The 56096-nt window shown below is 63.6% G+C and carries 51 protein-coding genes and 1 pseudogene (2 of these 52 cut by a window edge); 30 read left to right on the top strand and 22 right to left on the bottom strand.

The genetic code is table 11. From position 1 onward, the window contains the following. From purB to KAK11_RS01980, 3 genes are all read left to right on the top strand, one after another. Positions 1-1006, top strand: the 3' portion of a protein-coding gene (gene purB, locus KAK11_RS01990; RefSeq protein ID WP_210805615.1) for an adenylosuccinate lyase. 374 nt of this gene lie to the left of the window's left edge; 1006 of the gene's 1380 nt are visible here — the last part of the coding sequence; its start codon lies beyond the left edge, outside the window; it ends in the stop codon at positions 1004-1006. 30 nt (positions 1007-1036) lie between these two features. Beyond that, positions 1037-1861 (top strand): orotidine-5'-phosphate decarboxylase, encoded by an 825-nt coding sequence (gene pyrF, locus KAK11_RS01985; RefSeq protein WP_210805613.1) that lies wholly within the window; start codon positions 1037-1039, stop codon positions 1859-1861. 191 nt (positions 1862-2052) lie between these two features. Then, the gene (locus KAK11_RS01980) at positions 2053-4941 is read left to right on the top strand and encodes a PAS domain-containing hybrid sensor histidine kinase/response regulator (protein ID WP_210805611.1); all 2889 of its coding nucleotides are present in this window, start codon (positions 2053-2055) and stop codon (positions 4939-4941) included. On the opposite strand, the gene KAK11_RS01975 is transcribed toward KAK11_RS01980, so the two are convergent. From KAK11_RS01975 to KAK11_RS01960, 4 genes are all read right to left on the bottom strand, one after another. Further along, positions 4934-6388: a Gfo/Idh/MocA family protein gene (locus KAK11_RS01975; protein ID WP_210805609.1), complete on the bottom strand. Its 1455-nt coding sequence runs from the start codon at positions 6386-6388 to the stop codon at positions 4934-4936. The two genes, KAK11_RS01980 and KAK11_RS01975, sit on opposite strands and share 8 nt — an antisense overlap. 61 nt (positions 6389-6449) lie before the next feature. After that, positions 6450-8744, bottom strand: coding sequence for a xanthine dehydrogenase family protein molybdopterin-binding subunit (locus KAK11_RS01970; protein ID WP_210805607.1), 2295 nt, complete (start codon positions 8742-8744; stop codon positions 6450-6452). Continuing rightward, the gene (locus KAK11_RS01965) at positions 8741-9214 is read right to left on the bottom strand and encodes a (2Fe-2S)-binding protein (RefSeq protein WP_210805604.1); all 474 of its coding nucleotides are present in this window, start codon (positions 9212-9214) and stop codon (positions 8741-8743) included. The genes KAK11_RS01970 and KAK11_RS01965 overlap by 4 nt, the downstream gene beginning before the upstream one ends. Before the next feature lie 67 nt (positions 9215-9281). Further along, positions 9282-10214, bottom strand: a complete 933-nt coding sequence (locus KAK11_RS01960; RefSeq protein ID WP_210805602.1) for a LysR family transcriptional regulator — start codon at positions 10212-10214, stop codon at positions 9282-9284. A gap of 122 nt (positions 10215-10336) precedes the next feature. Between KAK11_RS01960 and KAK11_RS01955 the strand changes: the two genes are divergently transcribed. Continuing rightward, positions 10337-10525: a hypothetical protein gene (locus KAK11_RS01955; protein ID WP_210805600.1), complete on the top strand. Its 189-nt coding sequence runs from the start codon at positions 10337-10339 to the stop codon at positions 10523-10525. 38 nt (positions 10526-10563) lie between these two features. Here the strand turns inward: KAK11_RS01955 and KAK11_RS01950 are convergent, their stop codons facing one another. After that, a complete protein-coding gene (locus tag KAK11_RS01950) occupies positions 10564-11229 on the bottom strand; it encodes a hypothetical protein (RefSeq protein ID WP_210805598.1) in 666 nt (221 codons plus the stop codon). 205 nt (positions 11230-11434) lie between these two features. Between KAK11_RS01950 and KAK11_RS01945 the strand changes: the two genes are divergently transcribed. Together KAK11_RS01945 and KAK11_RS01940 are read left to right on the top strand one after the other, a co-directional pair. Continuing rightward, positions 11435-13027, top strand: a complete 1593-nt coding sequence (locus tag KAK11_RS01945; protein ID WP_210805596.1) for an AmpG family muropeptide MFS transporter — start codon at positions 11435-11437, stop codon at positions 13025-13027. A 149-nt stretch (positions 13028-13176) separates the two neighbouring features. Continuing rightward, a complete protein-coding gene (locus KAK11_RS01940; RefSeq protein ID WP_210806617.1) occupies positions 13177-14055 on the top strand; it encodes a M48 family metallopeptidase in 879 nt (292 codons plus the stop codon). Here the strand turns inward: KAK11_RS01940 and KAK11_RS01935 are convergent. The 7 genes and pseudogenes from KAK11_RS01935 to KAK11_RS01905 all read right to left on the bottom strand — a co-directional run bounded on the left by KAK11_RS01935 (position 14027) and on the right by KAK11_RS01905 (position 20959). Continuing rightward, a complete protein-coding gene (locus KAK11_RS01935; protein WP_210805594.1) occupies positions 14027-15373 on the bottom strand; it encodes an aminotransferase class I/II-fold pyridoxal phosphate-dependent enzyme in 1347 nt (448 codons plus the stop codon). The genes KAK11_RS01940 and KAK11_RS01935 overlap by 29 nt on opposite strands. Before the next feature lie 410 nt (positions 15374-15783). Further along, positions 15784-16422: an MBL fold metallo-hydrolase gene (locus KAK11_RS01930; protein ID WP_210805592.1), complete on the bottom strand. Its 639-nt coding sequence runs from the start codon at positions 16420-16422 to the stop codon at positions 15784-15786. A gap of 44 nt (positions 16423-16466) precedes the next feature. Continuing rightward, a complete protein-coding gene (locus tag KAK11_RS01925) occupies positions 16467-17114 on the bottom strand; it encodes a hypothetical protein (RefSeq protein ID WP_210805590.1) in 648 nt (215 codons plus the stop codon). A gap of 221 nt (positions 17115-17335) precedes the next feature. Further along, positions 17336-17467 (bottom strand): annotated as a pseudogene (locus KAK11_RS01920) (exodeoxyribonuclease III); the annotation flags it as partial. Positions 17468-17514: 47 nt separating this feature from the next. After that, positions 17515-18399 carry a PmeII family type II restriction endonuclease gene (locus KAK11_RS01915; RefSeq protein WP_210805586.1) on the bottom strand — a complete coding sequence of 295 codons (885 nt, stop codon included), beginning with the start codon at positions 18397-18399 and terminating at the stop codon, positions 17515-17517. 70 nt (positions 18400-18469) lie between these two features. After that, positions 18470-19789 carry a DNA cytosine methyltransferase gene (locus tag KAK11_RS01910; RefSeq protein ID WP_210805584.1) on the bottom strand — a complete coding sequence of 440 codons (1320 nt, stop codon included), beginning with the start codon at positions 19787-19789 and terminating at the stop codon, positions 18470-18472. Positions 19790-20158: 369 nt separating this feature from the next. Next, positions 20159-20959: an exodeoxyribonuclease III gene (locus tag KAK11_RS01905; RefSeq protein WP_210805582.1), complete on the bottom strand. Its 801-nt coding sequence runs from the start codon at positions 20957-20959 to the stop codon at positions 20159-20161. 17 nt (positions 20960-20976) lie between these two features. Here KAK11_RS01905 and pyrE point away from each other — a divergent pair, with 17 nt between their 5' ends. Genes pyrE through KAK11_RS01890 form a run of 3 tightly spaced genes read left to right on the top strand, consistent with a single transcriptional unit; the run spans position 20977 to position 22626 of the window. Beyond that, the gene (gene pyrE, locus KAK11_RS01900) at positions 20977-21651 is read left to right on the top strand and encodes an orotate phosphoribosyltransferase (protein ID WP_210805580.1); all 675 of its coding nucleotides are present in this window, start codon (positions 20977-20979) and stop codon (positions 21649-21651) included. Between the two features lies 1 nt (position 21652). After that, positions 21653-22309: a hypothetical protein gene (locus KAK11_RS01895; protein ID WP_210805578.1), complete on the top strand. Its 657-nt coding sequence runs from the start codon at positions 21653-21655 to the stop codon at positions 22307-22309. Then, positions 22306-22626 carry a hypothetical protein gene (locus KAK11_RS01890; protein ID WP_210805575.1) on the top strand — a complete coding sequence of 107 codons (321 nt, stop codon included), beginning with the start codon at positions 22306-22308 and terminating at the stop codon, positions 22624-22626. The genes KAK11_RS01895 and KAK11_RS01890 overlap by 4 nt, the downstream gene beginning before the upstream one ends. A gap of 45 nt (positions 22627-22671) precedes the next feature. Here KAK11_RS01890 and gatB read toward each other — a convergent pair whose 3' ends face one another. From gatB to gatC, 3 genes are read right to left on the bottom strand one after another with little or no spacing between them, the layout of a single operon-like run. Next, positions 22672-24126, bottom strand: coding sequence for an Asp-tRNA(Asn)/Glu-tRNA(Gln) amidotransferase subunit GatB (gene gatB, locus KAK11_RS01885; RefSeq protein WP_210805573.1), 1455 nt, complete (start codon positions 24124-24126; stop codon positions 22672-22674). Between the two features lie 2 nt (positions 24127-24128). Beyond that, the gene (gatA, locus tag KAK11_RS01880; RefSeq protein WP_210805571.1) at positions 24129-25622 is read right to left on the bottom strand and encodes an Asp-tRNA(Asn)/Glu-tRNA(Gln) amidotransferase subunit GatA; all 1494 of its coding nucleotides are present in this window, start codon (positions 25620-25622) and stop codon (positions 24129-24131) included. Continuing rightward, a complete protein-coding gene (gene gatC / locus KAK11_RS01875; RefSeq protein ID WP_210805569.1) occupies positions 25622-25921 on the bottom strand; it encodes an Asp-tRNA(Asn)/Glu-tRNA(Gln) amidotransferase subunit GatC in 300 nt (99 codons plus the stop codon). Before gatC ends, gatA begins: the two co-directional genes overlap by 1 nt. A gap of 366 nt (positions 25922-26287) precedes the next feature. Between gatC and KAK11_RS01870 the strand changes: the two genes are divergently transcribed. From KAK11_RS01870 to rodA, 5 genes are read left to right on the top strand one after another with little or no spacing between them, the layout of a single operon-like run. Continuing rightward, complete coding sequence (locus KAK11_RS01870; RefSeq protein WP_210805567.1) at positions 26288-27331, top strand: rod shape-determining protein; 1044 nt, start codon at positions 26288-26290, stop codon at positions 27329-27331. Positions 27332-27385: 54 nt separating this feature from the next. Continuing rightward, positions 27386-28315, top strand: a complete 930-nt coding sequence (gene mreC, locus KAK11_RS01865) for a rod shape-determining protein MreC (protein WP_210805565.1) — start codon at positions 27386-27388, stop codon at positions 28313-28315. Then, a complete protein-coding gene (mreD, locus tag KAK11_RS01860; RefSeq protein ID WP_210805563.1) occupies positions 28312-28833 on the top strand; it encodes a rod shape-determining protein MreD in 522 nt (173 codons plus the stop codon). The genes mreC and mreD overlap by 4 nt, the downstream gene beginning before the upstream one ends. 42 nt (positions 28834-28875) lie before the next feature. After that, positions 28876-31014 (top strand): penicillin-binding protein 2, encoded by a 2139-nt coding sequence (mrdA, locus tag KAK11_RS01855; RefSeq protein ID WP_210805561.1) that lies wholly within the window; start codon positions 28876-28878, stop codon positions 31012-31014. Then, positions 31011-32165, top strand: a complete 1155-nt coding sequence (gene rodA / locus KAK11_RS01850) for a rod shape-determining protein RodA (RefSeq protein ID WP_210805559.1) — start codon at positions 31011-31013, stop codon at positions 32163-32165. The genes mrdA and rodA overlap by 4 nt, the downstream gene beginning before the upstream one ends. A gap of 37 nt (positions 32166-32202) precedes the next feature. On the opposite strand, the gene KAK11_RS01845 is transcribed toward rodA, so the two are convergent. From KAK11_RS01845 to KAK11_RS01835, 3 genes are all read right to left on the bottom strand, one after another. Next, positions 32203-32823 (bottom strand): hypothetical protein, encoded by a 621-nt coding sequence (locus tag KAK11_RS01845; RefSeq protein ID WP_210805557.1) that lies wholly within the window; start codon positions 32821-32823, stop codon positions 32203-32205. Positions 32824-32955: 132 nt separating this feature from the next. After that, a complete protein-coding gene (locus tag KAK11_RS01840) occupies positions 32956-34380 on the bottom strand; it encodes a sensor histidine kinase (RefSeq protein ID WP_210806615.1) in 1425 nt (474 codons plus the stop codon). Between the two features lie 90 nt (positions 34381-34470). Then, positions 34471-35142, bottom strand: coding sequence for a response regulator (locus KAK11_RS01835; protein WP_210805555.1), 672 nt, complete (start codon positions 35140-35142; stop codon positions 34471-34473). A 195-nt stretch (positions 35143-35337) separates the two neighbouring features. Between KAK11_RS01835 and recA the strand changes: the two genes are divergently transcribed. The 13 genes from recA to KAK11_RS01770 all read left to right on the top strand — a co-directional run bounded on the left by recA (position 35338) and on the right by KAK11_RS01770 (position 47805). Then, the gene (gene recA / locus KAK11_RS01830) at positions 35338-36372 is read left to right on the top strand and encodes a recombinase RecA (RefSeq protein ID WP_210805553.1); all 1035 of its coding nucleotides are present in this window, start codon (positions 35338-35340) and stop codon (positions 36370-36372) included. A 42-nt stretch (positions 36373-36414) separates the two neighbouring features. After that, a complete protein-coding gene (locus KAK11_RS01825) occupies positions 36415-36966 on the top strand; it encodes a regulatory protein RecX (RefSeq protein ID WP_210805551.1) in 552 nt (183 codons plus the stop codon). A 167-nt stretch (positions 36967-37133) separates the two neighbouring features. Further along, positions 37134-37742 (top strand): DUF2889 domain-containing protein, encoded by a 609-nt coding sequence (locus tag KAK11_RS01820; protein WP_210805549.1) that lies wholly within the window; start codon positions 37134-37136, stop codon positions 37740-37742. Positions 37743-37785: 43 nt separating this feature from the next. Further along, on the top strand, positions 37786-38946 hold the full coding sequence (sucC, locus tag KAK11_RS01815; RefSeq protein WP_210805548.1) for an ADP-forming succinate--CoA ligase subunit beta: 1161 nt from the start codon (positions 37786-37788) through the stop codon (positions 38944-38946). Between the two features lie 23 nt (positions 38947-38969). After that, a complete protein-coding gene (gene sucD / locus KAK11_RS01810; RefSeq protein ID WP_210805546.1) occupies positions 38970-39863 on the top strand; it encodes a succinate--CoA ligase subunit alpha in 894 nt (297 codons plus the stop codon). Positions 39864-40069: 206 nt separating this feature from the next. Continuing rightward, positions 40070-40807: a TerC family protein gene (locus KAK11_RS01805; protein ID WP_210805543.1), complete on the top strand. Its 738-nt coding sequence runs from the start codon at positions 40070-40072 to the stop codon at positions 40805-40807. A gap of 83 nt (positions 40808-40890) precedes the next feature. Further along, positions 40891-41880: a serine/threonine-protein kinase gene (locus KAK11_RS01800; protein WP_210805542.1), complete on the top strand. Its 990-nt coding sequence runs from the start codon at positions 40891-40893 to the stop codon at positions 41878-41880. A gap of 30 nt (positions 41881-41910) precedes the next feature. Further along, positions 41911-42702 (top strand): Stp1/IreP family PP2C-type Ser/Thr phosphatase, encoded by a 792-nt coding sequence (locus KAK11_RS01795; RefSeq protein ID WP_310737726.1) that lies wholly within the window; start codon positions 41911-41913, stop codon positions 42700-42702. 75 nt (positions 42703-42777) lie between these two features. After that, the gene (locus tag KAK11_RS01790) at positions 42778-43413 is read left to right on the top strand and encodes an FHA domain-containing protein (RefSeq protein ID WP_210805540.1); all 636 of its coding nucleotides are present in this window, start codon (positions 42778-42780) and stop codon (positions 43411-43413) included. Between the two features lie 123 nt (positions 43414-43536). Further along, positions 43537-45798: a CHASE2 domain-containing protein gene (locus tag KAK11_RS01785; RefSeq protein ID WP_310737739.1), complete on the top strand. Its 2262-nt coding sequence runs from the start codon at positions 43537-43539 to the stop codon at positions 45796-45798. Continuing rightward, positions 45795-46574: an MBL fold metallo-hydrolase gene (locus KAK11_RS01780; protein WP_210805537.1), complete on the top strand. Its 780-nt coding sequence runs from the start codon at positions 45795-45797 to the stop codon at positions 46572-46574. Before KAK11_RS01785 ends, KAK11_RS01780 begins: the two co-directional genes overlap by 4 nt. Positions 46575-46810: 236 nt before the next feature. Then, positions 46811-47263, top strand: a complete 453-nt coding sequence (locus KAK11_RS01775; protein ID WP_210805535.1) for a pilin — start codon at positions 46811-46813, stop codon at positions 47261-47263. A 113-nt stretch (positions 47264-47376) separates the two neighbouring features. Next, complete coding sequence (locus KAK11_RS01770; protein WP_210805533.1) at positions 47377-47805, top strand: pilin; 429 nt, start codon at positions 47377-47379, stop codon at positions 47803-47805. Positions 47806-47822: 17 nt separating this feature from the next. Here KAK11_RS01770 and KAK11_RS01765 read toward each other — a convergent pair whose 3' ends face one another. After that, entirely contained in the window at positions 47823-49232 is a 1410-nt protein-coding gene (locus tag KAK11_RS01765) for an O-antigen ligase family protein (protein WP_210805531.1), read from the bottom strand. A gap of 193 nt (positions 49233-49425) precedes the next feature. On the opposite strand from KAK11_RS01765, the gene KAK11_RS01760 reads away from it, so the two are divergent. Beyond that, positions 49426-51231 (top strand): O-antigen ligase family protein, encoded by a 1806-nt coding sequence (locus tag KAK11_RS01760; RefSeq protein ID WP_246498208.1) that lies wholly within the window; start codon positions 49426-49428, stop codon positions 51229-51231. 13 nt (positions 51232-51244) lie between these two features. Here the strand turns inward: KAK11_RS01760 and KAK11_RS01755 are convergent, their stop codons facing one another. Then, on the bottom strand, positions 51245-52390 hold the full coding sequence (locus tag KAK11_RS01755) for an ABC transporter substrate-binding protein (RefSeq protein ID WP_210805529.1): 1146 nt from the start codon (positions 52388-52390) through the stop codon (positions 51245-51247). Positions 52391-52511: 121 nt separating this feature from the next. Between KAK11_RS01755 and KAK11_RS01750 the strand changes: the two genes are divergently transcribed. Beyond that, positions 52512-53978, top strand: coding sequence for a M20 family metallopeptidase (locus KAK11_RS01750; protein ID WP_210805527.1), 1467 nt, complete (start codon positions 52512-52514; stop codon positions 53976-53978). 90 nt (positions 53979-54068) lie between these two features. Here the strand turns inward: KAK11_RS01750 and KAK11_RS01745 are convergent, their stop codons facing one another. Continuing rightward, a complete protein-coding gene (locus tag KAK11_RS01745; protein ID WP_210805525.1) occupies positions 54069-54518 on the bottom strand; it encodes a DUF4148 domain-containing protein in 450 nt (149 codons plus the stop codon). Between the two features lie 202 nt (positions 54519-54720). On the opposite strand from KAK11_RS01745, the gene KAK11_RS01740 reads away from it, so the two are divergent. Next, a complete protein-coding gene (locus KAK11_RS01740; protein ID WP_210805523.1) occupies positions 54721-55677 on the top strand; it encodes a LysR family transcriptional regulator in 957 nt (318 codons plus the stop codon). A gap of 13 nt (positions 55678-55690) precedes the next feature. Here KAK11_RS01740 and KAK11_RS01735 read toward each other — a convergent pair whose 3' ends face one another. Continuing rightward, positions 55691-56096, bottom strand: the final stretch of a protein-coding gene (locus KAK11_RS01735; RefSeq protein WP_210805522.1) for an aminoglycoside phosphotransferase family protein. 659 nt of this gene lie beyond the right edge of the window; 406 of the gene's 1065 nt are visible here — the last part of the coding sequence; the start codon falls outside the window, past its right edge; its stop codon occupies positions 55691-55693.

Here is a 56096-nt window from a genome sequence, read left to right as displayed (position 1 = left end):
CAACAACACCAGCCATGCGCTGATGCTCAAGGGTGCGCGCGACGACGTGCTGCTGCCGCAACTCGACCGCATCATTGCCAAGCTCACCAGCATGGCCGTGGCGCTGGCCGCCGTGCCCATGCTCTCGCGCACCCATGGCCAGACCGCCAGCCCCACCACCGTGGGCAAGGAGATTGCCAATGTGGTGGCGCGGCTCAAGCCGGCGCGTGAGCGCATTGCCGGCGTCAAGCTGCTGGCCAAGATGAACGGCGCGGTGGGCAACTACAACGCGCACCGCATTGCCTACCCCGAGACCGACTGGGAGAGCTTCTCGCGCAAGGTGGTCGAAGAGCGGTTGGGCCTGACCTTCAACCCCTACACCATCCAGATCGAGCCGCATGACTACATGGCCGAGCTGTTTGATGCGGTGACCCGCACCAACACCATCTTGATCGATTGGGCCCGCGATGTCTGGGGTTACATCTCGCTGGGTTTCTTCAAGCAAAAGCTCAAAGACGGCGAAGTCGGCTCCTCGGCCATGCCGCACAAGGTCAACCCGATTGACTTTGAAAACGCCGAGGGCAACTTTGGCATGGCCAGCGCCTTGCTGACCCACCTGAGCCAAAAGCTGCCCATCAGCCGCTGGCAGCGCGACCTGACCGACTCCACCGTGCTGCGCAATATGGGCGTGGCGCTGGGTTACTCCCTGCTGGGCTATGACTCGCTGCTGCGCGGCCTGGACAAACTGGAGCTGAACGAAGCCGCCTTGGCGGCTGACCTGGACGGCGCCTGGGAAGTGTTGGCCGAAGCCATCCAGACCGTGATGCGCCGCCATGGCCTGCCCCAGCCTTACGAGCAGCTCAAAGCCTATACCCGCGGCAAACCCATGACGCGTGAGCTGATGCAGGGCTTTATCAACGACCCGCAACTGGCCCTGCCCGAAGAAGAAAAGGCCCGTTTGCTGGCGCTGACGCCGGGGGCTTACATCGGCGATGCCGTGCGGCTGGCACAGCGCATCGGTGGCTGAGCTGTTCACTCCAACCAGAAAGACCTGCCCATGAACTTTGCCCGCATGCTGGCCCAAGCCACCGACCGCCACGACTCCTTGCTGTGCGTCGGTCTGGACCCCGAACCCAGCCGCTTTCCCGGCGCTTGGAAGGGGGATGCAGGCAAGATTTTTGAGTTTTGCGCACGCATCGTCGACGCCACCAAAGACGTGGTCTGTGCCTTCAAGCCCCAGATCGCCTACTTTGCAGGGCACCGCGCCGAAGACCAACTGGAGGAGCTGATGGCCTACATCCGGCGCACTGCGCCCGATGTGCCGGTCATCTTGGATGCCAAGCGCGGTGACATCGGCTCCACGGCCGAGCAATACGCCCGCGAGGCCTTTGTGCGCTACCAGGCGGATGCGGTCACCTTGTCCCCCTTCATGGGCTTTGACTCCATCGAGCCCTACCTGAAGTACGACGGTAAGGGCTTGATCCTGCTGTGCCGAACCTCCAATGCAGGAGGCTCTGACTTGCAAGCCCAGACCCTGGCCAATGGCGACAAGCTCTATGAGCATGTGGCCAAGTTGGCCGCCAGCACCTGGAACCGCGATCAGCGCTTGGGCCTGGTGGTGGGGGCCACTTTCCCGCAAGAGCTGGCGCGTGTGCGTGAGCTGGCACCCACCTTGCCCCTGCTGATCCCTGGCGTGGGCGCGCAGGGCGGTGACGCGGCCGCCACGGTGGCGGCCGCTTGGCGTGAAGACGGCCCCATCATCGTCAACTCCTCGCGTGCGGTGCTCTATGCCGGCTCTGGCGAGGACTTTGCCAGCCAGGCCCGGGCGGTTGCGCAGGCCACTCGCCAAGCCTTGCAGCAAGCCAAGCCCGTGCGGGCCTGAGCTTGGCGGCTTGGTGCTACCTCCCCCCTACCTTGAGGGGTGTGGTGTGCATTTACACACGGCAGCGCGGCTGCGTGCTTTCCCGACAGTGTCTTTTCAGGCGCACTGAACGACACTAACGCCATGCCCCCAAAAACAGAGGGGTCGTTCGTCTTGGTCTGCTTGTGTCGTCCTCCGAGTCCCCCTCTCTCTTGAGTGAACCTTGGCACCTCAAGGTGGCCGTGGCCTTGGTGGCCACAGCGGCCGCTGCGCTGGTGCTGAGCGTGCCTGCGGACACTGCGTGGTGGTGGCGCCTGGTCATTGTGTTGGCTGTGGCGGCCATGGCGGTGGCGCTGATCATCGTGATGATGGATCGGCTGTGGGACACGCAGCGCAGCCAGGCGCAAGAGCGCGAGAAGCGGTTCACCAGTTTGCTCAGCATCGCCGCCGATGCTTATCTGGAGTTGGACCGCGAGGGCCAAGTCCGCCGCCTCGCCTTGCGGGACCGTCGAGGCCAGTTCCATGACGCTCCCGTGCACGCGCCCTGCGTGCTGTGGCTGTGGCCAGGTCTGCAGATGTCGGCGGACGATGCCGCAAGCTTGCAAGCCAAGCTGGCAGCGCGCGAGCCGGTGCGCGAGCTGCCCCTGCAGCTGACCCTGCCCGGTCAAACCAAGCCTCGCACCATGATGCTGGGCATCGAGCCGCGGGACGACGGCACGGGCAAGGTGCTGGGCTTTTGGGGCGTGCTGCGAGATGCTTCGGCAGAGGTCGAAGCCCGCCAAGCCCTGGATGCCACAGAGCTGCGTTATCAAGACCTGTTCCGCTGGATTCCCAGTGCGGTGGTGTTGCACCAAAGCGGCAAGGTGCTGGAGGCGAACCCGGCTGCGCTGGCGCTGTTCGGGTATGCCGATTTGGCGGAGATGCAGCGCCGGCCTTTGCTGCACGCCTATCCCCCTGAAGAGGCCGCGCGCGTTCACGCCCGGCAGTCGACCCTCGAGCAATTGCCGGTGGGCCAGGGCTTGCCCACGGTGCAATACCGCCTCAAGCCCGCGCCGGACCGCGAGCTCCATGTGCGGGTGGCCAGCGCCAGAGTTCAGACGCCGACGGGCCCGGCCGCGCTCTCCATCTACACCGACGACACCCAGCGCCAACAGGCGGAGATGGCGGTGCAGCGCTCCAGCGCCTTGCTGTCGCAGCTCGTGGAGATTGCCCCCGATGTCATCACCTTGACCGACCTGCAGACGGGCCGCTTCACCATGGTGAACCCCACCTTCTGCCGCCTGACGGGCTATGCCGAAGACGAGGTTTTGGGCCGCACGGCGCTGGACCTGCAGTTATGGGCCCGCCCCGAAGACCGGGAGGCCTTGGTCGAGCGCGTGAAGACCCAGCAGAGTGTGCAGGGCATGGCGGCGGTCTTCCGCACCAAGGACGGACGCTTCATGGCCATGCTGATGTCCGCCGCCCGGTTCAAGATGGAGGGCCGGGACTATTTGGTCATCTACTCGCGCGATGTCAGCGCGGCAGAAGAGGCACGCCTGCTGCACGAAGCGGTGCTGCAAACCGCGTTGATCGGCATTTTTGTGACCCGCCATCAGCGCATCGTTCTGGCTAACCCACGCTTTGAGGAGATGATGGGCTGGGCTGGTGGTGAGTTGTTGGGCGAGCATGCCAGCGTGTTGGCGCCCTCCATCGAAGACTATGAGGCCTTGAGCCAGGTGGTGGCGCCGCCTCTGCGGGCCGGCGAGCGCGTGGATGTCGAGCGTGTGTTTCAGCGCCGTGATGGCAGCCGCTTTCTCTGCCACTTGTTCGGCAAGGCGCTCAACCCGCTTCAGCCGGGTGCAGGCGGCACGCTGTGGCTGGCGGAAGATGTGACCGAGCAGCGCCACGTCCAGCAGGCTCTGGCCAAGGCGCGTGACGATGCCGAGGGCGCCAACCGCGCCAAGAGCGCCTTCTTGGCCAACACCAGCCACGAGATCCGTACCCCCCTCAATGCTTTGTTAGGCTTGGCGCGCTTGGCCCGCTCACCCGAGCTGGACGAACCCCGGCGGCGGCAGTACATCGAGCAGATCAGCGAAAGCGCCGAGACGCTGTCGGGCATCCTGACGGACATCTTGGACCTCTCCAAGATTGAAGCCGGCAAGATGCACATTGAGCACCGGGTGTTCGATCTGCATGAATTACTGAGCAATCTTGAGCAAGCCTACGGCGCTTTGGCAGACACCAAGGGCTTGGTGTTTACCGGCGAATGTGGGGTGGACCTGCCGGGCGTGGTCCAGGGCGACCCGGTGCGGCTGCGCCAGATCCTCAGCAACTTCTTGAACAACGCGCTGAAGTTCACCTCGCACGGCCAGATCCGGCTGCGCGCTGTGTCGCTGACGGCCGAGCGCCTGCGCTTTGAAGTGATTGACACCGGTCCGGGTATTTCGCCGGACATCCAAGAGCGCCTCTTCAACCCTTTCACCCAGGCGGACAACTCCACCACCCGCCGGGTCGGCGGCACGGGCTTGGGGCTGTCCATCTGCCGTCAGTTGGCGCGGGCGATGGGCGGCGAAGTGGGCGTCAGCAGCGTGCCAGATCAAGGCAGTTGCTTCTGGGTCGAGCTGCCGCTGCCTCAAGGCTCGGCCGATGACTTGGACATCGGCACCAGCGGCTTTGGGGTGGACCCGATCAACGGCGCGCGCGTGTTGATGGTGGAGGACAACCCCGTCAACATGATGATCTCAGTGGCCATGCTCGAAGAATGGGGCGTTCAGGTGGCCCAGGCGGTAGACGGGCGGGCTGCGATCGAAGCGGTGCAGCATGCTGTTGATGAGGGCATGCCTTTTGACGCTGTGTTGATGGATGTGCAAATGCCCAGCATGGGTGGCCATGAGGCCACTTTGCTGCTGCGTCGCCGCTTCTCGAAAGAGCAGTTGCCCATCATTGCCTTGACGGCTGCAGCGCTGGTGTCCGAGCGCAATCAGGCGCTGGCGGCTGGCATGAACGACTTCTTGACCAAGCCCATTGATGCGCAGCGCCTGCGCCATACCTTGGTGCGCTTGTTGGCCCATCGCGGCGGTGGCGGCCCGCCACCGCGCGAAGACAGAGTGGTGATCAGCTGACGATGGCCAGCGGGGGCGTGTGTTGCCACTGCCCGCGGGTGAAGTCGGGGAAGGTCTGGGCATTGCCGCGCTGTGCCACCGAGTCGCAAGACAGCGGGAACACGGCCGACCAAGCGGCGGCGTCGTAGACGTCTTGGTCCAAGGCCAGGCCTTCGCGCAGGCACCACACCAAGCGCCACAGCATCACATAGTCCATGCCGCCGTGGCCGCCGTTACGCTTCGCCTCGGCCTCCAGGCGCGTCCACAAGGGATGGTCATAGCGCTTCTGCCAAGGCTCCATGTTCGTGTCCCACTCATGGAAGGCCTCGTACTTGCCATTCTTGTGCATCAAGGTTTTGCCCTCGAAGCGCTCCAGCGCAATGCGGTTCGGGAAGCCTGCAAAGCTGCCATTGGTGCCGACCACCGTGTTGAGCCGGGAGTAGGGCCGCGGTGTGGCGGTGTCGTGCTGCAGCATGATGGTGCGGCCCGAGGCGCACTTGATCAGGCTGGTGTGCACATCACCGTTGATGTACTTGAGCTTGTTGCGGGGATGGTCTGCCGGGAACTCGCGCTGGGAATAGGCGGCAAACGCGCGGGCCGGTGAGCTTTGGGCGTTCAGGTAGTCGAAGCGGTCGCCTCGGTTGATGCCAAAGTACTGCGCAATCGGCCCCAGGCCATGGGTGGGGTAGATGTTGCCGTCACGCTGGGTGTGCCACAGCGTGCGCCAAGAGCCGGTGCTGCGCTCGATCTCTTTGATCTGCCAGCGCAGGTCGTGGATGTAGGCGCCTTCGGCGTGCAGCAGCTCGCCAAACAGGCCTTGGCGCACCATGTTCAGCAGCATCAGCTCATCTCGGCCGTAGCAGACGTTTTCGAGCATCATGCAGTGGCGCTGAGTGGCCTCGGCGGTGTTCACCAGGGCCCAGCATTCTTCAAGGCTGACGGCCGCGGGGATTTCGACAAACGCATGCTTGCCGGCCCGCATCGCGGCCAGGGCCATGGGCGTGTGCAGCTCCCAAGGCGTGACGATGAGCACGGCATCCACGTCTTGGCGGTCCAGCAAGGCCTTCCAGGCTTCGGGCGAGCCGGTGTGGACGGCCGGTGCGGCGCGTTTGGCTTTGGCGGCATAGCCCAGCGCACGGGTGATGGTGGGCGGGTCGATGTCGCAAATGGCCGTGACCTCGGCGCCCTCGATTTCCATCAAGGTGCGGGTCAAAAAAGCGCCGCGTTGGCCCAGGCCAATCACGCCAAAGCGAACCGTGTTCAGCTTGGGTGTGCGCAGGCCCATGGCGCTGAGCTGGCTCGGGGGGCGCTGCAGGCGATCAGGCCCCATCGGGGTGGCGCAGGCGCTCAACAGCCCCAGGCTGGCGCCGCCTATGCCGGCTAACAAACGCCGACGGGCTGGGATCGCCAGCGTGTCATCGGGTGTGGTGGACACCGCCGGGTGGGCGGTGGGGTCGTGTCGGCTCATCAGGGCCTCCGCAAAGAAAGCGGCGATTCTGCCGCTCTCAGCGGGGCTGGGGCCTCCGGCTTTACCCCGGCAGTTGCAGCGGTAGCTCGCGCAGCCGCTGGCCGGTCAGCGCAAACAGCGCGTTGGCCAGCGCCGGGGCCACCGGCGGCACTGCAGGCTCGCCCATGCCGGTGGGCGGCAAGGTGCTGGGCACGATGTGGGTTTCGATGGGGGGGCACTCGCGCAGGCTCAGCAGGGGGAAGTCTGGGAAGTTCTTCTGGCGCACTTCGTTGTTGACGATGTCAATGCGCCCATAGAGCGCTGCGCTCAAGCCGAACACCACACTGCCCTCCACCTGCTGGGCAATGACGGCCGGGTTGACGGCCGTGCCGCAGTCCACGGCGCAGACCACGCGGTGGATCTTCAGCGCTTTGTTCTGCAGCGAGACCTCCATCACCATGGCCACCGTGGAGTCAAAGCTCTCATGCAGCGCCACCCCCCGCGCCTGCCCCTTGGGCAGGGCTTGGCCCCAGCCCGCTTTGCTGGCGGCAAGCTGCAGCACGGCGGCGTGACGCGGGCGGTCTTTCAAGAGCCCGAGTCGGAAGGCCACGGGGTCTTGACCGGCCAGGCGCGCCAGCTCATCGATAAAGCTTTCACTGAAGAATGCGTTATGCGAATGGCCAACCGAGCGCCAGTAGCCCACGGGCACGCCGCTGCGTGTGGCGACATGGCGCATGAGCTGGTGCGGGATGGCATAGGGCAAGTCAAACAAGCCTTCGGCGGTGGTTTTGTCGGGCGTGTCCACCGGGCCAGCCAGCCAGGGCGCGTTGCGCTCCAGGTGGCGGGGGGTGATGGCATCGCCCGCGCTGCCGATGCGCAGGGCTTGCAACTGGCCCTGCGCGTCCAGGCTGCCTTGCAGCACGGCCACGCCCGCCGGGCGGTAGAAGTCATGGGTGAAGTCTTCTTCGCGTGGCCACACCAGTTGCACTGGGCGGCCGCCGGTCTCCAGCGCCACGCGCACGGCCTGGGCCACGCTGTCCACTTCAAGGCGGCGGCCAAAACCCCCGCCGATCTGCGTCATGTGTACCGTGACCTTGTCTTCGGGCACGTCAGCCACGCGGGCGGCGACAGCGCGCGCCAAGCCAGGCACCTGGGTGGGCGCCCAGACCTGCACGCCTTGAGGCGTGACTTGGGCCGTGCAGTTCATGGGCTCCAGCGTGGCATGGGCCAGATAGGGCGCTTTGTAAACCGCATTCAGGCGCTTGGCCGCGCTGGCGAGTTGGGCTGGGGCATCGCCCACTTTGTGGAAGCTGAAGCCCGCGTCGCCGTCGGCGGCCGCTTGGGCTTGCGCTTCAAGGGCCTGTTGAATGGCTTGGCTGTCCAGCCGCGCGTTCAGCGGCGCCGCCCAGTCAATGTCCAGCGCCAAGCTGGCTTGCTTGGCATGCCAGGTGCTGATGCCGACCACGGCCACCGCTTCGGTCGAGCCGGCCACCGAGGCTAGGCGCAGCACGCGCTCCACCCCCGGTCGTTTGAGCACCTCATTGCTGTTCATGCGGGCCACGCTGCCACCCAACATGGGCGCGTGGCGCACCACGGCAAACACCATGCCGGGCAGCCGGGTGTCTATGCCATAGCGGGCCTGGCCATTGGTGCGGGCGGGGATGTCGAGGCGCTTTTGCGGCTTGCCCAGCAGCGCCCATTGCTCGCGCTTTTTGAAGCGCACTTCGCCCGGTGGCGTGGTGGCCGCCGCGGCGGCGAACTCGCCGTAATGCGCGTGGTGGCCCCCGGCTGGGTGGGTGATCACCCCTTGCACCACATTGAACTCAGACACCGGCAGCTTCCAGCGCAAAGAGGCGGCGCCCAGCAGTTGGGCGCGAGCGGTGGCCGCGGCCAGGCGCAGCACCTCCCAGGTGTCGGCCATGGTGGCTGAGCCGCCGGTCATCACCAGGCCCAGCTCACGGCCAATCTTGCGGATCATCCATTGGCCCAGGCGGGCCGAGGTGGTTTCGTGGCCGGGCTCGGTGTCTCGGGGATGGAAGGGCAGGCTGGCGGCCAACACGGCCACATTGCCATACAGCGCATCATGCGTGGCCGGGATCAGCCGGACCTGGTCGGGCCGCAGGTTCAGCTCTTCGGCCACCAGCAAGGCCAAGGTGCTGTGCACGCCCTGGCCCATCTCGGCATAGGGCATGGCCAGCAAGGCATGGCCTTGGGCGTCGATCTTCAGCCAGCCGTTCAGGCCGACCTCGCCCTCGGCGGGTGGCAGAGTGTCGGGCTTGCCCAGGCGGCTGCGGGGCGGCATGCCGCTCCAGCCCACCACCAAGGCGCCAGCGGCGCCCAGGCCGCTCCACAGCAAGGTACGGCGGGTGAGCTTCATGCTTTGCCCCCGCGCAGCGCCTTGGCGGCCGAGTGGATGGCGGCGCGCACGCGCGGGTAGGTGCCGCAGCGGCAGAGGTTGGTGATGGCCGCGTCGATGTCGGCGTCCGTGGGGTTGGGCTTGGCGCGCAGCAAGGCTTCGGCGGCCATCAGCATGCCGCTCTGGCAGTAGCCGCATTGCGGTACTTGGTGCTCGATCCAGGCCTGCTGCAGGGCATGCGGTTTGTCGTCCGTGCCCAGCGCTTCAATGGTGCGCACGGCCTTGCCTTGGGCGCTGCTGACGGGGGTGACGCAGGCGCGCATAGGCTGGCCGTCGACCTGCACGGTGCAGGCCCCGCAGGCGGCGACACCGCAGCCAAACTTGGTGCCGGTCAGGCCCAGCTCATCGCGCAGCACCCACAGCAGGGGCATATCGTCGGGCACACGCTTGGGGTCCAGCGCTCGGCGCTGGCCGTTGATCATCAGGTCCATGGGGCCTCGCAAGAATTCCTTGGGCGCAGTGTGGCAGAAGCCAGCGGCTTGATCTGGAGAGGGCTGACTATGTCCGAGCGGCGTGCAATATGGACGCAATCCCGTCACCGACATGCTGTAAAAAAGCACGCACGCGGGCGGTGTCACGCAGGTCGGGGTGGGTCAGCATCCAGACCGGCGTCTCCAACTCGGGGATGGGCTCGGAGACGGGGATCAGCTCTGGGTGGCGAGCCTGCATGAAGCTGGGCAGCAGGCCCACGCCAATGCCGGTGTGCAGCATCGCGGCCACGGCATTGAAGATGTCCACCCGCACCCGCACCTGGGCGGCCTGCAAATGCTGGCGCATCCAGCGGTCGTACACGCGCGCATGGGCGTCGCGCTCAAAGGCCACCCAAGGCGCCTCACGCACCAGTTGGCTCAAAGGCGTGATGCTTTGGGGCAAGTCTGGCGCTCCCCTCAGGGCAAACACCTGGCAGGGGGCCGGCCCCAAGCGGCGTCCCACCAAATGCTCGGCCACATGGGCAGACAAGCGCAGCGCCACATCAGCCTCCCGCTGCAGCAGGCCTTGGGCCACTTCAGCGCGGCGGCGGGCCAAATCCACCAGGAACGCGTTTTCCATCACCTCAACCTCAATGCCGGGGTAGGTGCGGGCAAAGCTGGCCAGAGGCTTGGGCAGCAGATGCTCCATCACCACAAACGCGGTGGTGACCCGCAGCAGGCCAGTCAACTCGCGGTCGCGGCCCATGACGCGGCGCTCAATCTCGTCGGCTTGGTCGGCCATGCGGCGGGCTTGCTCCAGCAGCAGGTGGCCAGCCTCGGTGGGTTCATAGCCTGTGCGCAGGCGCTCGAACAAGCGCGCACCCAGGCGGTCTTCCAGCGCGTCCAGCCGACGCAGCACCGTGCTGTGGTTGACGTTCAATTCGCGCGCCGCCTGGGCCAAGGAGCCCGTGTGGCCAATGGCCAGGGCAATACGCAGGTCACTCCAGTTCAAGGCGCTCATGGCGGCAGTGTGCCTGCTCTATGCAAATTTGCAAAACTGGTCTGCGAAATTTCAGCTTGAGTGCAAGGCTGCGCCCTCATACAGTCCGTCAGACCCAAGACATTCTGGTAAGCCCTGAGATCATGGCGCGCTTCACTTCCTCACCGCATACCCTGGAGCCTCTGCCCGGCGAAGCTGCCAAGCCGCCGTTGCGGCTGTTGGAGCGCCGTGAGTCCTTGCGGCCCCGAGGCGGTGCTCAGGCGCAAGCGCAGGTGATGGGTGTCGCACCCTGGCTGCAGGTATTGCGCCGCTGGGTGACGCTGCGGGGCTGAGCGTCTGGCCGCCGCCTAGGCTGGCGCAGTGCGGGCCGTCAGCGCGGCTGGCGCAAAGATTCCATGGCCCGCGCGGCCGCAAACTCGGCTTGACGCACGTCCCGCGCAGCCATCACCAAGCGTTCTTGGCCTGAGCGGCCGTCCGGGCCTGTATCGTCATCCGCCAAGCCGCCCTGATCGACGGCTTGGGCCAATTGACGCATGCGCTCTAGCTCTTGGCTCAGGGCTTGGGCTTGGTTGCTGTGGGCCACTTGGATCCGATCAACCTGCTCAAACATGACTTCGAGCAGGTGCGAGAACTCCGCCGAGTGGTTCTGACGCAGCTCCTCGACTTGGCGATCTCGGCGCAGGCTTTCAGCCTGCTGCTCCTGTTGGCGCTCGCTCATCTGCCGCGCATGATGGTCGGCCGCTGACTTGGCTTGCGCAGCCAGTTGCAAATTCTGCTCGCGCAAGCGCTCCAACAGTCGTTGCTGCGGCGTGCCGGTGATGGCCGGAGCCGGGCTGGCCACATCATCCAGGGGGATGTCCACCGTCGCGGGAGCCGGTGCTGGCGTGCTGCGGTCGGCGGGGGCGCTACGGGGCCGCGCCGGCGCCGCAGGCGCGCTGGGCTTGCGCCGCAACACGGCGCCCAGCACCACGCCAAGGGCCAGACCTCCACCTGCGAAGAGGGCTACTTGCCATGCCCAGCCGGGAAGATCGACCATCAACGCGCTCTGCCTCCTTGAATTCAGTCCGAGGGCTTCCGCCCTGGCGACGATTTGTCACGCATTGTCTGACTTTCCAGTGCGCTCGTCACGGAAGCCGCAGCAGGGAATACGGCTGCGCGTTTGGCATTCTGCACAGGCTCTGGTATTTGTTCACGTTCTGATGCCCGCAAGCCCAGCGGCCAGGCGTCCCTAGAATCCCCTCATGTCTTCTTCATCTTCGCCGGACGGCGCGCGCTTTGGCTGGGCCTCGCTGCATCGCTTTGTGCTGATCACGCTGCTGGGCTTTGCCTCAGGCTTGCCGTTGGCTCTGACGGGCCAAGCCCTGCAGGCCTGGCTGAGCCTGGAAGGCCTGGATGTGGCCACCATTGGTTTCCTCAGCCTGGTCGGCCTGCCCTACACCTTCAAGTTCCTGTGGGCGCCGCTGATGGACCGCTTCGACCTGCCCTGGTTGGGCCGGCGGCGCGGCTGGCTGGTGCTGACCCAGCTCCTGCTGGCCGGGGCCTTGATGCTGCTGGCCGCGACCTCGCCCAAGGGCAATCTGCAGTGGTTTGCCTTGATTGCGGTGGCGATTGCCTTTTTGTCCGCGTCGCAAGACGTGGCCTATGACGCCTATCGCACGGAGGTGCTGCCGGCTCGGGAGCGGGGCTTGGGTTCGTCGCTGAATGTGATGGGCTATCGCATGGCGATGATCCTCTCCGGCGGCGTGGCCATGATCTGGACCGACCCGGCCCAAGGCGGCGGCTGGACCTGGCCTGAGGTTTATCGCTTGATGGCTGCCTTGATGGTGGCGGCAGCCGTCATCAGCGCGACCTTGCTGCCCAAGGTGCCCAAACCTCAGGTGCCGCAGTCGGTGGCGGGCCATGACCTGCGGGGCTTTGTCGCTGTGCTGTTGGCTGCCGTGGCTGGCTATGCGGCCACCAACTGGGCCATCGGGCCGGCCGTTCGTGAACTGATGGCGCCGCTCTGGCATGGCAGCACCATGAGCACCACGCTTCAGCAGCGCTGGATGGACCTGGTGGCCCTGCTATTGGGCTTGGGCTTCACCCTGCCGCTGGCCGCCTGGGCGGCGCGGCGCGCTCGCTTCGAGACCCTGGTGTCCGGCCTGGGCCATTACTTCAGTCAGCCGGGCGCGGTGGCGTTTTTGGCGTTCATCGTGCTCTACAAGCTGGGCGATGCGTTTGCGGGCTCGCTGCTGACGCCGTTTCTGCTCAAGGGCATGGCCTATGCGTCGGCCGAGGTCGGTGTGGTCAACAAAGTGATCGGCCTGTGGCTGACCATCTTGGGCGCCTTGCTGGGCGGGGCCTTGATGTTGCGTTTAGGCCTGTGGCGGGCCTTGATGCTGTTTGGCGTGTTGCAGGCCGCCAGCAATTTGGGCTTTTGGTGGCTGGCGGTGAATGGCCAGAATGCCTTGCCCGGTTTGCTGCTGCCCGCCTTTGACTGGGGCTTTGTCAAGCTGGCCCACCCGACGCCGGTCGATGGCGGTTTGCTGATGGTGATTGCCTTCGAGAACCTCTCGGGCGGCATGGGAACGGCGGCCTTTCTGGCTTTCTTGATGAGCTTGACCAGCCAACGGTTCACCGCCACGCAGTTTGCGCTGCTCAGTGCTTTTGCGTCGGTCGGCCGGGTCTGGGTGGGGCCACTGGCCGGCGTCTTGGCCGAGTCCATCGGCTGGCCCTCTTTCTTTGTGGTGTCGACGCTGGCCGCGCTGCCTGCGTTGCTGATGTTGTGGGTCATGCGCGACAGTGTGAGGGCTTTGGAAGTGGACCCTGACACGCTGGGCGCCACCGACGACTGACGCCCGGCTATTGGCCTTGCACAATGCTTCAGCCTTGGCGGCTTGAATGAGTTTTGAATTTGGAGCCTGACATGCCTTTGTCTGCATCAGCATCACCTGCCCCGCAGGACCCACTGTTTTGCACCACGGCCGAGGTGGGTCTGCCGGCCATGGTCCGGGCGCGGCACTGTGGCTGCCCCTTGCATGCGCGCCGCCGCGTGGCTGGCTGGTTGGCTGCGGGCAGCTTGCTGCCCGGTGCAGTGCTGGCGCAAGACGAAGAAGGTGTGCGCGGCGAGGTGGGGCGCACCTCACGCATGGCCAAGCTGGTCCCGGCCGAGCAAGTGGAGCGCGCGGCGCAACAGCAATATCTGCAACTGCAGCGTGAGGCCTCATCCAAGCGCGCTTTGGCACCGGCAGACCACCCCCAGGTGCAACGCTTGCGCGCGATTGCCGATCGCATCATTCCCTTCGCGCCGCCGTGGAACGACCGCGCCACCCAATGGAAGTGGGAAGTCAATCTGATTGGCTCCAGCCAGCTCAATGCGTTTTGCATGCCGGGCGGCAAGATCGCGTTCTATTACGGCATCTTGCAGCGCCTGCAACTCACGGATGACGAGGTGGCGATGATCATGGGCCACGAGATGGCCCACGCCCTGCGTGAGCATGCCCGTGAACGCATGGGCAAGACGGCGGCCACCGGCATCGGCTTGGAGATTGGTGCGGCCCTCTTTGGCCTCAAGGGCACTGGCCGCACCCTGGCCGACATGGGGGCTCAACTGCTGACCCTGCGCTTCAGCCGTGAAGATGAAAGCGAGGCCGACCTGGTGGGCCTGGAGTTGGCCGCGCGTGCGGGCTACAACCCGGCCTCAGGCGTCACGCTGTGGCAGAAGATGATGAAGGCCAGCGAGGGGGCGCCGCCGGAGTTCATGTCCACCCACCCGTCGGGCGACAGCCGCATTGAAGACATCCAGCGCGTGCTGCCCAAGGTCGACCCGCTCTATGCGCGCGCACCCAAGCCGCCTAAGGTGTTTGGGCCGCCTGCGGCATAAGCTGCGCTGACGCGGCCAAGGCGGCCGCCACCGTGGCCGCTGCCTGCTGGGCGTCCTCAGCGGTGTGGCTGCTCATCACCTGCATGCGCAGCCGGGCGCGGTGCCGCGGCACCGCCGGAAACTCCACCAAATTGGCCAGCAAGTGGCGTTGGCCCATCTCGCGCACCGCCAATCGGGCTCGTCGCTCGTCACCCAGCAGCACCGGCACGATGGGCGAGGCCTGGCCCCACACCGTCAAACCCTCTTGGGTGAGGGCCTGGCGCAGGGCTTGGACGGCCTGCATCAGTTGCTCGCGCCGCCATTCCCCCTCGACGCTGCGCACGATCTTCAGGCTTTGGTGGATGACCGCAATCTGCAGCGGTGAGAGCGCATTGCTGAAGGTGGCTGTGGCTGCAAAGTAACGCAGATATTCTTTGAGTGCCCGGCTGCGCCCGGCCACAAATCCACCGTTGGACGCAAAGGATTTGGAGAAGGCGCCAATCACCACATCGATCTGACCGTGCAGGCCCTGCAGACCGATTTGGCCTTGGCCGTTCGGGCCCATGGCACCCAAGTCATGCGCCACATCCACCACCAACAGGGCCTGGAACTCCTGGGCCAGGGCCTGCAGGGCCGCGAGGTCGGGGCTGTCGGCATCCATAGAAAAACAGCCTTCCGTGATCAGCATGATGCCGTTGTGGGGGTCGTTGCGGCGAATGCGGGTCAACAGCCGCCTCGCGTGGTCGACGTCCAAGTGGCGGTGCAGGTGCACATGGCGTGTCGCGGCGCGAGCACCTGTCTGCAGGCAGTTGTGGGCCAGCACATCCATCACCACATGGTCGTCAGGCCGCACCAAGCCCTTGATGACCCCAAAGCCTGCGGCCCAGCCGGTGGGAAACAGCAGCACGTGCGGCAGGCCCAGAAAGTCGGCCAGGGCTTGCTCAAGCGCGACACCGTCGCCCACATTGCCCGCCAGCACGCTGGAGCCCGCGCTGTGCACGCCAAACCGCGCCATGGCCTCTTGGGCAGCAGCCACCACAGCCGGGTGGGAGGACAGCGCCAGATAGTCTTGTGACGAGAAATTGAGGCCCCGCACATCACGGCCGTCCTGCTCGCGCAGCGTGGTGTGGGCCGCGGGCGGCGTCTGCAAGCTGCGGGCAAAGGGCAGCAAGCCATGCGCCAAGCGGGTCGACTCCCAGTGCTCAAAAGCACGTGCTTTGCTGAGCAGGTCGGGCGAGGCGTGAATCAAGTAGTCAGCGGTGCTGCCTGTCAGCGCAAACTCCAGCGTCGGCAGGCGTGACGATCCTTCTGCAAGGGCTGCAGGTTCATCTAAAGGCATGGCGGGCTCTCCCAGCGTCTTGTGGTGTGAACCGCCCGCAGAGGCTGCGCGTCAAGGACGTCAGCCAAAGCGGCGGCACACCAGTGTCGCCAAGGGGGCTCGCCCCGCACAAGCTGTCAAATGACGCAGGTGGGGCTGCTAGGGTCTGTTGACATACAAATCCTACCCGCGTGAGCCCTACAGGCCATGCCAGTCTAGGCGCGCTGCGCCGCCCGCACCTCTGTGCGGGCAAGCGGCGCAACAACGAATGGCGTGGCCTGTAGGACTCACCCTGAGGGCAGGACGTCCAAGGGTGCTGGCGGGCGTTGCTCACCTTGCCCGGGCACCAGCCCGGGCTGCGGATCGCGCCTACTCCAGCGCCCTTGGACACTCCTGCGCGGGCAGGATTTGTATGTCAGCAGACCCTAGCCTCAGGTGTTGCCCACATAGGGGTTGCTGCGCCGTTCGCGCCCAAAGCTGCTTTCTGGGCCGTGGCCAGGGATGAAGATGGTGTCGTCGCCCATGGGCCACAGCCGCTGGGTGATGCTGTTGATCAGCGTGTCGTGGTCGCCACCGGGAAAGTCGGTGCGGCCAATCGAGCCCGCGAACAGCACATCGCCCACAAAGCAGCGCGAGATCTCGGCGGCATGGAAGACTACATGCCCGGGGGTGTGCCCAGGGCAATGCCGCACGGCCACGGTGGCGTGGCCCAAGCTCACGCTGTCGCCGTCGGCCAGCCAGCGCGTGGGCGTGAAGGTCTCGGCCTCGGGAAAGCCGAACATCTTGCTTTGCTGCGGCAGGCCATCGATCCAGAACTGATCGCCCGGGTGCGGGCCGATGATGGGCAGGCCCAACTCGCGCGCCAAGGTGCCGGTGGCGCCGGCATGGTCGATGTGCGCGTGGGTCAGCCACAGCGCGGTGAGCTTGACGCCCAAGCGCTGGGCTTCAGCCTTCAGGCCCTCGCCCTCACCGCCCGGGTCAATGAGGGCGCCCTCCATGGTCTGGTCGCACCAGATCAGCGAGCAGTTTTGTTGAAAGGCGGTGACGGGGAGGGTGAGGTAGCGCAGCATTTGCCATGAGAAGCCTCTGCCCAAATGCAGAGGCTGGGTGAGGGTCAGAACTGGTAGCTTACCCCGACCGACAACTGCGGCAGCGCTCGGACCTTGCCGACGCCGTCGCGCAACTCTTGCGTTTCGCGGTCAAGGTCGGCCTGGCTGACTTGGCTCAGCAGGGGGCCTTCGACGCGCGTGGCCACCGTGGCCTTGCCGATGGAGGCGCCGAGGTCGGCCACAAAGCCCCAACCGCTGTTGCCCATCTTGTGGCCCCAGCCAATGCCGATGTAGGGCGTGGTGGAGGGGAATTTGATGTTGGCCACAAAACGGTCTGCGGTGGTGGTGGCGTAGCTGGTGTTACCGATCTTGATCGGGGTGCCATCGCCAAACGCAGTGAGGTCGAACTTGGTGTCGTTGACCGTCACGCCACCCGTCAGGCGGAAGCCTCCGGCCACAAACCAGTCTGCGAACAAACCGGTGCGGTTCGATTTGTACTGGCCCTTGTAATTGATGCCCTGCTCCACGCCCGATTTGTCGCGGGTGCCGATGGTGGCCAAGTCCAGGCGCACGGTGACGGTGTCAGAGACGGGCTGGGCAATGCCCAGCATCACGCCGGGGGCGCCAATGGCGGCATAGGGTTCGGCCGCTTGAGTCGTGCCGACGGACAGCGCGGTCAGGGCCAAGGCGCAAAAACGAGACAGGAACTGCATGAAGAACCTCAACGAGTGGGTGGCAAAAAAACACGCCCTCTCGTCGGGGCGCTCCAGGGCAATGTAGCAGCGCCCATACGCCCTCAGCAGCCCTCAGAACGTGAAGTCGTCATGGAAACGACGACCTTAAAGTCACAGGATGTCGGTGGTGTGTGCGGATGTATCGCAACCCCTAGGAAAGCCCTGAAGCGCAGAGCAATGTATCTGCACTACGTGCTGCTTCACAGGCTGAAGTCGTAGTCCACCGACAAGGGGGCGTGGTCACTGAACTTCTGCGTTTTGTAGATGGCGGCGGCGTGGGCGGTGGTGGCTAGGCTGGGAGTGGCGACGTGGTACAAGGAGTCCCAAAAAACCCACATTCATTGCGGGCTTGATGCTGACGGGCATCGTGGCGGGGCGTCTACTGCTCCGGGGTGTCGAGGTCAGCAGCGGCACCTGCTTGGGGTAACTCGTCTCCGCCCTCGAATGCGTTGTTGAAAAGGGTCTCCCAGAAGTCGTCTTCTTTGTCCAGGTCGAACTTCCGCCGCAACGATGCGGCGATGTCCAACCGATTGCGAATCAACCGCTCGTGGAAGGTTTCGTCGCGGTGCCGCTCAGCGAACTGGGCTTGTGCTTCACGGATGGCCTTGAAGATGTGCACATGGACGTCCCTGACGCCACTTACAAACTCCCAGAAATCCTTGCCGACCAGGTAGTCAAACCAGTCAGGATGGCCAAGGCTCGCTTCGACCAAGGCCGGCTTGTTGTTCAGGTCGGCATAGCGCCCGTAGGTAATTCCAATCATGCAGCGAGCACCCGTGCTCGCATGAACGGTTGGAAACTTCTCAATCATGCCGTTCGCATGGGACTGATTCATCGTCCAGGGGCCAGCCTTGATGCTCATCATGTACGTATGACCCTCTATCTCCATTGAACGGTCAATCGGCTCCCAGACCGCTGCTAAAGCCCTGTTCAGCCGGTCTTTCTGGGCCGGTAGAGCTGCGCCAAATAGCGGGAGGATCTTCTCTTCTGCAAAGCGCCCGAAAGAAGTGTCATCACCATGGAATGAGCTTCCCAGTTGAAGGCGCTCGGCAACCTCGTACGGGCTGAAGATGTTGTAGACGGGCGAGGTGATGAGCAGTAGGAACGGATTGAAGTTGGTCTGCCTGATATCGGTGACCTCGTTTGCTTTGGCCAGCCTCCGCTCCAGTAGGCTATCCGTCTCTCGAACGATGGCACTGTGCACACCAGGGGAAAGAGCATCCGCGAGGTTCTGTCGGGCAAATCGGCGAGGGCGCACAGGCATTTTTGGCTTCGATGTGTACGAAGCCGGCAGGTTAACGCCAAATCTTGCAAGCTCTCCGGCTTGCTAATGCCTACACCGATCTGACCCGCCTACTGGTTACGGGTCCCGTGTGGTGAGCATCAGCATTCCCATCACCGTCCGCCCACAGCACGGCTTGTCCCTTTTTGAACCATTTGCGCGTTCTAACGTGGGACTGCAGATAGACGATGCGCACATTGTCATCGTGCAATGAACCTGCCTTCTGAATCTTAGCCGGAGCCGTGACGCGGTCGAGTTCATGCGCAAGCACTTGCCCGGCAACAAGGCCCAAGCGAGTCGGTACGGCGTTGCCCACTTGGGCGTACTGCTCCTGTGCAGTCCCACAGAAGGTCCAAGCGGGCGGGAACTCTTGGATGAGCGCGCATTCACGCAAAGTCAAGGCACGCAGCTGCTCGGGATGGCAAAGCGCCGTGCTCGCATGATTCGGCATGGTCAGAATGGTGGGGGACGGCAGGTCAAAACTCAGGCGACGCCACCAACCAGAACGTCCGCCTTTCGCAAACCACGCCTTCCCCATGGATTCCTTTTGCAGGTTCTCCGGCAGCGCGCGCCAGTTCCCCCCCGGCGGAATCTGAGCCAGAAAGGACTTCTTGCGAGGACTGAAGTCCAACACGGTTGGCGACAGTTCGTGGAGCCCGCCGATGACATCGCGGAGCGTGGACATTGGCTTCAGTCCGTCCGACTGACCATGAGTCGGTGCAGGGAACTCGACGACCTTGCCAAAGCGGTTGCCGATGAAGAGAACCCGCTCACGAAGTTGCGGGGCGCCATAGTTAACAGCGTTCACCTCGAAGACATCCATGCGGTAGTCCGCCGCAGTTGATGCTCTCAAGTCAGCAACAAACTTGCGCAGGACTGACCCAGGTAGTTCGTCAGCCTCCAAGGGTGCGCCACCCTTGTCAGGACGCTCGGCAATAGGCCTGTGGCGTATAGCCGCCGAAACCAATCCGCGCACGTTCTCCATCAAGAAGAACTTGGGCTGTAGCACTTCAACGAACCGCAGGAAATCCCAGAGCAAGGTGCCGCGCGGATCCTGAACGGTGCCTCGGCGTCCTGTGGTGCTGAACGACTGGCAGGGGGGGCCACCCACCAACAGATCCAACTCGCCGGGCTTGATGCCGAGGTCGTCCATGAGCTGTTCCGCAGACAGTTCGCGGATATCGCCCTCGTAGACCTTCATTTTTCGAGAGCTGGTTCGGCCTGCATCCCGATTCGCTCGAATGGTTTCGCAAAAGGGGGCGCGGAGCTCAACGGCCGCGAGTGTCTTGAATCTCCCCGTGCTCTCCAGTCCGATATCCAGACCCATAGCGCCGGAGAACAGAGAAACAACCTTGTATTGACGCTTTGGCATGTTCGATTCCGATGTGAGGCGCGAGCTGGCGCTACGACTGCGCGCCAGCACCACTCTCTTGCGACAGCAGGCGATAGATGGCCAGATTGATGACGGCAGCCCTTGTCTGCCCCATCGCGGCAGCAAGGCCATCAACCTTCACCAGCATGTCTGGGGTGATGGTCAGACTGATCTGAAGCCTCGACCCCTTCTGCACGCCCTTGACCCCGTCTGAACGCGGAGGCCGGCCACGGCGCCCCCCAGACTTCTGATTGCTCACCAGCATCCTCCGCGACTGGACCACGATTAATGTTAATCAAATATTAAATAAATGTCAAAACCATAGTGATTCAACATTGAATTCGCATGCGGGACGTTGCATGAGGCACGTCAGATGTTCATGTCGTAGTCGATGCTCAAGGGCGCGTGGTCACTGAACTTAGAGGCTTTGAAAATCGAAGCACCTCTTGCCGTTGAAGCTACCGCTGAAGTCGCGATGTGATAGTCCAGTCGCCAGCCCACGTTCTTGGCATAGGCCTGGCCACGGTTGCTCCACCATGTGTAGCACTCGTTGGTCGTGTCCGGGTGCAGGCGGCGGTACACATCCACCAACCCACCCTGGGCCGGGTCCAGCAGTTGGGTCATCCAAGCCCGCTCCTCGGGCAGAAAGCCGCTGTTCTTGAGGTTGCCCTTCCAGTTCTTCAGGTCGGCCTCGCGGTGGGCGATGTTGAGGTCACCCACCAAGATGAATTCGCGCTCCGCCCGCAGGGCTTGCAGGTGTGGGGCCATGGCCGCCAAGAAGCGAAACTTGGCTTGCTGGCGCTCCTCGCCTGAGGAGCCGCTGGGGAAGTAGCAACTGATGATCGACAGCTTGCGCCCGGGTTTGTCAAAGCGCAGTTCGACCCAGCGGCCTTCGTCATCAAACTCGGGCACGCCCAGGCCGCGAATCACGTCGCTCGGTTGATGGCGGGTATAGAGTCCCACGCCCGAGTAGCCTTTTTTCTGGGCGAAATGAAAGTAGCCTGGCATCTGGGCCACCTGCTCAAACCGGCCCTCGATGTCGGCCGCCTGTGCTTTGACTTCCTGGACGCCAATACAATCAGCAACAGATTGTTCGGCCCACTCCACAAAGCCTTTGGTGGCCGCGGAGCGGATGCCGTTGAGATTGAGCGTGACGAGCTTGAAACCCACTTGACGAATCCTTCGCAATGACAACCACCCCGCACACCGACGCCCTGGCACAGGAATTCGTGAAGTTCTCCGTCGAGGCGGGGGTTCTGCGCTTCGGCGAGTTCACGACCAAGGCGGGTCGGCTGTCCCCCTATTTCTTCAACACCGGCTTGTTTGACGACGGTGCCAAGCTCATGAGGCTGGGCGAATTCTATGCACGTCGGCTCATCGCCTCGGGCTTGGAGTTCGACATGCTCTTTGGCCCCGCCTACAAAGGCATTACCTTGGCTGCGGCGGTGGCCATTGGCTTGGCCAAAGAGGGCAAGAGCGTGCCCTATGCCTACAACCGCAAAGAAGCCAAGGATCACGGCGAGGGCGGTACCTTGGTGGGGGCGCCCGTCAAGGGGCGGGTGTTGATCATTGACGACGTGATCACGGATGGCGCCTCCAAGCGCGAGGCGGCTGACATGATCCGCGCCGCCGGTGCCACCCCGGTGGGTGTGGCCATCACCATGGACCGCCAGGAGCGCGCCAAGGATGACCCGGCCAACCCCCGCTCTGGCGTGCAGTATGTGGAGCAGGAGCTGGGCTTGCGCGTGGTCTCGATTGCCACGCTGGCCGACTTGATGGCTTTCTTGGCGACCACGGGCGATGCAACGCTGCGCGCCAACACCGAGCGGGTGGCCGCTTACCGCCAACGCTACGGCATCTGAGATGCGCGGGGCTCGACTCACCTCGGTCACGGTGCTCTTGCTGAGCGCTGTGTGGGTGGGTGCGGCCTGGGCCCAAGCACCGGCGCCCAAGATTTTCAGCTGCATTGACAAGAGCGGCCGGCGGTTGAGCTCGGATCGCCCCATTCCAGAGTGCCAGAGCCAGGAGCAGAAGCTGCTGAATCGGGATGGCTCAGTCCGGGCTATCACGCGGCCTTTGGCCAGCCCTGAGGAGTTGGCGAGGCTGGAGGAGCAGCGCCAAGCTGCGTTGCAAAGCCAAGCCCAGCAAGAAGAGAATACGCGCAAGGCTCGGCAGTTGCTGCGCCGCTATCCCGACGAATCCGCTCACGCCCAGGGTCGCACCCGAGCCATGGAGCCGGTGGTGCGCCAGATGAGTGAGTCCCGAGCCCGCCTGCAGGCGCTGGAGCGCGAACGCGACGCCTTGGCGCAGCAGCTCAAGCAGGAGAAGAACCCCGCCAACGCAGCGGGTCTGCGGCAGCGCTTGGAGACCAATGGTGCCGCGCTAGAGGCGCAATCGGCGGTCCTGCGCGACCGAGAGGCCGAGCGCGACCGCATGAACATGCAGTTCGATCAAGAGTTGGCCCAGCTCAAAACCCTGTGGGGTGCCGGGCCGGCGGCTGCATCTGGAGCGAAACCATGAGTTGTTTTGGGGCCGCTGGCCTGGCTGTCTTGCTGGGGCTGGGCCTGTGGAGTGCCGGGGCGCAGGCCGGCTCAGCCCGCTACCAATGTGAAGGCGGCTTGATCCTGCAAGCCGACCTGACGCCGCGCGCCGGACGGGTGCAGGCCGGCCAGACCTGGTGGGCCGTCAAGCGCCTGCGCGAGCCGGCTGTCCGCTACCGGGACGCCAAGAAGACCGTGACCTTGGCTGTGACGGGGCGGCGCGCGACGTGGCAAGAGGGCGACGGCCCGCTGCTGAACTGCGAATTGCTGCTGCCGGAGTTTGTGCACAAACTCTGAGAGGCCACCCCGCCGTGAGGCTGGAGAGTGGCCTGGGGTCTGGGCTCAAGCGCCCAGCTTGCGTTTCAGCAGCTCACCCGCCTGCGCCGGGTTGGCCTTGCCCTTGGAGGCCTTCATCACCTGGCCGACCAAGGCATTGAAGGCCTTCTCTTTACCCGCGCGGAACTCTTCCACCGACTTGGCATTGGCGGCCAGCACCTCGTCAATGAGGGCCTCCAAGGCGCCGGTGTCGTTGGACTGGCGCAGGTCCTTGGCATCAATGAGGGCGTCCACGTCGCTGCCTTCCCCCGTCCACAAGGCCTCGAAGACTTGGCGGGCCGAGTTGTTGGAGATGGTGCCGTCTAGGATGCGCGCAATCAGCGCCGCCAGCGTGGTGGCCGCCACCGGTGCTTCGGCAATGTCTTTGCCCTCGCTGTTCAAGCGCTTGCTGATCTCGCCCATCAACCAGTTGGCCACCAGCTTGGGCGCTTTGCAGGCGTCGCGGGCGGTTTCATAGTAGCGGGCCAGGGCCAAGCTCTGCGTCATCATCGTCGCGTCATAGGCGGGCAGGCCGTCTTGGGCGACAAAGCGCTCGGCCATGGCGCGGGGCAACTCGGGCATCTCGCCGCGCACGCGCTCGACCCACTGCGGCGCAATCACCAGCGGCGGCAGGTCCGGGTCGGGGAAGTAGCGGTAGTCGGCCGAGTCTTCCTTGCTGCGCATGGCGCGGGTCTCACCCCGGTCGGGGTTGTAGAGCACCGTGGCTTGCTGGATGCTGCGGCCGTCCTCGATCTCGTCGATCTGCCAGTTGACCTCGTAGTTCACCGCGTCCACCAGATAGCGGAAGCTGTTGAGGTTTTTGATTTCGCGGCGCGTGCCGTAGGGGGCGCCGGGCTTGCGCACTGACACATTAACGTCGCAGCGGAAAGAGCCTTCTTGCATATTGCCGTCGCAAATGCCCAGCCACATCACCAGCGCATGCAGGGTCTTGGCATATTCGGCGGCTTCGGCGGCCGAGCGCATGTCGGGCTCGGAGACGATCTCCAGCAGTGGGGTGCCGGCGCGGTTCAGGTCGATCCCTGATTGGCCGTGGAAGTCTTCATGCAGGCTCTTGCCCGCGTCTTCTTCCAGGTGGGCGCGGGTCAGCTGGACGGTCTTTTTGACATCGCCCACAAAGAACTCGACCTGCCCGCCCTGCACCACCGGGATCTCGAACTGGCTGATCTGGTAGCCCTTGGGCAGGTCCGGGTAGAAGTAGTTCTTGCGCGCAAAGATGGACAGCGGCGCGACCTTTGCGCCGACGGCCAAACCAAAGCGGATGGCGCGCTCGACGGCCGCGCGGTTGAGCACCGGCAGCGTGCCCGGCAAGGCCAAGTCCACGGGGCTGGCCTGGGTGTTGGGCTCAGCGCCAAAGGCGGTGGAGGAGCCCGAGAAAATCTTGGAGACGGTGGAGAGCTGGACGTGGTTTTCCAGGCCGATCACGACCTCGTACCCACGCACGAGTTGAGAAGTGTTGGACATGGTCAGATTCCTGCGGGGGCTTGGGTGTGCCAGTCGGTGGCTTGCTGCAGCGCATGGGCCGTGTGCAGCAGTTGGCCTTCCGCGAAGTAGTTGCCGATGAGCTGCAGGCCCACGGGCAGGCCGCCCGCCCCAAAGCCCGCCGGCACGCTCATGCCCGGCAGGCCGGCCAGCGACGCGGGCAAGGTGAAGATGTCGGCCAAATAGGCTTGCAGCGGGTCACCGCCTTGCTCGCCGATCTTCCAGGCCACCGTCGGGGCCACGGGGCCCGCGATCACATCGCACTGGGTGAAGCAACGCTGGAAGTCCTCGGCAATCATGCGGCGCAGCTTTTGGGCCTGCAGGTAGTAGGCGTCGTAATAGCCGTGCGAGAGCACATAGGTGCCAATCATGATGCGGCGTTTGACCTCGGCGCCAAAGCCCTCGGCGCGGGTCTTTTTGTACATGTCCAGCAGGTCGTCAAACTGGCCTGCGCGGTGGCCAAACTTGACACCGTCAAAACGGCTCAGGTTGGAGCTGGCCTCGGCCGGCGCGATGATGTAGTAGACCGGGATCGACAGCTCCGTGCGGGGCAGGCTCACCTCCACCAGCGTGGCCCCCAGCTTCTCCAACTCCGCCAAGGCATGGCGCACGGCGCCATTGACGTCGGCCGCCAAGGCCGCAGGGAAAAACTCTTGGGGCAGGCCAACGCGCAAGCCCTTGAGCGGCTGGCTGGCCGTCGCACCCTCGCGGGCGCTCAGCATCTGCGCATGGAAGTTTTGGGCCGGGCGCTCGGCGCTGGTGGCGTCGCGCTCGTCAAAACCGCTCATCGCCGACAGCAAAAGCGCGCAGTCTTCAGCGCTGCGGGCCATGGGGCCGGCTTGGTCCAGGCTGGAGGCAAAGGCGATCATCCCGTAGCGGCTGCACACGCCGTAAGTGGGCTTGATGCCGGTGATGCCGCTGAAGCTGGCGGGCTGGCGGATGGAGCCGCCGGTGTCGGTGCCAGTCGCGGCGGGCAGCAGACGGGCAGCCACCGCAGCGGCCGAGCCGCCCGAGGAGCCGCCGGGCACGCGCTGGGTGTCCCAGGGGTTGTGCACGGGCCCATAGGCCGAGTTCTCGTTGGCCGAGCCCATGGCGTATTCGTCGCAATTGAGCTTGCCCAAGCTGACGGTGCCTGCCGCCTTCAGCCGCGCCACCACGGTGGCGTCAAAGGGGCTGCGGTAGTGGGCCAGCATCTTGGAGCCGGCGGTGGTGGGCATGTCGGCCGTGACGAAGATGTCCTTGTGGGCCAGCGGCACGCCGGTCAAGGGGCCAGCTTGGCCCGCGGCGCGGGCGGCGTCGGCGGCACGGGCGGTGCTCAGGGCGGCCTCGGGGTCCAGGTGCAAAAAGCTGCCCAAGTGGGCATGGGCTTGGGCACGGCCCAGCAAATGCTGGGTCACTTCGACGCTGGAGACGGTCTTGGCGGCCATGGCTTGGGCCAGGCCCGCCACGCCCAGGTGGTGCAAGTCTTGTGCGGGCATTATTCGATCACCTTGGGCACGAGGAACAGGCCGTCTTCCACGGCTGGGGCGCTGGCTTGGTTGAGGGCGCGCTGGTTGGTCTCGGTCACCGCATCGTCGCGCAGGCGAAGGTGGACTTCCTGGACCGCCGACAGCGGCGTGTAAAGGGGCTCGACGCCTTGGGTGTCAACTGCGCTCATTTGCTCGACGATGCTGAAAAAGCCGTTGAGTTGCGTGAGCATGGCGTCCGCTTCTTGGGGGGAGATGTCCAGCCGCGCCAGATGGGCGATCCGGCTCACATCCGTAGGGGTGAGTGCCATGAGGGTGTTGCCTTGGTGGGTGCAGTGTCCGGCCTTGGGCACAGTGCGTTGACAAAGTGCCGCCAAGTGAGGGTAAAGACCCGCTTGGCGCCGCGAAAAAAGGGCCTGAGCCCCACGGGCATTGTGGGGCGTTAGGGTATTATCTCCGGTTATCCACACCCTGCCTGGCAGCGCCGCCGCAAGGGGCTGCAAAGCCCTTTGGAAGCCTGAAAAAAGCCTGGTGTGGGGGCATGGCGGGCCCTGCTGCAAAAACCGTCGCTATTCACCGTCTTCCATTCATGCGCCTTGAGGTTTTGAGCCCACTTTGCCTAGGTCTTGCACCGGCGCTGGCTCTTTGCTCAGGGCGCCACTGTCATTGAAATCCCCATGTTCGCATCCCTGCGCCGTTACTTTTCTACCGACCTGGCCATTGACCTGGGCACCGCCAACACGCTGATTTACGTGCGCGGCAAAGGCATTGTGCTGGACGAGCCTTCGGTGGTCTCCATTCGCCACGAAGGCGGCCCCAGCGGCAAGAAGACCATCCAGGCTGTGGGCCATGAAGCCAAGGCCATGCTGGGCAAGGTGCCCGGCAATATCGAAGCCATCCGCCCCATGAAGGACGGCGTGATTGCCGACTTCACCGTCACCGAGCAGATGCTCAAGCAGTTCATCAAGATGGTCCATCCCCGGTCCGTCTTGAAGCCCAGCCCGCGGATCATCATTTGCGTGCCTTGCGGCTCCACCCAGGTGGAGCGCCGCGCCATTCGCGAGTCCGCCTTGGGCGCTGGGGCCTCCGAGGTCTACCTGATTGAAGAGCCGATGGCTGCGGCCATTGGTGCCGGCCTGCCGGTCTCTGAGGCCTCGGGCTCCATGGTGGTCGACATCGGTGGCGGCACCACCGAAGTGGGCGTGATCAGCTTGGGCGGCATGGTCTACAAGGGCTCGGTCCGCGTCGGCGGCGACAAGTTCGACGAAGCCATCATCAACTACATCCGCCGCAACTACGGCATGTTGATTGGTGAGCCCACCGCCGAATCCATCAAGAAGCACATCGGCTCAGCCTTCCCGGGCTCTGAAGTGCGCGAGATGGAAGTCAAGGGCCGCAACCTCTCTGAGGGCGTGCCGCGCAGCTTCACCATCTCGTCCAACGAAATCCTCGAAGCCCTGACCGACCCGCTCAACCAAATCGTCTCGGCCGTCAAGAACGCGCTGGAGCAAACCCCGCCTGAGTTGGGCGCCGACATCGCCGAGCGCGGCATGATGCTGACGGGCGGTGGCGCGCTGCTGCGCGACCTGGACCGCTTGCTGGCCGAAGAAACCGGCCTGCCAGTGCTGGTGGCTGAAGACCCGCTGACCTGCGTGGTGCGGGGTTGTGGCATGGCGCTGGAGCGCATGGAGCGCCTGGGCTCGATCTTCACCTCGGAGTAAGCGGCCCACCGCTGCGCGTTCTCTCACCCCTTTGTTGGCCTTTGGCCAGCCGCCATGTCTCTCGGCACGCTTGAACGCTCACCGCCGCCGTTTTTCAGGCAGGGCCCCTCGGCCCTGACCAAGGTCGTCTTTTTCTCTGCCTTGGCGCTGTTCTTGATGGCCGCCGATTCTCGGTTCACCTTGACCCAGCCTTTGCGCTCGGCCATGGCCACGGTGCTGCTGCCTGCGCAACAGGCCCTCAGCTTGCCCGTGGCGGCTTACCGTCAGGCGGGCGACTATCTGCAAGGCCTGGAAGCCGCCCGCGCCCAAGAAAACGCCATGCGGGCCAAGCTGGCGCAGCAGGCCGAGCGCTCTTCCCGTGCCGACCGTTTGGTGGAAGAGAACACCCGTCTGCGCGCCTTGCTGGAGCTGCGCCCGCAGGTCACCGTCAAGTCGCAACCGGCCGAGGTGCTGTACGAAGCCCCCGATGCCTACTCCCGCAAGATCTTTCTGGACCGTGGCTCTCAACATGGTTTGGTGGCGGGCTCGCCGGTCATCAATGAGCAGGGCGTTCTCGGCCAAGTGACTCGGGTCTATCCGCTGTCGGCCGAGGTGACCTTGCTGGTGGACAAAGACGCAGCCATCCCGGTGCTCAACCCGCGCACCGAGCACCGCAGCGCAGCCTTTGGCACTGGCGACGGCCGCGCCATGGAGCTGCGCTTCATGGCCAGTAACGACGATGTTCAGGTGGGCGATGTGCTGATCACCAGCGGTGTGGATGGTGTTTATCCGCAAGGCCTGCAAGTGGCTCGCGTGGCCAAGGTCGACGCGCGCGGCGACACCTCGTTTGCGCGCATCAGCCTCACGCCCACGGCGCCGCCCGACGGTGTGCGCCACGTGCTGGTGCTGGAGCCCCTGGCTCTGCATCAACCGCCTCGGCCGCAAGAGCCCGCCGAGCCTGAGCGCAGCAGCAGCCGGCACGGCCGGGTCGGAGGCCGCAAATGATCATGCGTCGCAGCTCAGACCAGCTCTTGTTGCCCGTCAATCCGGTGTTCTTGTGGCTCAGCCTGTTCGTGGCCATGGGCCTGAACATGGTGCCGCTGGGCCATGCGCCCATCCTGCCCGATGTGATGGCGCTGGTGCTGGTGTTTTGGAACGTGCATCAACCGCGCCGCGTGGGCGTGGGCGCGGCCTTTGTGTTTGGCTTGCTGATGGATGTCCATGCCGGCTCCTTGTTGGGCCAGCATGCGCTCTCCTACACCTTGCTGAGCTTTTTGGCCATCACCATCCACCGGCGGGTCTTGTGGTTCAGCTTGTTCGAGCAAGTGCTGCACGTGTTGCCGCTCTTCTATGCTTCGGCCTTGGTGGCCCTAGCCGTGCGCCTGTTGGCGGGTGATGGCTTCCCCGGTTGGGGGGTGCTGATCGCTCCAGCGCTGGAGGGCCTGCTTTGGCCGGTCGTGACCTGGCTGCTGCTGGCGCCCCAGCGCCGCCCGCCCGATCCGGACAAGAACCGACCGCTATGAGCACGCCTGTGCGGATGCGGTCGGGGCAGGGGTGGGCCGACCATGACTGAGCTGAAGAATCTTGAGGCTGAACTGGACCGCTTCAGGCTGCGCATCATTGCGGCCGTGCTGTTCATCTTGCTCGGCTTTGGTTTGCTGGTCGCTCGCATGGTGCATCTGCAGGTGGTGCGGTACGAGGACTTGGCCAATCGGGCCGAAGCCAACCGCATCGCAGTCGTGCCCATCGTGCCCAATCGTGGCCGCATCGTCGACCGCAATGGCGTGGTGCTGGCCACCAACTACACCGCTTACACGCTGGAGATCACGCCGTCGCGGGTGGCAGACCTGGAGGCCACGATCAACAAGCTGGCTGAGTTCATTGACATTCAACCGCGCGACCGCCGGCGCTTCAAGCGCCAGTTGGATGAGAGCAAGAGCTTTGAGTCCCTGCCCATCCGCAACCGGCTCAAGGATGAAGAAGTGGCGCGCTTCATTGCCCGGCGCTTTCAGTTTCCAGGCGTCGAGATCAAAGCCCGCTTGTTCCGCAACTATCCCTTGGGTGAGACCGGCAGCCACTTGATTGGCTATATCGGCCGCATCAACCAGGCCGAGAAAAAGGCCATGGAAGACTGGGAAGATGAAGCCCAGGCCAACTACCGTGGCACCGAGTACATCGGCAAGCTGGGCTTGGAGCAAAGCTACGAGTTGGACCTGCACGGCACCACGGGCTTTGAGCAGATGGAAACCTCGGCCGGCGGCCGCGCGGTACGGCGGCTGGACAACCTGCCGGCCACGCCAGGCAACACCTTGGTGCTGTCGGTGGACATCAAGCTGCAGGCCTTGGTCGAGGAGATGTTCGGGGCGCGGCGTGGCGCTTTGGTCGCGATTGATCCGCGCAACGGGGAGATCCTGGCCTTTGTCTCCAAGCCCACTTTTGACCCCAATAAGTTCGTGGACGGCATCGACGTTGATAACTGGCGCGAGCTCAATGAGTCCATCGACAAACCCCTGCTGAACCGCGCCCTGCGGGGCACGTATCCGCCGGGCTCCACCTACAAGCCCTTCATGGCGATGGCGGCCTTGAACGCGGGCAAGCGCTCGCCCTCCACCATCATCAATGACCCGGGCTTCTTCATGTTTGGCGGGCATCGCTACGGCAGCCCCGAGAACGAGCGCGGTGGCGCGATGGACATGCGGCGCTCCATCGTCGAGTCCTCTAACGTCTACTACTACACCTTGGCCAATGAGATGGGCGTGGACATGATCCACGACCAGCTCAGCCCCTTTGGTTTCGGGCGCCGCACCAACATCGATTTGGAAGGTGAAGTCACAGGGGTCTTGCCTTCACAAGAGTGGAAGCGACGCACTTATAAGCGCCCCGAGCAGCGCAAGTGGTATGCCGGGGAAACCATTTCCTTGGGCATTGGCCAGGGCTATAACAACTTCACCATGCTGCAGTTGGCCAATGCCATGGCCATCTTGGCCGCGGGTGGTCAGCGCTTTGAGCCACGCCTGGTCAAAGAGATTGAAGATGTGGTCACTCATCAGCGGCGCGCCGTGTCGTCCAAGGCGCTGGAGCCGCTGGCGCTGAAGCCCGAACAGGTGAATGTGATCATGCAGGCCATGCACGGCGTGACCCAGCAGGGCACGTCAACCCGCATTTTTGTGGGCGCGCCCTACGCCAGTGGCGGCAAGACGGGTACGGCTCAGGCCGTGGGCATTCGCCAGAACGAGAAATACAGCGCGGCTCGCATGGCCGAGCACCTGCGCGATCACTCTCTGTATGTGGCCTTCGCGCCCTTGGACAAGCCTCGCATTGCCTTGGCTGTCATCGTGGAGAACGCGGGCTGGGGTGCGGCGGCGGCGGCACCCATTGCGCGGCGCGTGTTTGACTATGTGCTGCTGGGCCACTACCCCAGCGAAGAGGATATTGCCCTGACCCAAAAGGGCCAGTCCGTCGCGCCCGTGGGCACGCCCAGGCCTGCCGCGTCGGTGCCGCTGCCGTCAAGCTCGGGCCCGGCAGCCACGCCGGAAGCGCCCACAGGGGCGGCGGCGTCTGCGGCGGCTGCCTCTGCGGCGGCCTCTGCGGGCAGCATGGCTTCGCGCCCAGCGGCATCGGCGCCAGCCCCCTCAGCAGCCCGGCCCAGGGCGATGACGCTGGATGTCGGGCCCGCTTTGCGCGCCTCAGGAGTGCGACCATGAGTGTGGTGTTCGAGCGGCCCTCCTTGTGGCAGCGGGTGCGGCCCGTGTTTTCGAGCTTTGATGTGCCGCTGACCTTGGGCTTGCTGATCTTGGCCGCCTTTGGCTTGGTCACCATGTACTCGGCGGGCTACGACCACGGCACGCGTTTTGTCGACCATGGCCGCAACATGATGATCGCGCTGGCGATCTTGTTTGTGGTGGCCCAAGTGCCACCCCAGCGCTTGATGGCGCTGGCGGTGCCGCTCTATGTGGTGGGGGTCACGCTGCTGGTGGCGACCATGATTTTCGGCATCACCAAGAAGGGCGCCACGCGTTGGCTGCATGTGGGGGTGGTGATCCAGCCCAGCGAGATCATGAAGCTGGCTATGCCGCTGATGCTGGCTTGGTGGTTTCAAAAGCGCGAGGGGCAGTTGCGGCCGCTGGATTTCGCGGTCGCGGGGCTGTTGCTCTTGGTACCCGTGGCCTTGGTGGCCAAGCAGCCTGACCTCGGCACGTCCATCCTCATCCTCTCCGCCGGGCTCTATGTGATTTTCTTCGCCGGCCTGTCTTGGCGGCTGATCTTGCCTGTGGTGTTGGTGGCGCTGATTGGCGCGGTGGCCTTGGTGCTGTCTGAGGACCAAATCTGCCAGGCCGATGTGAAATGGCCGCTGCTGCGTGAGTACCAAAAGACACGCGTCTGCACCCTGCTGGACCCGACCAAAGACCCGCTGGGCAAAGGCTTTCACATCATCCAGGGCATGATTGCCATTGGCTCTGGCGGCTGGACGGGCAAGGGCTTCATGAACGGCACGCAGACGCACCTGGAGTTCATCCCTGAGCGCACCACCGACTTCATCTTTGCCGCCTTTGCTGAGGAGTTCGGCTTGGTCGGCGTGCTGGGCTTGATTGCCGCTTTCACCTTCGTGCTCTTGCGCGGACTGATGATTGCGGCTGAGGCCCCCACCGTGTTCTCTCGCCTTTTGGCCGGGGCCATCACACTGAGCTTCTTCACCTATGCCATGGTGAACATGGGCATGGTCAGCGGCATCTTGCCGGTGGTGGGCATTCCTTTGCCCTTCATCAGCTACGGCGGAACGGCCATGGTGACGCTGGGCTTGGCTTTGGGCATGTTGATGTCCATTGCCAAGAGCCGCCGGCTGATGCAGAGCTGAGGCAGGGGCCTTCGGCCCCTTTTCATGCCGTGGGTCTTCAGTTGACGAAGCTGATGTCGTCCACCACGAACTTGCAAGCGCCTGCGCTCATCAGCACATGGGTCAGCGGCTTGCTGAACTTCACGGTTTTGAGCGCAGCAGCCAAGGTGGCGACCTTCTTTTCGACGCCTTGGCTGCCGATGCCGAACATCGTCACTTTGGCGCCCACATCCAGGCCCGAGCCAATCTTCAGCGAGACCTGGCTGACTTCGCTGGCAAAGCGCACCACTTCGGGCAAGCGCGGAACGCCGCCGTCGGCCATGGTGGTTTCGCAGTTGAAGGCCAGGAAGTTCGGTGCCGACTGACCGGTGACGGCGAAGTTGGAGCTTTGGTCCAGAACGGCCCCGCCATCCAAGGCCTGGGTGCTGGAGCCATTGAACTGCACTGTGCCCACGGACAGCAGCGAGGTGGTGTTGATGAACAGGTTGGGCGCCGCAGCGGCATCAAAGTTGATCAGGTTGGCGGCCTGGGTGTTGAATTCTTGGGCCATCACCACCTTGGGCAGGGCCTTGGGCGCGGTGCGTGCTTGGTGGGGCGAGACGCCACCGGTGGTGTCGTTGGCGAAGGTGGTGCCAGCCAGGGTCAACAGGGCGGCGGCGGTCAGCAGAGTGCGGTTCATGAGGGGCTCCTTGAGTGGTTTTCATTCCGGCGCTCGATCCCTACCGAACGCTGAGTCGCACTGTAGAAAGCGCGCCTTCAATCACCCATCCCTACGGGCCTCCCGGCCCTAGGGGAGTGCTCCCCCCTACTTTCAAGTCTCTGTGCCGCCTTCAGCCTGAGTGGGCAGGGGGAATCGCACCGTGAAGCGCGTGCCAGGTCGATCAGCATGCTCTCCCACGGCGGGGCGGGCGTCCTCGACGGTCAAGGTGGCGTCGTGTTTCTCTACGATCTCTTTCACGATGGCCAGGCCCAGGCCGCTGCCATCGACATTGGTGCCCAATGCACGATAGAAGGGCTGGAACACCAACTCGCGCTCGGCCTCAGGAATGCCTGGGCCGTTGTCTTCGACTTGGAGCACCAGCACTTGGCCGAAGGGGTCCGCCATGATGCGCACCGTCACGCAGCCCCCCTCGGGCGTGTACTGCAGCGCGTTGTCCACCAGATTGCGGATCATCTCGCGGACCAACAAGGGCTGCCCCACCAAGCGCGGCACCTGCTCGCTGCTTTCGGGGCCTTCGTAGCCCAGGTCGATACGCTTGTCCATGGCCTTGGGCACAAAGTCCTGTACGGTATCGGTGGCCAGGCGCGCGATGTTGAAGGCCTGCTGGCGGCGGGCTTGTTCTTCATCCTCGGCCCGGGCCATCGAGAGGAGCTGGTTGACCATGTGGGCCGCGCGTTGGCTGGAGCGCGAGATCTGCTGCAAAGACTTGCGCACCGACACCACATCGCCGCGCTCATCGAGTTCGCGCTGCGCCAATTCAGCTTGAGTGCGCAAGCCCGCTAACGGTGTTTTGAGCTGGTGCGCAGCATCCGCCAAAAAGTGCTTTTGAGCGCTCATGGACTGATCGAGTCGGGCCAGCAGTTCATTGATGGAGCGCACCAGCGGTGCGACTTCTTCGGGCGCATCTTGCACATCAATGGGGCTGAGGTCGTGGCTTTCACGCTTCAAGATGCGCTGCTGAAGGTGAGACAGCGGTGCAATGCCGCGCGCCAGCGCAAACCACACCAGCAAGACTGCCAGCGGCAAGATCACATACTGCGGCAACAGCACGCCTTTGATGATCTCCGTGGTCAGGCGCTCGCGTTTGTCCATGGTCTCGGCCACCTGCACCAGCGTGATGCCAGGCTCGGCCGACATGCCGGGCGTGAGCCGCAGGCTGGCGATGCGCACGGCCTCGTTCTGAACCACTTCGTCGCGAAACTGGACCTCGCCGACCACCGCGTTACTGCCTTCTGGGGGAGACGGTAGCTCCCGGTCGCCGGCAATCAGCTCGCCACGCGCCCCCAGCACTTGGAAGAAGATCTTGTCCACATCATCGCTGCGCAGCAGCGCGGCCGCGGGCTCTGACAACTTCGCCTTGCCTGGCTTGCCCTGAGGGTCAGCCACCATCTGGCGCGACACCATGCGGGTGAGTTGCGCCAGGTCTCGGTCGTAGGGCCGGGCCGCGATGTTCTGTGCGACCAGCCAGGTCAGGGCTGCACTCATGGGCCACAGCAGCAGCAGCGGCACGAGCATCCAGTCCAGGATCTCGCCAAACAGCGAACGTTGCTCCCGGCCTAAAGCTTTGATCACGACGTGCCGGTTGGGCTCAGTGGACGGCCTGGGTCACGAGGCGATCTTTTCGAGGCAATAGCCCAGGCCTCGCACCGTCGCAATGCGGATCGGGCCTTGCTCGATTTTCTTGCGCAGGCGGTGGATATAGACCTCGATGGCGTTGTTGCTGACCTCTTCGCCCCACTCGCACAGGCGAGCCACCAACTGGTCTTTGCTGACCAAGCGCCCGGCGCGCTGCAGCAACACTTCGAGCAAGCTGATCTCGCGCGCTGACAACTCGATCATCTGCTCGTTGATGTAGGCCACGCGGCCCGTGGCATCAAAGGTCAGCGGGCCATGCTTGATGATGCTGGACGCGGTGCCCAGGCCGCGCCGCGTCAGCGCCCGCACGCGGGCTTCCAACTCTTGCAGCGAGAAGGGCTTGGCCATGAAATCGTCCGCGCCCAAATCCAGCGCCTTGACGCGCTGGTCAATGGAGTCGGCGGCGGTGAGGATCAACACCGGCATGGACGTGCCACGTGCGCGCAGCTTGCGCAGGACTTCCAGCCCATGCAGGCGCGGCAGGCCCAGGTCCAAAATGAGCAGATCAAACTCGTGAGAGGCCAAGGCGGCGTCAGCTTCGCTGCCGCTGCTGACTTGGTCGACCGCATAGCCCGAACCGCGCAGCGAGCGCAGCAGACCGTCGGCCAACACCTGATCATCTTCGGCGATAAGAATGCGCATACAGCTTGTCTCCTCAGTGGGGGCACTCTTTGCATGGCCACATTGCGCCGCTAACCGCTGCGTTGTGAGCAATGACTTTGTTGCCGATGCCCCGATTTTAGGCAGTCCGACCCGCGCTGTCCGTTCACGTGAACGCGATACTGTACAAACATCCAGCTTCTGACATAATTGTTCGAAACATTCCCGGAGAACCTCATGGACGCCAAGACTGCCAACCCCGAAAAAGCCAAAGCCCTGCAAGCCGCACTTGCCCAGATCGAGAAGCAATTCGGCAAGGGCTCCATCATGCGCCTGGGGGAAGGCGAGGTGGTCGAGGACATCCAAGTCGTCTCCACCGGCTCCTTGGGGCTGGATGTGGCGCTGGGTGTGGGCGGCTTGCCTCGGGGCCGCGTGGTGGAAATCTATGGCCCGGAATCCTCTGGCAAGACCACGCTGACCTTGCAAGTCGTGGCCGAAATGCAAAAGGTCGGCGGTGTGGCCGCGTTCATTGATGCCGAGCACGCGCTGGACATCCAATACGCTCAAAAGTTGGGCGTCAATTTGCAAGAGTTGCTGATCAGCCAGCCCGATACCGGCGAGCAAGCCCTGGAGATCGTGGATTCGCTGGTGCGCTCTGGCGCTGTGGACCTGATCGTCGTGGACTCGGTGGCTGCACTCACCCCCAAGGCCGAATTGGAAGGCGAGATGGGCGATTCCCTGCCCGGCCTGCAAGCCCGCCTGATGAGCCAGGCCCTGCGCAAGCTGACGGCCACCATCAAGAAGTCCAACTGCATGGTCATCTTCATCAACCAGATCCGCATGAAGATCGGCGTGATGTTTGGCAGCCCTGAAACCACCACCGGCGGCAATGCCTTGAAGTTCTATGCCTCGGTGCGCCTGGACATCCGCCGCATTGGCTCCATCAAGAAGGGTGAAGAGATCGTGGGCAGCGAAACCCGCGTCAAGGTTGTCAAGAACAAGGTGGCGCCGCCCTTTAAGGAAGCCGAATTCGACATCCTCTACGGTGAGGGCGTGAGCCGCGAGGGCGAGATCATCGACCTGGGCGTGGCCAACAAAATCGTCGACAAGTCCGGCGCCTGGTATGCCTACAACGGCGAGAAGATCGGCCAGGGCAAGGACAACTCTCGCGAGTTCCTGCGCGAGAACCCCGACATCGCCCGCGAGATCGAAAACAAGGTGCGCGCGGCCGTTGGCGTGCCTTTGCTGGCGGAGTCTGCAGGCGCCGCCTGAGCCCTGAGTCGCCTGAGGTCGCGCGCTCCTAAAGGCTGAGGCATGGCTGGCCACTGCCCTTTGCTCAGCCTGAAGGCTCAGGCCTTGGCGCTGCTGGCACGCCGCGAGTACAGCCGCTCTGAGCTGCAGACCCGCTTGCTGGCCCATGCGCGCAAGCGGGCGGCCGCCGCCGCCGAAGCGCCTGCCGTGGACCCTTGGGATCACGAAGCCGCAGCGGCGCAGCCGCAAGAAGCCCCCAGTGCCGAGGCGCTGCACGCCGAAGTGGATGCGGTGCTGGACTGGCTCGCTTCGCGTCAGTATCAAAGCGACACGCGTTTTGTCGAGACCCGGGTGAATGCGCGCGCCGCCCGCCATGGTGAGCGCCGAATTCGGCATGAGCTGGCTCAACACGGTTTGACGCTGGATGCGGACACTGCTCAGCAGCTTCGATCCACAGAGGTCCAGCGGGCCCACGAGGTGTGGCTGAAGCGCTTTGGGGTGGTGGCCACCGAGGCCCACGAGCGCGCTCGCCAGATGCGGTTTCTGGCCGCGCGGGGCTTCAGCGCCGAGTCCGTGCGCCGTGTCGTCGGTGGCCGCGACCCCGACGAGGAGTGAGTGGCGGGGCCTTATTGCGCCAACTTGGCGCACAAATGCTGCATTGCAGCACGCGTGATACAGTGCCGACCTGTTTCAGCGCTGTAACTCTCCCCGGCCTTTGAGCTTTGGGGGGCTCAAGTGGCCCCCTGCCAGCCGAGGTGATGCGCGCTAGACGGCCTCATCCCATGCCCTTGCCAGCTTCCGACCCCCAACGCGTGCTTCAGCACACCCGTGCCGTGCAGGTGGAGATGTACTCCCGTGCCGACGGCCTGTGGGAGGTTGACGCCCGTTTGCGCGACACCAAGACCCGTGAGATTCGGGGCAGCCAGGGGGTCTTGCCCGCCGGGCATGCCATCCACGACCTGGTCTTGAGGCTGGTGATCGACACCCAATTCAACATCCATCACGCCGGAGCGGAGTCCTTGGCTGTGCCCTATCGGGGGCAATGTGACAACCACGGCGACGCCTATGCACAGCTCGAAGGCCTGAATCTGCTGAAGGGCTTCAAGCGCGCGGTGCGAGAGCGCCTGGGCGGCGTGGCGGGGTGTACACATTTGACAGAATTGGCCGATGTACTGCCGACCGCTGTCATCCAAGCGTTTGCCGGCCTTGTGCTGGACACAAAGGGAGAAGGCGATCAGGCCCCTTTCCAGCTTGATCGCTGTCATGCACTGAGACGGGACGGCGAGGTGGTGCGATTGCACTATCCTCGCTGGTTTCGTCAGCCTGATGCCAACAAAGTATCGGAAAATCACGCGCCGGTGACCCCGGCAGCGTCTCGCGACGCGGCTTAGGCCGCTAGACCTCTTTCGTCCTGAACTCACGAAAAGACCACCCATGAAGATCCACGAATACCAAGGCAAAGAAATCCTGCGCCAATTCGACGTGCCAGTGCCTCGCGGCTACCCGGCTTTCACTGTGCAGGAAGCCGTGGAAGCGGCCCAAAAACTGGGCGGCAACGTCTGGGTGGTCAAGGCCCAGATCCACGCGGGCGGTCGCGGCAAGGGCGGCGGCGTCAAGCTCGCCAAGAGCATGGACGACCTGAAGACGCTGGCCAACCAGATTCTGGGCATGCAGCTGATCACGCACCAGACTGGTCCTGAAGGCCAAAAGGTCCGTCGCCTCTATATTGAAGAAGGCGCGGACATCAAGAAGGAATACTACGTCTCGCTGGTCACCGACCGCCAAACCCAGAAGGTGGCCTTCATTGCTTCCAGCGAAGGTGGCATGGACATTGAAGAAGTGGCCCATTCCACGCCCGAGAAGATCATCACCGAAGTGATCGATCCGCTGGTGGGCTTCACGGCTGAGCAGGCCAAGAAGATCGCTGCGGCCATTGGCCTGCCCGAAGGTTCGCACGCCCAAGCCGTCAGCCTGTTCCAGAACCTGTATCGCTGCTATATGCAGACCGATGCATCGCTGGTGGAAATCAACCCGCTGAACTGCGACTCCAAGGGCAACTTGATCGCCCTGGATGCCAAGTTCAACTTTGACGCCAACGCACTGTTCCGTCACCCCGAGATCGTCGCCTACCGCGACTTGGACGAGGAAGACCCGGCTGAAGTCGAAGCATCTAAGTTCGACCTGGCCTACATCAGCCTGGACGGCAACATCGGCTGCTTGGTGAACGGCGCTGGCTTGGCCATGGCCACCATGGACACCATCAAGCTGTTCGGCGGCGAGCCGGCCAACTTCCTGGACGTCGGCGGCGGCGCGACGGCCGAGAAGGTCACCGAAGCCTTCAAGATCATGCTGAAGAATAAGGCCGTCAAGGGCATCTTGGTCAACATCTTCGGCGGCATCATGAAGTGCGACACCATCGCCGAAGGCGTGATCACCGCCTGCAAGGCCGTCAATCTGCAAGTGCCGCTGGTCGTCCGCATGAAGGGCACCAACGAAGATCTGGGCAAGAAGATGTTGGCCGACTCCGGTCTGCCCATCATTGCCGCTGACACCATGGCAGAAGCTGCTACCGCCATCGTGGCCGCCGTCAAGTAAGCCCAGAGCGAAGGAATCTACACATGTCGATCTTTATCAACAAAGACACACGCGTCATCACCCAGGGCATCACGGGCAAGACCGGTCAGTTCCACACCCGGGGCTGCGTGGCCTATGCCAATGGCAAGAACTGCTTCGTGGCCGGCGTGAACCCCAAGAAGGCTGGCGAAGACTTCGAAGGCATTCCCATTTACGCTTCGGTTAAAGAGGCCTCGGCCCAGACCGGTGCCACCGTGTCCGTGATCTATGTGCCGCCCGCAGGCGCTGCTGCAGCCATCTGGGAAGCCGTGGAAGCCGACCTGGACTTGGCCATCTGCATCACCGAAGGCATTCCTGTGCGCGACATGCTCGAAGTGCGCAACAAGATGAAGGCCAAGGAAGCGGCAGGCGGCAAGAAGACCTTGCTGTTGGGCCCCAACTGCCCCGGCCTGATCACCCCGGAAGAAATCAAGATCGGCATCATGCCTGGTCACATCCACCGCAAGGGCCGCATCGGCGTGGTCTCGCGCTCGGGCACCTTGACCTATGAAGCTGTGGCGCAATTGACCGAAATCGGTCTGGGCCAGTCTTCGGCGGTCGGCATTGGTGGCGACCCCATCAACGGCCTGAAGCACATCGACGTGATGCGCGCCTTCAACGACGACCCCGATACCGATGCCGTCATCATGATCGGCGAAATCGGTGGCCCGGACGAGGCTGAAGCTGCGATGTGGTGCAAGGCCAATATGAAGAAGCCGATCGTCGGCTTCATCGCTGGCGTGACTGCGCCTGCGGGCAAGCGCATGGGCCATGCCGGTGCCTTGATCTCCGGCGGCGCTGACACGGCTGACGCCAAGCTCGCCATCATGGAAGAGTGCGGCTTCAAGGTCACACGCAATCCGTCTGAAATGGGCCGCCTGCTCAAGGCCATGCTCTGACGTCAGCGCAGGGGCTCATGGGCCCCTGCTGAGTGGCTGGCACAATAGAGCCCGCCCCCACCACAGGCCGCGTTTGCGGCCTGTTTGCATTGGGCCGGCGCGCGAGCGCCTCGCCGGGCGCTGTCTGTAGTTTCACGCACGACAAAGGTGGCGTGTGCTGCCTACACTGCGCCCTTCTACGAATTCAGTTTGACAGGATCTCCTCCATGGATCAGTTCATGCACGCCGACTTTTGGATCGCCGTCGGCCAGATCATCATGATCGACATCCTCTTGGGTGGCGACAACGCGGTGGTGATCGCCTTGGCGTGCCGCAGGCTCGACCCCAGTTTGCGCAACAAGGGCATCATCTGGGGCACCGTGGGTGCCATCGTGCTGCGGGTCATCCTGATCTTCTTCGCACTGACCTTGCTGGCCATTCCGTTCTTGAAACTGGTGGGCGCGGCCTTGCTGGTGTGGATCGGTGTGAAGCTGCTGATGCCCGAAGATGGCGATGAGCACGGCAATATCGAAGCCAGTGACAAGCTCTGGGCTGCGGTCAAAACCGTGGTGATTGCAGACTTGGTGATGAGTGTGGACAACGTCATCGCCATTGCCGGTGCGGCTCAGGGCGCGGGCGAAGGCCATCAAATGCCTTTGGTGGTTTTTGGCCTCTTGGTCAGCATCCCCATCATCGTGTGGGGCAGTCAGCTCGTCATCAAGCTGATGGACCGCTTCCCACTCATCATCACCATTGGGGGCATGCTCTTGGGCTGGATCGCCGGCACCATGGCGGTGGCCGACCCGGCTGTGCTGTCCTACGTGCCCACTGTGGCGCCTGACAAGCCCGGCGCAGCCCCTGAAGTGGTGGCCTCGGTGCGCTATGCCGCAGGTGCCGCAGGCGCCCTGCTGGTCTTGGTCGTGGGCAAGCTCTTGGCAGCTCGGAAGCCAGCCAGCGCAGCGTAAACCCGCCCCTGACACAGGGCCAGGCGCGACTGGCCCTGTGGTAATGTGACCCAAAGATCAACCGACCGGGGGGTGGGTGTGTCATGGGTAACGCCAAAGGATTTTGGGGACGCTTAGGGCTAGGCCGCGAAGCCACAGCGTTGGCCGAGGATGCCGACGACGGCCTGCTCACCTCGGGTGGGCCCCTGCCTGCCGATAGGCCGGCGAAGGCCGCCCGCTTGGGCAGCTTCAGTCTGCTGCGTTGCGTGGCCCAAGGCGGCCAAGGTGAGCTGCACTTGGCCACCGATTTGGGCACCGGCTTGCCCGTCGCCATCAAAACCATCCAATTGGGGCGTAGCGAGGTCGCTTGCGATCGCTTCATGAAGGAAACCGCGGCGGCAGGCCACCTTCAGCACCCTGACATCGTCCGCAGCTATGCCGCAGGCATCGATGGCCAAGGCGACGCCCGCAGAGGCTGGATCGCCATGGAGTGGATTTCGGGCGAAGATTTGGGACAGGTCTTGGCCGGCCCGCGCAAGCTGGACGCATCCGCCGCCTTGCTCGTGGCGGCGCGTGTGGCCGCGGCGCTGGCCTATGCACATCGCAGAGGCGTGCTGCATCGCGACATCAAGCCCGGCAATATCTTGCTGCAGCGGCGCAGTGGCTTGGTCAAGGTCACCGACTTCGGCTGTGCCCGGCTGACCGACGCCGCGGCCAGTCGCAGTGGCGTGTTGCTGGGGTCTCCGGCCTATATGGCGCCTGAGCAACTGGCCGGCGCTGCTGTCGACGGCCGGGCCGACCTCTATGCGGTGGGTGTGCTGCTCTTCCAAGCGCTGACCGGCCGTCTACCCTTCGAGTCCGCGAGCCTCGGGGGTTTATTGGCAGAAATTGCCCAGCGTCCCGCGCCTGCGCTGGCCGAGTTTCGCCCTGATTTACCCAGGGGTGTAGGCCTCTTGGTGGCCAGCCTGCTGGCCAAACAAGCGGCTGACCGTCCGCCAGATGGCGACGATCTGGCGCGGGAGTTGTGCAAGATGGCACTGGCCTGCGGGCTGGCCCGGCCGGACGAGCCTGCCGCGACAAGGCACAATGTGTAATTCTTTGACGCCAACATCCCCGGACACATCGTGACCCTGCACCTCGACTACTTCAGCGTGATCGACACGGGCCGCGCGCGGAGCAACAACGAGGACGTGGTCCAGGTTGACGAGGCGCTGGCGCTGGCGGTCTTGGCCGATGGCATGGGCGGCTATCAAGCCGGTGAAGTCGCCAGCGACATGGCCGCCACCACTATGCGCGAGCACATGACGCAATGGCTGGCCGACCCTGGAGCGCCCCGTCTGGCGGCCGACACGGCTCAGGCCTTGATGCGCAGCGCCCAAGAAGCCAACCGCAAGGTCTTTGAAGCCGCCAACAGCAAGCCCGAGTGGGCCGGCATGGGCACCACCTTGGTTGCGGCCATGGTGATGAACGACCGCCTGTGGATTGGCCACATTGGTGACTCTCGCGCTTACCGTTTGCGGGGCGATCGGCTGGAGCAACTCAGCCGCGACCACTCCCTGCTGCAAGAGCAACTGGATGCGGGCTTGATCACGCCGGAAGATGCCGCCAAGTCCGTGCACCGCAACTTGGTGACTCGGGCGGTGGGGGTGGAGCCCGAGGTCTTGCTGGAGGTCCGCGAGCACGATATACAAGCGGGCGATCTGCTGTTACTGTGCTCCGACGGTCTCTCCGATATGTTGCCAGATGCCCGCATAGAGGCCGTCATGTGTGCGGAATCTGAACTGGAAGCCATGGGCAGGGCGCTGGTACAGGCCGCCAATGACGCCGGTGGACGGGATAATATCGCCGTGATTCTGGTTCGAGCCAAGGGAGGCGCCGCTACAGCAGGGCGGGCCTGGTGGCCGTTCCGTCGCTGAGCTGACCCCGCACAGCTACCTCTGATCGGGGTGGTTTTGTCAGCAGTTCGGCCACTCGACAACAAGAGGATTTCCATGGGCAAGCTGGTCGTTTCACTCGACAACGTCGTCATCAAAGAGGTGCAGATCACCAAGGATCGCACCACCCTGGGACGCCGCCCCTACAACGACATCGTGATTGATAACTTGGCCGTCAGCGGTGAGCACGCTGTGCTGCTGGCTGTGGGCAATGAGGTCTACATCGAAGACCTCAACAGCACGAACGGCACCTATATCAACGGCAAAGCCATCAAAAAACAGTTGTTGGCGCACAACGACACCGTAGAGATCGGTAAGTACCGTATCCGTTATCAAACCGAAGAAGCAGCCGACTACGAGAAGACGATGGTGTTGCGCCCCGGCGCATTTGGCGGTGCGCAAGCCGTTGTGCCCCCACCCACCGTCAGCCAACTGCCGGCGTCCATCAAGGTGTTGAACGGCGGCGCGGCGGGCCGCGAGGTCTTGCTGACCAAGGTGGTCACCACCGTGGGTAAGCCCGGCACGCAGGTCGCGTCTATCGCCAAGCGTCCGACAGGCTATGTCTTGGCCCACGTCGAAGGCGAATCCCGTCCCAGCATCAATGGGGTACGCCTCAGTGATGACGTCATGCCGCTCAAGAACGGCGATGTGATCGAGCTGGCCGGAACCCAAATGCAGTTCATTCAGGGCTGACCCTCCACGTTCACCGGACTGGTGGCGTTTTGAGAAGACCCCCACGCACACTCGGCCCTTGATGTGAGACGACTGCGCTGGTTGGTGTCACGTGGCGGTTTGTGGCTGGCCAGCTTGCTTCTCGTGGCTCTGGGTGGCTGGCATGCAGCCGTCGCGCCCATCGCAGCCTTGCAGCGCTTAGAGCTGGCCTTTGACGACCTGCGTCAGAACGCCTATCTGCAGCAAGGCGCGCATCCTGACATCGTCATCGTCGATGTCGACGAGACCAGCTTGGCTGAATTGGGCCGCTGGCCCTGGCCTCGCACCCACTTTGCACGCCTCGTCGATGAATTGGTCCAGCGCCAGCGGGTGGCCGCCATCGGCTTTGACTTCGTCTTTGCCGAGCCCGACCTGGGGGCCTGGCCGCTGCTCAAAGCCTTGGCGCAATCGGACCCAGCCTTGGCCGAGCAGCTGCCTCGCTGGCGGCAAACCACCGATAACGACGCCGTCTTTGCCAAAGCCCTGAAAGGCCGTCCGGTTGTCCTGGGCTACTACCTCAGCAACGACCGCGGGGGCGTGCGCGAGGGCACGCTGCCTCAGGCCTTGTTCACCATCCCTGCTGAAGCACCACAGATTCGCTTGCCGCGTTGGAGTGGCTTTGGCGCCAATGTGGCGAGCCTCCAAGCCGCAGCCCCCGCAGCCGGATTCTTCAATGCCTGGCCTGATGATGACGGTGTGGTGCGTTCCGTGCCCGCAGTGGGCCGGGTTGACCAGCAACTACAGCCCTCGCTGGCGCTGGCGCTGGCGCGTCTGGCCGCGGGCTCGCCTGCGGTCGAGCCCGTGTGGGTGCCCGCGGCAGGGCAGAAGAACACGGTTGATTTGGTGGCATTGCGCTTGACGCCCACCGACGGCAGCGGCGCCACCGTGCTGGCATTGGATGAACACGGTGCCCTGCGTGTGCCCTATCGGGGCAAAGGCGGCAAGTTGGGCGGTGCCTTTCGCTATGTGCCGGCTGCCGCCTTGCTGGCGGGGCATGTCCCGGCCGCCGAGTTGGCCGGCAAGTTGGTTCTGGTGGGCAGCTCAGCCCCCGGTTTGGCCGACCTGCGCTCCACCCCCGTCAATGCCGCCATGCCGGGGGTTGAAGTCCATGCCAATTTGTTGGCCGGCATGCTCGACGGCCACCTGCCCCAGCGCCCTGACTGGGCGCCGGGTTACGAGGTGGCATTGATCGTGGTGTCCTTGGTGCTTGCGGCCCTCATTGCCACCCAGTTGGCCGGCCGCTGGGCCATGGTGGGTGCCGCCGCACTGGCTGCGGCCTTGGTGGTCAGTAATCTGCTGGCCTACTCCAGAGCGGGTTTGGTCTTGCCTGTTGCCACGGCACTGGTGCTGTCGGCCATTCTGTTCTTCGGCGCCGTCAGCGTCAGCTACGTGCGCGAGTGGGAAGGGCGCCGCTCGTTGGTGCGCCTCTTCAGCAGCTATCTCCCGCCCGACCGCGCCAAAGCCTTGGCACGCGACCCTCAAGCGCAGAACCTGGAAGCCGAAAACCGCGAGCTCACCATCCTCTTTTGCGATCTGCGCGGCTTCACCGGCCTGGCAGAGAACCTGCCTCCCCTGGCCTTACGCGACTTGCTCAACCAATACCTGTCCACCGCCACCGCCATCGTCCATGAGCATGGCGGCACCCTGGATAAATTCATCGGCGACGCCGTGATGGCATTTTGGGGCGCCCCCCAACCTCAGGCCGACCATGCGGCCCGGGCGGTGCGCGCCGCGATGGCCTTGGCCCAAGGCACCATTCCCCTGAATGAAACCCTGCGCGCGCGCGGCCTGCCCGAGGTGGGCTATGGCATTGGTGTGGCCACTGGCGTGGTCTGTGTCGGCGACCTGGGCTCCAGTGCGCGGCGGGCTTACACCGCCGTGGGCGATGCGGTGAACCTAGCGGCGCGCTTGGAGAGCCAAACCCGCCAGGCCGGTGTGGGCTTGCTGGTCAGCGACACCACCTGCCACGCCGCCCGTTTGGACTTGCCGGACATTTTTTGGGTCGAGGTGGACCAGACCCAAGTGAAAGGTCGGCAACAATTTGTGAACATCTTCACGCCGGTTCCTGCCGAGTGTTTTGCAGATGCCGCAACTCAGGATCAACTGCGCAATTGGCAGCTTGCGCTGGCTGCTGCGCGCCTTCACCATGACGGACCTGCGCGCGCCTATCTCGGCCGCCTCAACGAATTACTCGCTTTGAACTCTCCCGCCACACCGCAGCAGCAGGCCGAAGGCACCCGTCCCTCCCTCCAAACTGCCGACTTGTTTGCTGCGCTGGCTCAGCGCCTGGCGGCTGATCTCGACCGTGCGGCAGAGCAGGCGAGCAGCCGCACCGAGCTGCCCGCTGCAGGAGGGCCCACCTCGTGACCATCCGCGTGCTGGGCTGTTCCGGCTCCATTGCCAAAGGCTGCCGCACCACCTCCTTCTTGCTGGACGACGACATCCTGATCGACGCTGGCACCGGCGTGGGCGACCTGGACTTGGCGGAACTGGCGCGCATCGACCACATCCTGGTCAGCCACTCGCACCTGGATCATGTGCTGGGCATCCCCTTGCTGGCCGACAGCGTGATGCGCCGCCGCGCCGGCCGTCCGCCCATTCAAGTCCATGCTCTGCCCGCCACCTTGGCCGTGCTGAAGTCGCATCTCTTTAATGACCATCTTTGGCCCGACTTCACCCGCATCCCCAGCAAAGACAAACCGGTGCTGGAACTAGTGCCCCTGCACGTTGGCGACGTTCTGACATTGGGGCACGAGCAGCGCGCCATTGAAGTGCTGCCCGCCGCTCACAGCGTCCCGGCCGTCGGCTATGCCGTGCGCGGCACCCGCGGTGACTGGGTCTACACCGGCGACACCGGCCCCAACCCAGCACTGTGGCAAGCCCTGCAAGGCCGACAAGTCAGCCACTTGGTGATTGAAATCGCCTTCCCCGAGAGCGAACATCTGCTGGCGCAAGAGGCCGGCCACCATTGCCCCTCCTCACTCGCCGCAGAGCTGACACAAGTCTCGGGCGACTTGAGCCTGATGCTGACCCACGTGAAGCCCGGCGAAATGGACGCCATCCAACACGACTTGGCGCGCCTGCTGCCGGGCGTGAGCCTCCACATGCTGGTGGCTGGGCAAAGCATCGCCCTGGCGGGCTGACCGCTGGGCCGCTGGCCTGCCTCGATTAGACACCCTACTGACAAATTTGGTCACATCGGGGTCTGAGGTGACCAAAATGGCGGGTGAAACCTGACCTTTTTTGTCGCTAGCGCTCAAAAATCACGCCAAACAGGCTCAAAAAAAGCTGGCACGGTCCTCGCTAATAGAAGGTTCAGCAGGTGCAGTACAACCTGCCCCTCTTTCCTCTCACTTCTATTGACCGAACGGAGCATCTCATGAAGCGTATTCAACAAGGTTTCACCCTGATCGAACTGATGATCGTGGTGGCCATCGTCGGCATCTTGGCCGCTGTCGCGTTGCCTGCTTACCAAGACTACACCAAGCGTGCGCGTGTCACGGAAGGCTTGTCTTTGGCTGGTGGTGCGAAAACCGCCATTGCTGAGTATTACTCGGCTAATAACAAGATGCCATCGACTAACTCAGATGCTGGTTTGGCAGCTGACGATGCTATCAAGGGTAACTCTGTATCCAAGGTGACCGTTACTAAGGACAGCGATACTAAGGGTGTGATCACCATTACCTTTAATGATAAGGTGGCGGCCGCTGGAGCTAACACACTCAAGTTGGTGGCTACACCGACGTCTGGCGCTGGCATTTCCTGGTCTTGCCAGAATGACAAACTTGACGTAAAGATTGTTCCTACTGAGTGCCGCAACAGCGGTAGCTGATTGAATCTTGTTGGTTTTTGGAAGGGGGCTTTGCCCCCTTCAGTCCCTTGTGGGCTTGTTTGTCTTGATGTGTGCTTTGAGGTTGGCTGCTAAATTTTCGGCAAGATCTTGATATGAAATACTCCAATTCTGGATTCACATTGATAGAGCTCATGATAGTTGTAGCCATTGTGGGTATTTTAGCGGCTGTGGCTTTGCCAGCCTATCAGGACTACACGAGGCGCGCCAGGGTTGTTGAAGGTTTAAGTCTGGCTGCTGGTGTAAAGACAGCAGTTTCTGAATATAGAGCATCTCAAAATAATTGGCCCAGTTCTATTGATGATTTGGGTATCAAAAATGTGATTGCGGGTGGTGTAGTTAAGAGCGTCTCTGTTGAGGCTGGTGGGGTTATTGAAGTTGTATATAATGAAAAAGTTGGCCTTGATCAAACTTTGATTTTGAGGCCCGAGTTGGTGAGCGGTTCAGGGAATATTGTGTGGCGATGTGCTGAAGGTACATTGCCTTCAGAGGTAAGGCCCTCTGAGTGTAGGTCTGGCTCGTAAAGATTAGCCAAAGGCACTCATTTGATTGACCCCGACACCCATAAACGAGGTTTGATAAAACTTTGATCTAGGGTTGCCTCTGGTTTTTCTTGGTAAGTTGTTTTGTGACTGATAAATGTTGTTGTCAGCAATGCCAATACTGTTGCGTGACCCAGTAAATTTTTAAACGAGCTTCTCTGCAAGCTGCATGGCCGCACTGGCAAGACGGATCTTTCAATAACCGAGTGCCATGCAATGCCAAGGCAAAAACACCACCACACCTGAGAGACCGGCATCGTTAATGTCCCGGAGAACATGGCGTCGATCCATCCGGCCAAAGTCGCCATCCAAGCTGCCGTGATCATAGGCATGTAGGGCCAGATGGCGCCACCCAGACGCTGCCACATCGCCAGCCAAAGATGGCGGGTCCACCAGACCAGCGCGCCCAAGGCGAGCAGAGTCGAGATCCAACCCCATTCGGCGGCCCACTGCAACACAATGTTATGGGGGTGTGCTGCGTCCACATTGTGCTGAGTGGCGTAATGCAGGCCGCCCCACCCTGTCAGAGGCTTCTGAAGAGCCATTTCAAAGGCCAGTTTCCAGTGAACTAAGCGAGCTTCGATAGAGCCGCCGTGTTCGCGCTCATTGAGTGCAATACCCGGGCTCCACTCAATCCCCAAACTATGCGGAATCACAACATAAAAGATCTGGTAGGCCATAAGAGCAGCACTTCCCAAGCAAAGCAGGCGTGCTGACCATACGCGTCTCGCTGGGCTGCATAAGGCTAAAAACCCAAATCCAACCAAGACAAGTGCTAGCAAAGTACTCCTTGCTCCACTCAACCAAACCAACGCTAAGCCCACAGCGACACCAAACCCCGCAGGCCAACGCATCCAGCGGTGGGTGGGATACCAAATCGCCATGGCAGCCATGATCAATGCCATGGTTTGAACGTGATTGAAGTGCCGTCTGTTCGGATGCCCATATCCGACTGCGGCAGCATCCAAGGGGGAAGACGAAAGCCATGCAAACGCAATGTCCCTGAGTTCCAGCAAGCCCATCAAGAGAACAGCAAGTACCACAACGACTGGAACCTCTTTGGACAAAGCATCAGTGGGTGAGGTGGCAAACACCCAAGCCACTGCGATCAGGCCCACCCAAAGGCAAGCTTCAGTCGCCGCAAAAACCGGCCATTGAGATTGCCATATGGAGGCCAACGTCAAAACGATGGCGATGCCCAGCAAGCCATACTGAGTGCGGCTCAGTTGAATGGCGCTTGGATCAAATTTTTGACTCCAAGCCAGAATGGCCAAGCAGCACAATGCGGCCTGAAGCGCTCGGGCCGTGTCATGCATCCCAAGCAAATTCAAGCTATCTACCAAACCGGGCACCGACACCAAGTAAACATAGGTCGCATAGCGCGTCCAGCGCAAGAGGTCGATGTGCATGATGCGGTTGGTGGTGGACTGAAAAAGGGCACCGTGGGCCGAAGCAGGCGTCGCCGCGCCTGATGCGCAGTATGCCCACTCCCACCGTTACAGGCTGCAGGAACTAGCGCATCGGAGCGGGTTGACCGAAGGGTGGAAGCAAGCCCAGGAGTGTTTAGGCCAGAATCCAGAGCGCTCTTCGTAAAGGCTGTGCATGTCCTCTCACCCCCCCATGTCCTCGCAAGCCAGAGATGTCTTGCTGGCCAGCTGCCTCCTCGCCGCCACCGCCCCCATCCTCCTGGCCTTCAGCCGCACCCCCACCGTCACCATGTTCAATCACCTGCTGAGTTTTCTCGGCTGGGGGGTGGTGTTGCTGACTTTTCGGGGGCAGATGCAGGCGTCGGGGGCGCAATGGCGGCAGGCGGCACCGATGATGTCGGCCCTGGCGCTCTTGGTCGGCGCGGCGCTGTGGAGCTGGTGGGCCGGCGCCTGGCCCAGTTCTTTGGCCTTGTCGGGTTTGGCCTTGTTGGGTGGCACGGCGGCGGTGCTGTGGGCTGCCGGCTGTGCGCGGCGGGCGCAAGACCAAGGGCAAGCAGCCTTTCATGCCTTCGCCTCAGCAGTGGTGTGCGGCGGGGTGCTCAGCGCCTTGATTGCGGTGGTGCAAGTGTTTGCGCCGACATGGCTGGAAGGCGGCATCAGCCAGTGGATTGCGCCGAGCGGCATCGTCGGCCGCGCGGTGGGCAATCTGCGCCAGCCCAATCACCTCAGTTCTTGGCTGATGTGGGCCTTGATTGCGCTGGTGCCTTTGGCGGAGCAGCGCCGCCTCTTGGGCTGGACCCTGCCGGGTCGTGCGTTTGTGGCCATGGCCGCCTTGATGGTCTTGGGCGTGGTGCTCACGGCGTCTCGCACTGGGGTGTTGGGCATTGTGTTGCTGGCCTTATGGGCGGTGGTGGATAAGCGCTTGCAGCGGCCGGTGCGCTGGGCGCTGTGGGCGGCGCCTGTTCTGTATGTCGTGTTTTGGTTCTTGCTCAGCCTCTGGGCGCAATCCACGCAGCACACCTTTGGCGGCGAGGCTCGCTTGGCAGAGGCCGATCTGTCTGCCTCGCGCTTTGGCATTTGGTCCAACACCTGGGCCATGGTCCTGCAGCAGCCTTGGACGGGCGTGGGCATGGGCCAGTACAACTTTGCCTGGACGCTGACGCCGTTTCCGGGCCGCCCGACGGCGTTCTTTGATCACTCTCACAACCTGCCTTTGCAGTTGTTGGTGGAGCTGGGTGTCGTTCTGGGCGGGCTGGTGTTGGGCTTATTGGTGTGGAGCTTGGGCTTGGCAGCGCAGAGGGCTTGGCGGGTCACGGGCGAGTCCGCCAGCCAGGGCCGCGCCGCCGTGGTGATGCTCTTGCTCATCGGCTTGCACAGCTTGCTGGAGTATCCGCTGTGGTACGCCTACTTCCTGCTTCCTGCGGCTTGGGCCTGGGGCTTTGCCTTGGTGTCTCCCCCGCAGACGCCCCCCTCAGAGGCGGCGCCCAGCGCAGAGGCGCTTCCATGGGTGGCTCACAAACCGCTGCAGCTCTGGGGCGCTTTGCTGGCCTGCGGCGCGGTGTTCGCCGCCTTGGACTACTGGCGTGTGGTGGAGATTTATCTGCCCAGCGCCAACGCGCCGTCCTTAGAGAAGCGCATTGCCCGCGGACAGAACAGCGTGTTTTACCGCTACCAAGCGGACTATGCCTTGGCCACCACCATGGACCCGGCCATCTTGACGCCGGAAGCCTTCAGCACCACCACCCACGCTTTGCTGGATGCGCGGCTGATGCTGGCCTGGGCCAAAGCCCTGGAAGCGCAAGGCAGCCATGACGAGGCCCGCTATGTGGCGGCCCGACTCAAGGAGTTCCGCAACCCCATGGCCAAGGAGTTCTTCGCGGCCTGCGACCAGCCTACCAACGAGCAAGCGCTGCCGTTTCAATGCCAACCGCCCACCAGGTCGCTGACTTGGCGCGATCTGCTGCAAAACGCCAAGCCCTGAGCACCAGGCGGCGTCATTGCCGCCATCGCCCCTCATGTCCGACCAGGGCGATATCTACGTAGCGGCTGCCCCTGGGCTCTGCGTCCAGGTAGTGGCTGCTGAAGCCGTCGAGCTCCACGCTGTGGTTGCTCAGGGCAGCGCGCAAGCCATCTCGTGTGGGTTGTGGCCCGGCCACGCGCAGCGCTTCGGCCAAGGCCAGCGTGCTGACATAGGCTTCTAGGCTGAGGTGCGACAAATGTTGGCCACGAAAAGTCGCTTTGAAGGCAGCCTGGTACTGTTGCACCCACAGCAAGCTGGTGCTCCACGGGCTGGGCACCACTTGGCTGAACTGCAGGCCGTAGGCCTCGGCACCGAGTGGCTGAAGCAGCTCCGTGGCTGTGCTGCTCAGGCCCATGATCACAGCGCGCAGGCCCTGGCGCCGCGCCTGCCGCACAAACTCAGCCGCAGCAGGCCCACCGGTCAGCAAGAGCACCACATCCGCAGTGCGGGCACGCTCAAGGAGGGGCGACAGCGCTTGAGCAGGGCTGCCTGGCGTTACGCTCAGCGACATAGGTTGAGCCAAGCTGAGGCTGAGCGCCGTGGTGCGGGCATCGTCGCGCAGGCTCTGGCCCCATTCGTCGTCCAGATGCAAGGTGGCCAGCCGCTTCATGCCCAGGGCTTTGGCCTGGCGCCACAGCGCCTCACATTCCGCTGCAGCGCTGGCGCGCACCGGATACACGCCAGAAGGTGCAGCCTCATAGAAGCGCGCCAGCCCTGAGAGCGGCGCCATCAAGGGGGTCTGGCTGCGGCGGGCCTCAGCGAGCACGGCGCTGGCGCAGCGGTCTCCTAAAGGCGCAAAGAGCAGCAAGGCGCCGTCGGCCGCCAAGCGCTGCGCGTTCTGGGTGGCCTTCTCTGGGTCGCCTTGGTCATCCAAGGTGCGCAGCCACAAGGGCCGGCCGCGGATGCCGCCGTTCAGCCGCACCACTTGCAGTGCGGTTTCTATGCCTTGGCGCACGGCTACGGCAGAGGCATTTCGGCCAGCATCGAGCGAGAGCGTCTGGCCCACCACCACGGCATTGCGCGGGGCTTGCGTCGCGCCTTCAGGGGCGGCCAGGCCTGCGCGAGGGCAGGCTGCAGCCGCCAGGCCAAAGCGCAGCCAATGGCGGCGGGAGGAACTCAAGGGCATCAAGGCGGCAAAGGCAACTTAGGGGGAGGTGGTCTGGCGTCCAACAGCGCAAAGCATAGGCGGCGCTGGGTAGGCGCACAATTCGGCATCGCCCGACTGTGTGGAGATCACCACCATGAACGCCCCAGAAAAACTTCCTGCGCTGGACGCCCAGCAACTGGCCTCATTTGTTGATGAAGCCTGGGCCGAGCGCATCGTGCCTTGCTTGACGGAGTACATCGCCGTCCCGGCCAAGAGCCCCATGTTCGACCCCGAGTGGGAAGCGCATGGTTTGATCGACAAAGTGGTGCGCGACGCCGCAGCCTGGGTCGAGAGCCGCAAGGTGCCTGGCCTCACGCTGGAAGTGGTGCGCCAACCCGGCCGCACGCCGGTGATCTTTTTTGAAGTGCCTGCCACCAAGGCGGGCAGCACCCAGACGGTGCTGATGTACGGCCATTTGGACAAACAGCCGGAGTTCAGCGGCTGGCGCTCTGACCTGGGGCCTTGGACACCCAAGCTGGAGGGCGACAAGCTCTATGGCCGGGGGGGCGCGGATGATGGCTATGCCGTCTATGCCGCCGTCAGCGCCATCGAGGCGCTGAAAGCCCAAAACCTGCCGCATCCACGCATCGTGGGCTTGATCGAAAGCTGCGAAGAGTCGGGCTCATTTGACCTACCGATCTACCTCGATGCCTTGCGCCCGCGCTTGGGGGATGTCAGCTTGGTGGTCTGCCTCGACAGCGGTGCGGGCAACTACGACCAACTCTGGCTCACCACCAGCTTGCGCGGCAACATCACCGGCACGCTCAAGGTCGAGATCCTGACCGAAGGCATTCACTCCGGAGACGCCAGCGGCTTGGTGCCCTCTAGCTTTCGCATCATGCGCCAGGTCTTGGACCGCCTGGAAGACGCCAAGACGGGCCAGTTGCTGCCTGCGGTGTTCCATTGCGAAATCCCTGCGGAGCGTGTGGCCCAGGCTCAAGCCACGGCCGACATCTTGGGCGACGAGGTTTGGAAGCGCTACCCCTGGGCCTGCGGTGCCGATGGCGCGTTTGCGCTGCCCACCACCAAGGATTCGGTGCAAGCCTTGCTCAACCGGACCTGGCGGCCCACGCTGTCCATCACGGGTGTGGATGGCATGCCGGCCCTGGCCAATGCAGGCAATGTGCTGCGCCCCTACACCGCCTTCAAGCTGAGCTTGCGCCTGCCGCCGCTGGTGGAAGGCCACGAGGCGGCGGTGCAGCTCAAGGCGCTGTTAGAAGACAACGCGCCCTATAACGCCAAAGTCACCTTCCACCCGGATGGCCGCATGAACAACTGGGGCGCCACCGGCTGGAATGCGCCCAGCCTGGCGCCGTGGTTGGAGCAGGCCATGGACCGGGCCTCGCGAGACTACTTTGGCGCACCGCTGGGCTACATCGGGCAGGGCGGCACCATCCCGCTGATGAACCTGCTGCAGCAAGGCTTCCCCAGCGCGCAAATGATGGTTTGCGGCGTGCTTGGCCCCAAGAGCAATGCGCATGGCCCGAATGAGTTCTTGCACCTGCCTTATGCGCGGCGTTTGACGGCGGCCGTGGCGCAGGTGGTGGCCGCCCATCCCTGAGCCTGAGCGGCATTTGAAAAAAGAAAAGGGCGGGTTCAACCCGCCCTTTGGCTTTTGTGGGGCCACCGCATTGGGGCGGTGGCTCAGGCCTTAGCGGCCGGACTGTGCCAATGCGGCAGGTGCCACACGGATGCTCTTGCCAGTCGTATTCAGGTCCGCCAGGTTGTCGAAGGTGTTGATCTCGCCGGCCTTGCGAGCGGCCATGAACTCAGCGCGCACTTGCTCGCGGCTCAGGCCCGAGCTGCTGGCTTGGCGGCCCAGGGCGGCAACGCGCTCCGCCCCTTGCTGCGTACGCGCCAGCATGGTGGGCGCTTGGATGGTGGCGTTCACCCGGGCATGCACATCGCTGTCAAAGGGGTTGAGCTGGCCAGATTGGCGGGCGGCTTCCATCTCGGCACGCACGGCTTCGCGGGTGGTGGTCGAGGTCACCGGCTTGGCGACTTCATTGGCCCAGGTGGCTGGAATGGCGTCTTGGGCCATGGCGGCGTTGCTCAGCACGGTGATGGCAGCAGCAGCAAAGAGGGTCACGGTACGGTTCATGATGATTTCCTTGATTCAATGGTTGAAGTTCAAATACCGGGCATGGCGGTGAGCCCTCACTTGTTCTGTGGCTCCGTCTTGTCCAGCCTCGGTGAGTCGTGTTCTTCATGGCGGCTCATCGATGGGGTGAACTGTACCTATTGACTCAATCGGAATAAATATCAAAAATCGCAGATGTCTGTTTGTGAAAAAGGAATAATCAATGGACACCCTTCGCGCCATGCGCGTGTTTGCGCGGGTCATTGATGAAGGCAGTTTCAGCGCCGCCTCGCGTGCCCTGAATTTGGCCCCTGCGGTGGTCACACGGGTGGTGGCCGAGTTGGAAGAGCACTTGGGCGCACGCTTGATGAACCGCACCACGCGGCGCATTGCGCTCACCGATGTGGGCGAGCAATACCTGGAGCGGGTGCGCCAAATCTTGGTGGATTTGGAGGAGGCGGAAGCCCTGGCTAGTGCGGCCGTGACTGAAGTGCGCGGCCATGTGCGCCTGCTGTGCCCGCCCTCAGTGGCCACCCACCAGTTGGCCAAGCTGCTGCCGCGCTTTCATGCCCAGCACCCGCACGTCACCGTGGAGATTGCAGCCCACGGCCCGGTCGAGTCGGTGGATGAAAGCTATGACCTCACCTTGGTGCTGTCACGCAAGCCCTTGGATGGCCACTTTGTGGCCAAGCGGTTGGCCCGCACGGAGGTGGTGACCGTGGCCTCGCCCGAGTATCTGAATGCGCGCGGGCGTCCCACTCACCCTCGCGAATTCGCCTTGCATGACGTGCTGATCCCACCCACCTCCGACGTGCTGCGCGGGCTCACTTTTTATTGCGGTACCTGCAGCAGTGAAACCGCGGGCACCGAGTCCTTCTTCATCTCGCCCGGACGTGGCGTGCTCTCCACCACCCATGTGGACACCAACTATGCGGCGGCGCTCGCGGGCTTGGGCATTGCGGGCCTGCCCTCTTACGTGGTGGAAGACGCCTTGCTCGAGCACGCCCTTGAGCGGGTGCTGCCGCAGTGGCGGCTGTTCAGCTCTGACCTGTGGATCTGCATGCCTACCCGCCAGCATGTGCCGGCCCGCACGCGCGCGATGATGGACTTTCTGGTGGCGTCCTTTGGTGGGCAAGACCGCGACCCGTGGCTGGCCGCTGCCGGCTGTGAGACCTCTTAAAGGGCAACAGACCCTAAAACGTGTAGCCCACCGTCACGGCTTGGCCCTGCAGCGGCTCCAACAAGCGCACCAGTGGCTTGAGCGGTGCATAGCGCATCGCCACCTTCGTGGCGTAGTTGAAAAAGCGCGGCAGGTCCTCGCTGTACTTGGGCTTGCCGTCGCGGTGTTTCAGGCGGCAGAAGATGCCCAAGATCTTCAGGTGGCGTTGCAGGCCCATCCACTCCAGTTGGCGCCAGAACTCACCAAAGTCTTCGTCCACCGGCAGGCCGGCCTTGCGGGCCTGCTCCCAGTAGCGCACGGCCCAGTCCAGCTCATGCTCTTCGTCCCAGGACAAAAAGGCGTCCCGCAGCATCGAGGCTACGTCGTAGCTGATCGGGCCGCGCACCGCATCTTGAAAGTCCAGAATGCCGGGGTTGGGG

The sequence above is a fragment of the Ideonella paludis genome, assembly GCF_018069865.1.
Classification (GTDB): Bacteria; Pseudomonadota; Gammaproteobacteria; order Burkholderiales; family Burkholderiaceae_C; genus Ideonella; species Ideonella paludis.
Note: the sequence above shows the minus strand (reverse complement) of the source record. Positions and strands in the feature narration are given on the sequence as shown.

What these genes read in the sequence shown, in the direction of transcription:
- pyrF (WP_210805613.1), top strand. Translation starts at nt 1,037, where the DNA reads ATGAACTTTGCCCGCATGCTGGCCCAAGCCACCGACCGCCACGACTCC.
- KAK11_RS01975 (WP_210805609.1), bottom strand. Translation starts at nt 6,388, where the DNA reads ATGAGCCGACACGACCCCACCGCCCACCCGGCGGTGTCCACCACACCC.
- KAK11_RS01970 (WP_210805607.1), bottom strand. Translation starts at nt 8,744, where the DNA reads ATGAAGCTCACCCGCCGTACCTTGCTGTGGAGCGGCCTGGGCGCCGCT.
- KAK11_RS01965 (WP_210805604.1), bottom strand. Translation starts at nt 9,214, where the DNA reads ATGGACCTGATGATCAACGGCCAGCGCCGAGCGCTGGACCCCAAGCGT.
- KAK11_RS01960 (WP_210805602.1), bottom strand. Translation starts at nt 10,214, where the DNA reads ATGAGCGCCTTGAACTGGAGTGACCTGCGTATTGCCCTGGCCATTGGC.
- KAK11_RS01955 (WP_210805600.1), top strand. Translation starts at nt 10,337, where the DNA reads ATGGCGCGCTTCACTTCCTCACCGCATACCCTGGAGCCTCTGCCCGGC.
- KAK11_RS01950 (WP_210805598.1), bottom strand. Translation starts at nt 11,229, where the DNA reads ATGGTCGATCTTCCCGGCTGGGCATGGCAAGTAGCCCTCTTCGCAGGT.
- KAK11_RS01945 (WP_210805596.1), top strand. Translation starts at nt 11,435, where the DNA reads ATGTCTTCTTCATCTTCGCCGGACGGCGCGCGCTTTGGCTGGGCCTCG.
- KAK11_RS01940 (WP_210806617.1), top strand. Translation starts at nt 13,177, where the DNA reads ATGGTCCGGGCGCGGCACTGTGGCTGCCCCTTGCATGCGCGCCGCCGC.
- KAK11_RS01935 (WP_210805594.1), bottom strand. Translation starts at nt 15,373, where the DNA reads ATGCCTTTAGATGAACCTGCAGCCCTTGCAGAAGGATCGTCACGCCTG.
- KAK11_RS01930 (WP_210805592.1), bottom strand. Translation starts at nt 16,422, where the DNA reads ATGCTGCGCTACCTCACCCTCCCCGTCACCGCCTTTCAACAAAACTGC.
- KAK11_RS01925 (WP_210805590.1), bottom strand. Translation starts at nt 17,114, where the DNA reads ATGCAGTTCCTGTCTCGTTTTTGCGCCTTGGCCCTGACCGCGCTGTCC.
- KAK11_RS01915 (WP_210805586.1), bottom strand. Translation starts at nt 18,399, where the DNA reads ATGCCTGTGCGCCCTCGCCGATTTGCCCGACAGAACCTCGCGGATGCT.
- KAK11_RS01910 (WP_210805584.1), bottom strand. Translation starts at nt 19,789, where the DNA reads ATGCCAAAGCGTCAATACAAGGTTGTTTCTCTGTTCTCCGGCGCTATG.
- pyrE (WP_210805580.1), top strand. Translation starts at nt 20,977, where the DNA reads ATGACAACCACCCCGCACACCGACGCCCTGGCACAGGAATTCGTGAAG.
- KAK11_RS01895 (WP_210805578.1), top strand. Translation starts at nt 21,653, where the DNA reads ATGCGCGGGGCTCGACTCACCTCGGTCACGGTGCTCTTGCTGAGCGCT.
- KAK11_RS01890 (WP_210805575.1), top strand. Translation starts at nt 22,306, where the DNA reads ATGAGTTGTTTTGGGGCCGCTGGCCTGGCTGTCTTGCTGGGGCTGGGC.
- gatB (WP_210805573.1), bottom strand. Translation starts at nt 24,126, where the DNA reads ATGTCCAACACTTCTCAACTCGTGCGTGGGTACGAGGTCGTGATCGGC.
- gatA (WP_210805571.1), bottom strand. Translation starts at nt 25,622, where the DNA reads ATGCCCGCACAAGACTTGCACCACCTGGGCGTGGCGGGCCTGGCCCAA.
- gatC (WP_210805569.1), bottom strand. Translation starts at nt 25,921, where the DNA reads ATGGCACTCACCCCTACGGATGTGAGCCGGATCGCCCATCTGGCGCGG.
- KAK11_RS01870 (WP_210805567.1), top strand. Translation starts at nt 26,288, where the DNA reads ATGTTCGCATCCCTGCGCCGTTACTTTTCTACCGACCTGGCCATTGAC.
- mreC (WP_210805565.1), top strand. Translation starts at nt 27,386, where the DNA reads ATGTCTCTCGGCACGCTTGAACGCTCACCGCCGCCGTTTTTCAGGCAG.
- mreD (WP_210805563.1), top strand. Translation starts at nt 28,312, where the DNA reads ATGATCATGCGTCGCAGCTCAGACCAGCTCTTGTTGCCCGTCAATCCG.
- mrdA (WP_210805561.1), top strand. Translation starts at nt 28,876, where the DNA reads ATGACTGAGCTGAAGAATCTTGAGGCTGAACTGGACCGCTTCAGGCTG.
- rodA (WP_210805559.1), top strand. Translation starts at nt 31,011, where the DNA reads ATGAGTGTGGTGTTCGAGCGGCCCTCCTTGTGGCAGCGGGTGCGGCCC.
- KAK11_RS01845 (WP_210805557.1), bottom strand. Translation starts at nt 32,823, where the DNA reads ATGAACCGCACTCTGCTGACCGCCGCCGCCCTGTTGACCCTGGCTGGC.
- KAK11_RS01840 (WP_210806615.1), bottom strand. Translation starts at nt 34,380, where the DNA reads ATGCTCGTGCCGCTGCTGCTGCTGTGGCCCATGAGTGCAGCCCTGACC.
- KAK11_RS01835 (WP_210805555.1), bottom strand. Translation starts at nt 35,142, where the DNA reads ATGCGCATTCTTATCGCCGAAGATGATCAGGTGTTGGCCGACGGTCTG.
- recA (WP_210805553.1), top strand. Translation starts at nt 35,338, where the DNA reads ATGGACGCCAAGACTGCCAACCCCGAAAAAGCCAAAGCCCTGCAAGCC.
- KAK11_RS01825 (WP_210805551.1), top strand. Translation starts at nt 36,415, where the DNA reads ATGGCTGGCCACTGCCCTTTGCTCAGCCTGAAGGCTCAGGCCTTGGCG.
- KAK11_RS01820 (WP_210805549.1), top strand. Translation starts at nt 37,134, where the DNA reads ATGCCCTTGCCAGCTTCCGACCCCCAACGCGTGCTTCAGCACACCCGT.
- sucC (WP_210805548.1), top strand. Translation starts at nt 37,786, where the DNA reads ATGAAGATCCACGAATACCAAGGCAAAGAAATCCTGCGCCAATTCGAC.
- sucD (WP_210805546.1), top strand. Translation starts at nt 38,970, where the DNA reads ATGTCGATCTTTATCAACAAAGACACACGCGTCATCACCCAGGGCATC.
- KAK11_RS01805 (WP_210805543.1), top strand. Translation starts at nt 40,070, where the DNA reads ATGGATCAGTTCATGCACGCCGACTTTTGGATCGCCGTCGGCCAGATC.
- KAK11_RS01800 (WP_210805542.1), top strand. Translation starts at nt 40,891, where the DNA reads ATGGGTAACGCCAAAGGATTTTGGGGACGCTTAGGGCTAGGCCGCGAA.
- KAK11_RS01790 (WP_210805540.1), top strand. Translation starts at nt 42,778, where the DNA reads ATGGGCAAGCTGGTCGTTTCACTCGACAACGTCGTCATCAAAGAGGTG.
- KAK11_RS01775 (WP_210805535.1), top strand. Translation starts at nt 46,811, where the DNA reads ATGAAGCGTATTCAACAAGGTTTCACCCTGATCGAACTGATGATCGTG.
- KAK11_RS01770 (WP_210805533.1), top strand. Translation starts at nt 47,377, where the DNA reads ATGAAATACTCCAATTCTGGATTCACATTGATAGAGCTCATGATAGTT.
- KAK11_RS01765 (WP_210805531.1), bottom strand. Translation starts at nt 49,232, where the DNA reads ATGCACATCGACCTCTTGCGCTGGACGCGCTATGCGACCTATGTTTAC.
- KAK11_RS01760 (WP_246498208.1), top strand. Translation starts at nt 49,426, where the DNA reads ATGTCCTCTCACCCCCCCATGTCCTCGCAAGCCAGAGATGTCTTGCTG.
- KAK11_RS01750 (WP_210805527.1), top strand. Translation starts at nt 52,512, where the DNA reads ATGAACGCCCCAGAAAAACTTCCTGCGCTGGACGCCCAGCAACTGGCC.
- KAK11_RS01745 (WP_210805525.1), bottom strand. Translation starts at nt 54,518, where the DNA reads ATGAACCGTACCGTGACCCTCTTTGCTGCTGCTGCCATCACCGTGCTG.
- KAK11_RS01740 (WP_210805523.1), top strand. Translation starts at nt 54,721, where the DNA reads ATGGACACCCTTCGCGCCATGCGCGTGTTTGCGCGGGTCATTGATGAA.